Annotated in this window: 59 protein-coding genes, 2 pseudogenes, 1 riboswitch and 1 other annotated feature; of the genes and pseudogenes, 19 read left to right on the top strand and 42 right to left on the bottom strand. The window is 50.9% G+C overall.

The genetic code is table 11. From position 1 onward, the window contains the following. A partial coding sequence (locus PPOP_RS21725) for an IS3 family transposase (protein ID WP_006285364.1) occupies positions 1-245 on the top strand: 245 nt, incomplete at its 5' end. 488 nt (positions 246-733) lie between these two features. Here PPOP_RS21725 and PPOP_RS23890 read toward each other — a convergent pair. Both PPOP_RS23890 and PPOP_RS20150 read right to left on the bottom strand, forming a co-directional pair. Continuing rightward, complete coding sequence (locus PPOP_RS23890) at positions 734-883, bottom strand: hypothetical protein (protein ID WP_006285363.1); 150 nt, start codon at positions 881-883, stop codon at positions 734-736. Positions 884-966: 83 nt separating this feature from the next. Further along, positions 967-1,173 (bottom strand): helix-turn-helix domain-containing protein, encoded by a 207-nt coding sequence (locus PPOP_RS20150; protein ID WP_234399702.1) that lies wholly within the window; start codon positions 1,171-1,173, stop codon positions 967-969. A gap of 84 nt (positions 1,174-1,257) precedes the next feature. Between PPOP_RS20150 and PPOP_RS06610 the strand changes: the two genes are divergently transcribed. Then, positions 1,258-1,527, top strand: a complete 270-nt coding sequence (locus PPOP_RS06610; protein WP_006285362.1) for a hypothetical protein — start codon at positions 1,258-1,260, stop codon at positions 1,525-1,527. A 587-nt stretch (positions 1,528-2,114) separates the two neighbouring features. Continuing rightward, positions 2,115-2,831 (top strand): DUF3102 domain-containing protein, encoded by a 717-nt coding sequence (locus PPOP_RS06605; RefSeq protein ID WP_006285361.1) that lies wholly within the window; start codon positions 2,115-2,117, stop codon positions 2,829-2,831. Between the two features lie 1,195 nt (positions 2,832-4,026). Here the strand turns inward: PPOP_RS06605 and PPOP_RS06600 are convergent. The 3 genes from PPOP_RS06600 to PPOP_RS06595 form a co-directional block, all read right to left on the bottom strand. After that, positions 4,027-4,617 carry a tyrosine-type recombinase/integrase gene (locus tag PPOP_RS06600; protein ID WP_306304718.1) on the bottom strand — a complete coding sequence of 197 codons (591 nt, stop codon included), beginning with the start codon at positions 4,615-4,617 and terminating at the stop codon, positions 4,027-4,029. After that, a complete protein-coding gene (locus PPOP_RS25415; protein ID WP_306304717.1) occupies positions 4,614-4,874 on the bottom strand; it encodes a hypothetical protein in 261 nt (86 codons plus the stop codon). Before PPOP_RS25415 ends, PPOP_RS06600 begins: the two co-directional genes overlap by 4 nt. Positions 4,875-5,102: 228 nt before the next feature. Beyond that, positions 5,103-5,462, bottom strand: a complete 360-nt coding sequence (locus tag PPOP_RS06595; RefSeq protein WP_006285358.1) for a HesB/IscA family protein — start codon at positions 5,460-5,462, stop codon at positions 5,103-5,105. Between the two features lie 400 nt (positions 5,463-5,862). Here PPOP_RS06595 and mqnE point away from each other — a divergent pair, with 400 nt between their 5' ends. Together mqnE and PPOP_RS06585 are read left to right on the top strand one after the other, a co-directional pair. Further along, entirely contained in the window at positions 5,863-6,969 is a 1,107-nt protein-coding gene (gene mqnE, locus PPOP_RS06590) for an aminofutalosine synthase MqnE (protein ID WP_006285357.1), read from the top strand. A 176-nt stretch (positions 6,970-7,145) separates the two neighbouring features. Next, complete coding sequence (locus PPOP_RS06585; RefSeq protein WP_006285356.1) at positions 7,146-8,219, top strand: NAD(P)/FAD-dependent oxidoreductase; 1,074 nt, start codon at positions 7,146-7,148, stop codon at positions 8,217-8,219. Positions 8,220-8,262: 43 nt separating this feature from the next. On the opposite strand, the gene PPOP_RS06580 is transcribed toward PPOP_RS06585, so the two are convergent. Then, a complete protein-coding gene (locus PPOP_RS06580; protein ID WP_042227662.1) occupies positions 8,263-8,502 on the bottom strand; it encodes a YuzB family protein in 240 nt (79 codons plus the stop codon). Positions 8,503-8,594: 92 nt separating this feature from the next. Between PPOP_RS06580 and PPOP_RS06575 the strand changes: the two genes are divergently transcribed. Continuing rightward, positions 8,595-8,840, top strand: coding sequence for a NifU family protein (locus PPOP_RS06575; RefSeq protein ID WP_006285354.1), 246 nt, complete (start codon positions 8,595-8,597; stop codon positions 8,838-8,840). Here PPOP_RS06575 and PPOP_RS20140 read toward each other — a convergent pair. From PPOP_RS20140 to PPOP_RS06525, 13 genes and pseudogenes are all read right to left on the bottom strand, one after another. Next, positions 8,837-9,119, bottom strand: a pseudogene (locus PPOP_RS20140) (ATP-binding protein); the annotation flags it as partial. The gene PPOP_RS06575 and the pseudogene PPOP_RS20140 overlap by 4 nt on opposite strands. 22 nt (positions 9,120-9,141) lie before the next feature. Continuing rightward, positions 9,142-9,408: pseudogene (locus PPOP_RS20135) on the bottom strand (IS21 family transposase); the annotation flags it as partial. Continuing rightward, a complete protein-coding gene (locus tag PPOP_RS25780) occupies positions 9,405-9,704 on the bottom strand; it encodes a multinuclear nonheme iron-dependent oxidase (protein ID WP_234399705.1) in 300 nt (99 codons plus the stop codon). The gene PPOP_RS25780 and the pseudogene PPOP_RS20135, both read right to left, overlap by 4 nt. 208 nt (positions 9,705-9,912) lie before the next feature. Continuing rightward, a complete protein-coding gene (locus PPOP_RS22585; protein WP_006285352.1) occupies positions 9,913-10,068 on the bottom strand; it encodes a hypothetical protein in 156 nt (51 codons plus the stop codon). Position 10,069: 1 nt separating this feature from the next. Further along, a complete protein-coding gene (locus tag PPOP_RS20130) occupies positions 10,070-11,281 on the bottom strand; it encodes an MFS transporter (RefSeq protein ID WP_006285351.1) in 1,212 nt (403 codons plus the stop codon). After that, positions 11,259-11,759, bottom strand: a complete 501-nt coding sequence (locus PPOP_RS06560; RefSeq protein WP_042227658.1) for a hypothetical protein — start codon at positions 11,757-11,759, stop codon at positions 11,259-11,261. The genes PPOP_RS20130 and PPOP_RS06560 overlap by 23 nt, the downstream gene beginning before the upstream one ends. A 966-nt stretch (positions 11,760-12,725) precedes the next feature. Continuing rightward, positions 12,726-13,757: a Gfo/Idh/MocA family oxidoreductase gene (locus PPOP_RS06555; protein WP_006285349.1), complete on the bottom strand. Its 1,032-nt coding sequence runs from the start codon at positions 13,755-13,757 to the stop codon at positions 12,726-12,728. A gap of 225 nt (positions 13,758-13,982) precedes the next feature. Further along, entirely contained in the window at positions 13,983-14,273 is a 291-nt protein-coding gene (locus PPOP_RS20125) for a CdaR family protein (protein WP_006285348.1), read from the bottom strand. Positions 14,274-14,386: 113 nt separating this feature from the next. Further along, positions 14,387-15,232, bottom strand: coding sequence for a MetQ/NlpA family ABC transporter substrate-binding protein (locus PPOP_RS06545; RefSeq protein WP_006285347.1), 846 nt, complete (start codon positions 15,230-15,232; stop codon positions 14,387-14,389). Between the two features lie 44 nt (positions 15,233-15,276). Then, a complete protein-coding gene (locus PPOP_RS06540; protein WP_006285346.1) occupies positions 15,277-15,945 on the bottom strand; it encodes a methionine ABC transporter permease in 669 nt (222 codons plus the stop codon). Continuing rightward, a complete protein-coding gene (locus PPOP_RS06535) occupies positions 15,945-16,970 on the bottom strand; it encodes a methionine ABC transporter ATP-binding protein (RefSeq protein WP_006285345.1) in 1,026 nt (341 codons plus the stop codon). Before PPOP_RS06535 ends, PPOP_RS06540 begins: the two co-directional genes overlap by 1 nt. A gap of 118 nt (positions 16,971-17,088) precedes the next feature. Further along, a riboswitch (SAM riboswitch) is annotated at positions 17,089-17,239 on the bottom strand. Positions 17,240-17,297: 58 nt separating this feature from the next. Further along, positions 17,298-18,011, bottom strand: coding sequence for a Cthe_2314 family HEPN domain-containing protein (locus tag PPOP_RS06530; RefSeq protein WP_006285344.1), 714 nt, complete (start codon positions 18,009-18,011; stop codon positions 17,298-17,300). A gap of 15 nt (positions 18,012-18,026) precedes the next feature. Beyond that, on the bottom strand, positions 18,027-19,811 hold the full coding sequence (locus tag PPOP_RS06525; RefSeq protein WP_006285343.1) for a UbiD family decarboxylase: 1,785 nt from the start codon (positions 19,809-19,811) through the stop codon (positions 18,027-18,029). 259 nt (positions 19,812-20,070) lie between these two features. Here PPOP_RS06525 and PPOP_RS25055 point away from each other — a divergent pair, with 259 nt between their 5' ends. Continuing rightward, positions 20,071-20,205, top strand: coding sequence for a hypothetical protein (locus PPOP_RS25055; RefSeq protein ID WP_267879058.1), 135 nt, complete (start codon positions 20,071-20,073; stop codon positions 20,203-20,205). Positions 20,206-20,319: 114 nt separating this feature from the next. Here PPOP_RS25055 and PPOP_RS06520 read toward each other — a convergent pair whose 3' ends face one another. Next, positions 20,320-21,264 (bottom strand): COX15/CtaA family protein, encoded by a 945-nt coding sequence (locus PPOP_RS06520; protein WP_042227652.1) that lies wholly within the window; start codon positions 21,262-21,264, stop codon positions 20,320-20,322. A 234-nt stretch (positions 21,265-21,498) separates the two neighbouring features. Continuing rightward, complete coding sequence (locus PPOP_RS06515; protein WP_006285341.1) at positions 21,499-21,837, bottom strand: thioredoxin family protein; 339 nt, start codon at positions 21,835-21,837, stop codon at positions 21,499-21,501. Between the two features lie 149 nt (positions 21,838-21,986). Between PPOP_RS06515 and PPOP_RS06510 the strand changes: the two genes are divergently transcribed. Further along, a complete protein-coding gene (locus tag PPOP_RS06510; protein ID WP_006285340.1) occupies positions 21,987-23,258 on the top strand; it encodes a DUF2515 family protein in 1,272 nt (423 codons plus the stop codon). A 116-nt stretch (positions 23,259-23,374) separates the two neighbouring features. Here PPOP_RS06510 and PPOP_RS06505 read toward each other — a convergent pair whose 3' ends face one another. From PPOP_RS06505 to PPOP_RS06475, 8 genes are all read right to left on the bottom strand, one after another. Further along, positions 23,375-25,348, bottom strand: coding sequence for a methyl-accepting chemotaxis protein (locus PPOP_RS06505; RefSeq protein WP_006285339.1), 1,974 nt, complete (start codon positions 25,346-25,348; stop codon positions 23,375-23,377). 349 nt (positions 25,349-25,697) lie between these two features. Continuing rightward, positions 25,698-27,332 carry a putative polysaccharide biosynthesis protein gene (locus PPOP_RS06500; RefSeq protein WP_006285338.1) on the bottom strand — a complete coding sequence of 545 codons (1,635 nt, stop codon included), beginning with the start codon at positions 27,330-27,332 and terminating at the stop codon, positions 25,698-25,700. 58 nt (positions 27,333-27,390) lie between these two features. Next, positions 27,391-27,876, bottom strand: a complete 486-nt coding sequence (locus PPOP_RS06495) for a DUF456 domain-containing protein (RefSeq protein ID WP_006285337.1) — start codon at positions 27,874-27,876, stop codon at positions 27,391-27,393. 24 nt (positions 27,877-27,900) lie between these two features. Beyond that, entirely contained in the window at positions 27,901-28,638 is a 738-nt protein-coding gene (locus PPOP_RS06490) for a Cof-type HAD-IIB family hydrolase (RefSeq protein ID WP_006285336.1), read from the bottom strand. Between the two features lie 64 nt (positions 28,639-28,702). Beyond that, positions 28,703-28,840 (bottom strand): hypothetical protein, encoded by a 138-nt coding sequence (locus tag PPOP_RS22580; RefSeq protein ID WP_159101812.1) that lies wholly within the window; start codon positions 28,838-28,840, stop codon positions 28,703-28,705. Positions 28,841-28,941: 101 nt separating this feature from the next. Beyond that, positions 28,942-31,122, bottom strand: a complete 2,181-nt coding sequence (locus tag PPOP_RS06485; protein WP_006285335.1) for a peptidoglycan D,D-transpeptidase FtsI family protein — start codon at positions 31,120-31,122, stop codon at positions 28,942-28,944. A 205-nt stretch (positions 31,123-31,327) separates the two neighbouring features. Continuing rightward, the gene (locus PPOP_RS06480) at positions 31,328-33,424 is read right to left on the bottom strand and encodes a peptidoglycan D,D-transpeptidase FtsI family protein (protein WP_006285334.1); all 2,097 of its coding nucleotides are present in this window, start codon (positions 33,422-33,424) and stop codon (positions 31,328-31,330) included. Between the two features lie 125 nt (positions 33,425-33,549). Further along, positions 33,550-33,990, bottom strand: coding sequence for a hypothetical protein (locus PPOP_RS06475; RefSeq protein ID WP_006285333.1), 441 nt, complete (start codon positions 33,988-33,990; stop codon positions 33,550-33,552). Between the two features lie 151 nt (positions 33,991-34,141). Between PPOP_RS06475 and PPOP_RS06470 the strand changes: the two genes are divergently transcribed. The 3 genes from PPOP_RS06470 to PPOP_RS06465 all read left to right on the top strand — a co-directional run bounded on the left by PPOP_RS06470 (position 34,142) and on the right by PPOP_RS06465 (position 36,109). Next, positions 34,142-35,320 carry an MFS transporter gene (locus tag PPOP_RS06470; RefSeq protein ID WP_006285332.1) on the top strand — a complete coding sequence of 393 codons (1,179 nt, stop codon included), beginning with the start codon at positions 34,142-34,144 and terminating at the stop codon, positions 35,318-35,320. A 165-nt stretch (positions 35,321-35,485) separates the two neighbouring features. After that, complete coding sequence (locus tag PPOP_RS23880) at positions 35,486-35,602, top strand: sporulation protein YjcZ (RefSeq protein WP_148277851.1); 117 nt, start codon at positions 35,486-35,488, stop codon at positions 35,600-35,602. A 156-nt stretch (positions 35,603-35,758) separates the two neighbouring features. Further along, positions 35,759-36,109, top strand: coding sequence for a toprim domain-containing protein (locus PPOP_RS06465; protein ID WP_042227649.1), 351 nt, complete (start codon positions 35,759-35,761; stop codon positions 36,107-36,109). 72 nt (positions 36,110-36,181) lie between these two features. Here the strand turns inward: PPOP_RS06465 and PPOP_RS06460 are convergent, their stop codons facing one another. The 5 genes from PPOP_RS06460 to PPOP_RS06440 all read right to left on the bottom strand — a co-directional run bounded on the left by PPOP_RS06460 (position 36,182) and on the right by PPOP_RS06440 (position 39,232). Beyond that, entirely contained in the window at positions 36,182-36,796 is a 615-nt protein-coding gene (locus tag PPOP_RS06460; protein ID WP_006285330.1) for an SCO family protein, read from the bottom strand. Positions 36,797-36,846: 50 nt separating this feature from the next. Beyond that, entirely contained in the window at positions 36,847-37,779 is a 933-nt protein-coding gene (gene cyoE, locus PPOP_RS06455) for a heme o synthase (protein WP_006285329.1), read from the bottom strand. Between the two features lie 138 nt (positions 37,780-37,917). Next, on the bottom strand, positions 37,918-38,226 hold the full coding sequence (locus PPOP_RS06450; protein ID WP_006285328.1) for a hypothetical protein: 309 nt from the start codon (positions 38,224-38,226) through the stop codon (positions 37,918-37,920). A 126-nt stretch (positions 38,227-38,352) separates the two neighbouring features. Beyond that, positions 38,353-38,865 carry a YhfM domain-containing protein gene (locus PPOP_RS06445; protein WP_006285327.1) on the bottom strand — a complete coding sequence of 171 codons (513 nt, stop codon included), beginning with the start codon at positions 38,863-38,865 and terminating at the stop codon, positions 38,353-38,355. Positions 38,866-39,010: 145 nt separating this feature from the next. Next, positions 39,011-39,232 (bottom strand): alpha/beta-type small acid-soluble spore protein, encoded by a 222-nt coding sequence (locus tag PPOP_RS06440; RefSeq protein ID WP_006285326.1) that lies wholly within the window; start codon positions 39,230-39,232, stop codon positions 39,011-39,013. Positions 39,233-39,354: 122 nt separating this feature from the next. On the opposite strand from PPOP_RS06440, the gene PPOP_RS22575 reads away from it, so the two are divergent. After that, entirely contained in the window at positions 39,355-39,528 is a 174-nt protein-coding gene (locus tag PPOP_RS22575; RefSeq protein ID WP_006285325.1) for a DUF5325 family protein, read from the top strand. A gap of 79 nt (positions 39,529-39,607) precedes the next feature. Here PPOP_RS22575 and trpS read toward each other — a convergent pair whose 3' ends face one another. Beyond that, a complete protein-coding gene (trpS, locus tag PPOP_RS06435) occupies positions 39,608-40,588 on the bottom strand; it encodes a tryptophan--tRNA ligase (RefSeq protein WP_006285324.1) in 981 nt (326 codons plus the stop codon). Positions 40,589-40,668: 80 nt separating this feature from the next. Next, positions 40,669-40,942, bottom strand: a binding site (T-box leader). A gap of 233 nt (positions 40,943-41,175) precedes the next feature. Between trpS and PPOP_RS06430 the strand changes: the two genes are divergently transcribed. Beyond that, on the top strand, positions 41,176-42,141 hold the full coding sequence (locus PPOP_RS06430; protein WP_006285323.1) for an aldose 1-epimerase: 966 nt from the start codon (positions 41,176-41,178) through the stop codon (positions 42,139-42,141). Between the two features lie 116 nt (positions 42,142-42,257). Continuing rightward, positions 42,258-42,485, top strand: a complete 228-nt coding sequence (locus PPOP_RS06425; RefSeq protein WP_006285322.1) for an alpha/beta-type small acid-soluble spore protein — start codon at positions 42,258-42,260, stop codon at positions 42,483-42,485. Positions 42,486-42,617: 132 nt separating this feature from the next. Here PPOP_RS06425 and PPOP_RS06420 read toward each other — a convergent pair whose 3' ends face one another. Next, a complete protein-coding gene (locus PPOP_RS06420; protein ID WP_006285321.1) occupies positions 42,618-43,010 on the bottom strand; it encodes a hypothetical protein in 393 nt (130 codons plus the stop codon). A 184-nt stretch (positions 43,011-43,194) separates the two neighbouring features. Further along, on the bottom strand, positions 43,195-44,985 hold the full coding sequence (locus PPOP_RS06415) for a M3 family oligoendopeptidase (protein WP_042227664.1): 1,791 nt from the start codon (positions 44,983-44,985) through the stop codon (positions 43,195-43,197). A gap of 129 nt (positions 44,986-45,114) precedes the next feature. On the opposite strand from PPOP_RS06415, the gene PPOP_RS06410 reads away from it, so the two are divergent. From PPOP_RS06410 to PPOP_RS06395, 4 genes are all read left to right on the top strand, one after another. Further along, complete coding sequence (locus tag PPOP_RS06410; protein WP_006285319.1) at positions 45,115-45,300, top strand: YycC family protein; 186 nt, start codon at positions 45,115-45,117, stop codon at positions 45,298-45,300. Further along, positions 45,297-45,527 (top strand): hypothetical protein, encoded by a 231-nt coding sequence (locus tag PPOP_RS06405; RefSeq protein ID WP_006285318.1) that lies wholly within the window; start codon positions 45,297-45,299, stop codon positions 45,525-45,527. Before PPOP_RS06410 ends, PPOP_RS06405 begins: the two co-directional genes overlap by 4 nt. A gap of 576 nt (positions 45,528-46,103) precedes the next feature. Next, positions 46,104-47,333, top strand: coding sequence for a sporulation integral membrane protein YlbJ (ylbJ, locus tag PPOP_RS06400; RefSeq protein ID WP_006285317.1), 1,230 nt, complete (start codon positions 46,104-46,106; stop codon positions 47,331-47,333). 105 nt (positions 47,334-47,438) lie between these two features. Then, on the top strand, positions 47,439-48,275 hold the full coding sequence (locus PPOP_RS06395; RefSeq protein ID WP_006285316.1) for an NAD kinase: 837 nt from the start codon (positions 47,439-47,441) through the stop codon (positions 48,273-48,275). 74 nt (positions 48,276-48,349) lie between these two features. Here the strand turns inward: PPOP_RS06395 and PPOP_RS06390 are convergent, their stop codons facing one another. Continuing rightward, positions 48,350-48,916 (bottom strand): YutD family protein, encoded by a 567-nt coding sequence (locus PPOP_RS06390; protein ID WP_006285315.1) that lies wholly within the window; start codon positions 48,914-48,916, stop codon positions 48,350-48,352. 84 nt (positions 48,917-49,000) lie between these two features. Further along, positions 49,001-49,927, bottom strand: a complete 927-nt coding sequence (gene lipA / locus PPOP_RS06385) for a lipoyl synthase (protein WP_267879059.1) — start codon at positions 49,925-49,927, stop codon at positions 49,001-49,003. Positions 49,928-50,055: 128 nt separating this feature from the next. Here lipA and PPOP_RS06380 point away from each other — a divergent pair, with 128 nt between their 5' ends. Beyond that, positions 50,056-51,219, top strand: a complete 1,164-nt coding sequence (locus tag PPOP_RS06380) for a M23 family metallopeptidase (RefSeq protein WP_006285313.1) — start codon at positions 50,056-50,058, stop codon at positions 51,217-51,219. 208 nt (positions 51,220-51,427) lie between these two features. Here PPOP_RS06380 and yunB read toward each other — a convergent pair whose 3' ends face one another. The 3 genes from yunB to PPOP_RS06365 all read right to left on the bottom strand — a co-directional run bounded on the left by yunB (position 51,428) and on the right by PPOP_RS06365 (position 53,333). Beyond that, entirely contained in the window at positions 51,428-52,396 is a 969-nt protein-coding gene (yunB, locus tag PPOP_RS06375; protein WP_052516587.1) for a sporulation protein YunB, read from the bottom strand. Between the two features lie 216 nt (positions 52,397-52,612). Further along, positions 52,613-52,840, bottom strand: coding sequence for a helix-turn-helix domain-containing protein (locus tag PPOP_RS06370; RefSeq protein ID WP_006285311.1), 228 nt, complete (start codon positions 52,838-52,840; stop codon positions 52,613-52,615). Between the two features lie 10 nt (positions 52,841-52,850). Next, positions 52,851-53,333 carry a DUF2975 domain-containing protein gene (locus tag PPOP_RS06365; RefSeq protein ID WP_006285310.1) on the bottom strand — a complete coding sequence of 161 codons (483 nt, stop codon included), beginning with the start codon at positions 53,331-53,333 and terminating at the stop codon, positions 52,851-52,853. Between the last annotated feature and the right edge of the window lie 254 nt (positions 53,334-53,587).

Here is a 53,587-nt window from a genome sequence, read left to right as displayed (position 1 = left end):
GGGGTTCCTCTACTTTCAAACGATATTTTCTATTATTTTACCATACTCCGTCTCTTTGTTCGATTAGGGTCAGACTTTTTCACCAGACTTTTAAGGCAGAAAGCTTTTATCTGACGAAACACGATACCTATGAAGACGTCCTCAAAGACGTAAGAAATGATGTTCGTTACTACAACAATTACCGCTATATAGGGCGTTTAAATGGCTTGTCACCCAATGATATCGACGAGTTGTATAACGGATAAGAAAAGAAAATAAACCCCTCAGCTCTGTTAAAAATTGAACTGAGGGAAATATACTAATTTTTTTGTTTTTTACACTGTCTACTTGACAGGGGGCACTTCACTTCAAATGCGCCAGGGCTTCATGTTCCCCATGTTACCCACAAAAATGCTGCTAATCGTACTATTCGATGTCTAACCGTGCATATCCGAAATTCCCGAGAAGACGCGCTACTACGGCGTTTTTGCAAAAAGTGCTCACCGTTGCAAACTCGTCAGAAAAATATTTGCCGTACATTCCGAGCTAGAAGCAGATGCACCGTATCGATCAGTGGCTACAGTCCGCCGTCTATCAATCTGCGGTCGCCGTTCCGTCCGGGACTCGTCAGGCGTTTTGTGGACTCTTCTTCTCATGCACCCAGTGCATACCGTCGAAAGTAATAAATCCGCCATCAACCAGGATGGATTGCAATGTGCGCTTGCCTCCGCGCGGGATGTACGGTATTTCACCGTCAAAAGCTTACGAAGCCAAGCTCTGGGTGACGGAATGCATAACCGCTTACCTTGTAGTATCCGAGCATGGAAAGCGTTCTAAAACGGCAGACTTCCAGTTTTACAATCTTCAGATTGCTGTTAATAGCTAACGTTTTTGACGTTCTCATTGGACACTCCTCCCTGCGTAGCCCGCCGGCTTATTCAACTCATTTCCTATTGCTTACCTTCCACTTCACTTGTTACAATGGAGTTACAACTCATCGATCTTCTCCAAAAGTTCCCGATGAGTCATTCCAAACAGATTTTCAAATGCGCACAAGACCTCATATGACGGGCGTCTTGTGCCTTTTTCGATGTACTGGTACTGCCGTAACTTGATACCTAGTTTTGTTGCAAATCCTAGCCGACTACTTCGACGTATCCATTGACTATCTCGTTGGACGTTCCGATGATCCACGCCGCCACTAATTGACGGCTATTGCTTGTCCCCTACTCGACCTGTACAATGAGAGTAAATACATGCCAGAAAGGAATGACGTCGATGGAACAAATTTTGCAACAAATCTTGAACAAGCTCGATAAACTCGAAGCTGGACAACAGAAGCTTGAAGCCGAAATTACCAGTATTAAAAAAGACACTGAACTCATCCCCTTGATCCAACAAGCAGTATCAGAGGTTAATAATGAAGTCGCCGCAACAAGCGAAACCATTCAACGTATGGATGAATCACTAAAAGCACATGAGGTTACCCTCGATCTATTATCTAGGCGTTCAATCGATCAAGAAGCCGCACTGAGGAAAATTATATAGATAATATCCTTCCGCTCCGCCTCCTGCTTGAGGGTTCCTTCATAAGCTCATCGGGTAGGCGGATTGTTGTTTGTTCGCGTTCTATTGTTTCACATTTTCCTTATCAGTTCGTCATGTACTGCCAATGCTGTAATCGAGGCTGTGGGCGGAATTGGGACAAGCTTATGAAAGCGAGGTTCCGTTGGATTATGCGGAATTGGCGAATTGGTTGTAGCAGTAGGATTTCGTAAATAAAGGATAAAGGGGACGATAGCCAAAGGAGTGAAGACATTGTGCACTTATGGAACAACAAAACTTGTGACCTTAAATTCTCCGCGACCTGCTTCAGGGAGGACGCGCGTACCTGTAGACGCTTGCATCGCAGACGAGGTACAGAGGATCAACGACATGGGAATCGTAACGTATGGCTCGTGCTGCGGACATGGGAACGAACGTCCTCACGTGTTAATCGAGGAAGCAAGCGTACCGTTAGCGGTAGCCGCCGGGTATGATGTTGTGCCATATGATTATGGGCACGGAGATTTTCGCGGTGTATATCAAGTGAATCTAAAAAAATTGGGCAAGCCCCGGGTAAAAGGAGAGAGACGATGAAGACGATAACAAACCGAGATCAACCGCAAGAATTATCAACGGATATCCACGTCATCACAGCGGAGATTAACGCATACAAGCGAATCGCTGGCGAGGCAATCTTCGAGATTGGGCGAAGGTTGAAACACGTGAAAGAGAACGACTTGGTTCATGGTGAATGGGAACGCTGGTGTCGCGAGGAAATTGGAATGACACCACAACACGTAAACCGATTTATACGAATTTACATCCGTTTTGAAAACCGAACATCGCTGCTCGATTTAGGTGTTGCAGCACTTGCACACTTGGTTGATTTTACTGATGAACAAATCGCCCGACCACACGCGATCCCGTCAACTGGCGAAATCAAATTGGTAGATGATATGACCGTACGGGAATTGCGCGAAGTCAAAAAGGCGTTAAAAGAAGCCGAAGCCCGCGCACAGAAAGCCGAGCAAGATTACGAACTTGTCCGCGAGACGTTAGAGTCTATCGAATCTCAGCCGCAGCCAGAACCGATTGTTATCGAAAAGCCAGTTTATCAAGTTCGCGAGGTTATTCCTGCGAATGTACAGTCGCGGATTGACGAAGTGGAGCGAAGACTTGAAGAGGCGGAAAGTGAGCGAGATGAGACAAAGTACGGAGCTTGGCACATTGAACAAAAATACACTGCCTTTCCGGAACAAAATCGAAGAAATACCCTGCTTTTTGGGAACACGATGTCACCGAATTAAAACACCACATATCGTTTATTATCTCTCGTTTTCTCCATTTTCTACTATATATAGCGTTTTCGAATGCAGTTCTCCAAAGTCTTACCTTCTTAATGTTATGTTATATTCCGAAGCTGACGTATGTATTGTATTATACCATACCCATACATTCCTCGCGTATGTATTTCTGCGCGAGGAATGTATGCATTAGTACATGGCCGAGCGGCGGTAGCCGCGCAGGCTCGGCGGAGCCGATCTGCTTTTCATTCTTTGCATTTCCGATGTGCTACCAGCACCGCGTTAATGCAACGTTAATACGCAAGCAATTAACCGGCTGACTCGCGCTTATTCTCCGATGATACTTCGCGCCTACATCCGGCCTTTGCAGCGACTATGCCGCATGCAGCTACTATTATTATACAAGTGGTACGCCATTTGTGGTATTTACGGCAATTAGCGGCTTTACATACCCAGAGGCATAAAAGGTCATGCTCCGGATTAGAGCGCCTAGAACGGCGTAGAATTGACGATAAGCGTACGGATTATGCGAGGAATTTGCGAGACGGTCGCTCGCGTTGTTCTGGCAGAATTTGAACCTATTCGGGGTGGCCTAGGGGATGCTTTATTGCGTTAATGTAACTATAGTCTAAAAGATAACTTTTATTGAACATATATAACCGGACACCCAACGCCCGCAACCCGCGTCGTTATGCGTTTTCAACGATTAGGACTCGCGCATATGTCCGATAGTGTCCGGCTGACTCGCGAATATACATCGTTTATGCACAATTTATGCATAAATATCGGAGGCGATGCGGCCACCCCCGTGAGTTTTCGGAGGGCCGTTCGGTTCACGCGGTCTAGCCGATAATAAGCGAGAAATGCGTTACCTATCGTCACCCATTTCGTATCCTTTTGTATCCCAAGACGTTAAGCAACGTACACCTATTCGCACCCCATAAACCCCGTTATATCAACGTTTAGCCGCGAGATTTCGAGGTTCGACAAGCTTACCAATCGAATTGTGAACGTAAAAGTTTTCGAGAGCTTTGCGAAAGAAGCTCCTTGCAGAAGAACGCGAGAAATTCACAGTGAAACACAACGGAAGAAGACGGAGAAAGCGAGGACAAGAACGAGTTGACAACGTTGTCATATTGGATGGATTGCGTTGTGATGTAGATGTTAATAGCCCCGCCAATTCCGGCAGGGCATCGAATTATGGTCGTTTCTTAATGAGCGTATTCACTGGCGAATAGTTATCATGGCTTTTGCGCATGTCACTCGTATCCATTTGGATGTATCTCCGCATGGTTCGAATGTCCTTCCATCCGCCCATCTTTTGAAGTGTGAACGGGTCGCAGCCGTTAAGTATCATATTCCGCGCCCACGTATGTCGGTACACATGCGCTGTCATCTTTTTACCGGTGATTCCAGCCTTTTCCCCGTAAAATTTCAACCGCTTATTATAGTTGTTATCCGTTAGCGGTTCGCCGTTTACCGAAATAAATATGCGGTCAGTAGAGAAGTGCTTCTTACTCTCGCCTATTAGCTGCAATAACAGTTTAACCGCGTGATTGGATATAGGTACAAGGCGCGGATTTCGGTTTTTGTTTCGCTCCCCCGGTAATGTAATGAATCGTGTCTGGAAGTCGATGTCTGCTGCTCGTAAACTCAATAATTCGGAGACGCGCAATCCGCAGTCGTGCATCAGTACGATTGCGACATAGTCCCGAAAGCCAACATACTCGCGCTGATTTATCTGCGCAAGAATTACCTTTATTTCTTCATCGCTTAGACAATTTGTCAAATCGACGTCCTGCCGCTCATCCAATTAATATGGTCGCGGAAAATAGACGGGGATAATTCGTGTACATACTCGATGTCTGGATGGTGCTCCTTCAACCACTTTAGGAAGTAACCGTAATCCTTCGCGTAATCTTTCAACGTCCTGTCGCGAAGTCCTTCGGCTCGTTTGGCGCTGACGACCAAATCCAACGCCTGATCGAGTGTAAGTTCGGCATAGGTCACCTCATCGATAACAATTCGCTTTTTCCGCTTTTTCAACGACAAAATAAAAACCTCCCTAATGGTATAATTTTCAATATTAACCATTAAAGAGGCCGGAATTAACAATCCTAACTCGCGTAAATTAGGGTTGTTATTGTTCATCATCGGGATTGATAACACGCAATTTTCGCATGTTATTAACAGTACCGAACATGCTTTCGCATGACTCCCACAAATGCTAACGAAAAGATATCAACGTCTCAAAAACCGCTCAACGACACGGCTTCAGTCATCACACTTCTCCGCCTTGCCCTCCGCAAGTGCTGTGCGGAAGCTCGCGCCGCAGCCACAGGTGGCGATGGCGTTCGGGTTGTCGATCGTGAAGCCGCCGGACATTCCCGATTCCTTATAGTCAATAACGAGTCCGTTCAAGAAAGGGATGCTCTCTTTGTCGATGACGACCTTCACCAGGCCGAACGTCATATGCACATCATCGGCGCTCTCCTGATCGTCCAGCCCCATGCCGTAAGAGAAGCCACTGCAGCCGCCAGCATGCACGCCGATGCGCAGGAACACAGCCGGATTCTCCTCCTGGGCTATCATTTCCTCTATTTTCTCCATCGCCTGATCGCTGATTGTAATCATGCTAATCCCTCCTTGTAGGATTAAGTATACCCACCCCGCCGCATCGTTACAAGAGAAGGGAGCCCCCGTCCCCGCTATCCGGTGTCATGTATTGCCCCATCAGGAAGCCAAGAGTATAATGAAGGTAACTACGTAAACTGTGATATGATTCACCGGATCCTCCGACGGAATCTACATTTCGCCGAGGAGTTTTTATTTTGTTCGGAAATGGATGACGCCGGCCCTCCAGCTGGCGCACGACGGCTCTGCCAGGCCAGGCGGCCATGTACCGCACGCCTGACGGCAACCGGCCGCTCGGATCTGATGCGATGCTCCTGCATTCGCGAAAGTGCCGAATGAGATGCCCGCAGCCGGATGCCAGTGACGGACAGGAGCAGATGAATGAGAAGGAGGCCTGTGTATGACAACGATCATCGCCCATCATGCGGATACCCGCATGGCCGAAATAGTGGACAAGGTCGAGCGTGGGGAACGCTTGACGCTGGAAGACGGTGTATATTTGTATGAGACGGACGACTTGTTGACCTTGGGCCAATTAGCGAATCTCGCTAATTTGCGTAAGAATTGCAAGAAAGTATACTTCATCGAGAATATGTCTCTCTACTTTACCAACATCTGTGAAGCGCACTGCGCCTTCTGCAATTTCCGCAAAGATCAGGGACAAGAAGGATCATACACGCTGTCGGGGCAGGAAATGATCGATTATGTCGACCAGCACATCCATCCGGGCGTAAGGGAATTCCACATCGTCGGCGGCCATAACCCGCATGTGCCGTTCCAATACTATGTCGATTCCTTGCGTGTACTGAAGGAGAAATATCCGCAAGTCACGCTCAAAGCATATACGGCTGCCGAAATCGACTTCTTCACCCGCATCAGCGGCTTGAGCGTGGCAGAAGTGCTGCGCCAACTGATGGACGCCGGTCTGAAGTCGCTGACGGGGGGCGGCGCAGAGATTCTGTCGGATGAATACCGCAAGAAGATGCGCGTGGAGAAGGCCGGCGTCGACCGATATCTGGAGGTGCACCGCACGGCGCACCAGTTGGGTATGAAGACGCATACCACGATGCTCTATGGCGCAATCGAATCGCATGAGGATCGGGTGGGCCACATGATGAAGATTCGCGAATTGCAGGACGAGACGAACGGATTCCAGGTGTTCATTCCGCTCTCGATGCAGCCGAAGAGTCCGAAAGCAAGCATCAAGCGGCGTAACTCCGCGTACGAGGACTTGAAGACGATCGCGGTCAGCCGTCTCATGCTGGACAATATCCAGCATATTAAGGCGTACTTCATCAACATCGGCACGCAGCTGACCCAGGTCGCGCTGACCTTCGGCGCCTCCGACGTGCACGGCACGATCGTCAAGGAACGGATCAGCCATGCCGCAGGCGCACTGACGCCGGAAGGATTGACGCGCGACGAGCTGATCTGGCTCGTAAAGGGCGCAGGCCGCATTCCGGTAGAGCGCGACACCTTCTACAATGAAGTGAAGGTATACGAATAGCCTAGGGATGGCAGGCCAAGCTTCGATTTGTGGAGATAGGAACAGAGACTAAGAATAGAATAAGTCAGGCATCCGTGCACGAGCAACCCGTTCTCTAGAGAGGACCATACGACGTAGTCGCTGTCAATGGCGGCACTTTATCTATTATTCCGGCATCATAGGAGGAAGTCGAACGGATGAAACGATACGTCATATTAGGTGGCGGTTACGGAGGACTGGCCATTATTCAACGGTTGTTAGAGGGCGAGTTGCCCTCCGACGTACAGCTTGTATTGATTGATCGCATGCCCTACCAGGGATTGAAGACCGAGTACTACGCGCTGGCGGCCGGGACGGTTCCGGATATTGATATTCGCGTGTCCTTTCCGACCGATCCGCGCGTTCATCTTCATTACGGCAATGTCCAAGTCATCGATTTGGACAACCGGCTCATTCATTTCGAGCATGATGTGGCGGTGGCATACGATTATTTGGCGATTGGCCTCGGCTGCACGGATAAGTTCCATGGGATCCCTGGCGCAGATCGGTTCGGCTGCAGCATTCAATCGCTCTCCAGCACGAGACAGACGTATCGACGCTTGAACGACGTCAAGCCTTACGGGCAGGTCAACATCGTCGGGGGCGGACTAAGCGGGGTTGAGACGGCGGCGGAATTAAGAGAGAGCCGTCCCGATCTGAACATCCGGATACTGGATCGGGGCGGCCGGGTGCTGTCGGCCTTCCCGGAGAGGCTGTCCCGCTATGTGTCCGAATGGTTCCAAGAGCATGACGTGGAACTCCGCTCACATGTTCACGTCAGCCGGCTGGACAAGGGCGTCATTTATAACCGGACGGAAGACCAAGAAGAGGAAATAGGGTCTCACGCTACGGTGTGGACCGCCGGCATCCAGCCGGTGGATGTCGTCCGGGCGCTTCAGGTGCCCAAAGATCCGCAAGGGCGCGTGCTGCTGAATGCGTACCACCAGATTCCGGATTATCCGAACGTATTTGTCGTCGGCGACTGCGCCAGCTTGCCATTCTCCCCGAGCGCGCAAGCGGCCGGAGCCCAGGGAGAGCAGATTGCCGATGTGATCAAGGCGATCTGGAAGAACGAGACGCCGAATCTGGGCAAGATCAAGCTCAAAGGCGTGCTTGGCTCCCTCGGCAAGAAGGCAGGCTTCGGCTTGCTTGGCAAGCGCACGATGGTCGGCTACGTTCCGCGCGTCATTAAGAGCGGCGTGCTATGGATGTCTAAGCAGCATTTCGGATAACCCTGGTATAAAAATGGGAGCAGCAGCGTCAATCGGCATCCGGCTACTCCCATGCTTTGATTTCCATAACTTTCTCCATAATCACTTCATATAATTGCTCCGCGGTCTCCGCGGCCACAATCTCCCCGTTCACGAACGCATAAGGGAACAGGAAGCACTCTCCACAATTGCCGAGGCAGCCGTATTCGATCACATCGACATCCGGAAGAGCGGCAAGCCGCTTCATCAATTGCTCCGTCCCCTGATGCATGTTATTCACGCATAATTCAATGATCGGACGCATAGAAATTTCCCCCGCTTTCATGGAGTGCCTTTGATTTCGAATAGCTTTATAATATAATAAAAGGAGCAATGGATGAAAGGAGTTGGCGAAAGATGAGTGAACAAACACAGAACAGCATGTATGATGAAGTGCTGGAAGTGCTGGATAAATTGCGTCCGTTCCTGCAGCGTGACGGCGGGGATGTCGAATTGGTCGATGTCGAGGACGGTATTGTCAAATTGCGCCTGATGGGTGCATGCGGCAGTTGCCCAAGCTCCACAATTACCCTCAAAGCGGGCATTGAACGCGCATTGGTAGAAGAAGTGGAAGGCATTACGGAAGTCGTTCAAGTGTTCTAATTGCCTTCCCGGAAAGAACAAGGGATGCCACCGGCCTGAAGCGGCTGGCGGTATCCTTTTTTGTACCGATTGTGATTCTTCAATCGAGAGGATTCGCCTACAATGGTAACAACTATTGCGTGATGTAGAATGCGATCTAAGATGGCATTGGCTAACTTCGGTTCACGAAAATACTTCATCCCATGCCCTGAAATTTACATTTGTCGTGAATAGGGTGCTTCGCTTCTCGTACCGTAGATCAATAAGCTGAAAAAACAGCTGGGCATCTTCTGTTTCAATCGAACCGAACCGTTCCCTGTGGTGACGGAAGGCGTTTGCCCTGCTTAAAGTAAGCTTCGAACTCCGGCTTTCTAGCCAAATAGGCACAAAAAGCAGACGCTGAACATTGGGGTCCATGATTATCCGTTAAGTACTGCCAAAGTACACGTTTGTAATAAAAGACTTGTTTGCTTTCTGTGGATAAAAGTACAGCGATGATCTCATAATACTCATCAATTTTTGAACCCTTGTCCCTTGATCTTTTTCGAGTAAATCCGTCTAGATATTTCTGAATTGTACGACGATCTACACCATTGATTTAACTATCTCCAGATCGTTTCTTACATCATTTAGGGATTCTAAATTAAGGTCTCTTTCGAGAATAACCTTTTCTACCGGTGCCTTCTTAAGTACATAATTTAATAACGCTAATACTTCTTTATTAAGTGGTTCGGAGTGAGAGTCAATCAAAAATCCAGGCTCATTTTTGAAACCAGAAATATGAACAACATTGATTTTATCTTTGGGCAGGTTGTCGAAAAAGTTACAAGCATTATATTTAAAATTAACACTGTTAATGTATAAGTTTGTAATATCTAACAACATTCCCGCTTCTGTGTTGTCTAGTAGCATATTCCAAAAACCAATTTTTGCGATGTTCTTTTTAATTATTTCGAATGATTCTAGTCCATAATGAACTGGCATGAAATTTTCCAGATCGATTCCATCAATTTTGCTTATTGCAAGATGATCGGTGAAGCAGTTAACATTATAGTTTTCGATAATATTTAAATATTGTTCCTTAATACTTAGCTCATGCAATTCTTTCTGCCAATTGTGTTAGTTCTTCTTTATTTTTACCAAAAAAGTACCGTTCAGGTATTATCTCCACAAAATTAATTAAACCTTTTAAATCAGAGATCGAATTTGAAAATTGAGGACGAAAACTTAATCCGAGTTCAATAGACATACTAATTCTCCTTATCAACAGATTGTAGTCTTAATTTTTGTAAAATTTTGAAGAACATTAATAATCTTATTAGTGATAGAACAATTAAAGAGCCTAGAAAATAATCAGTTCCTAAATCCAGCAAACTCCATGAAAACGCCAAAAAAATCAAAGTACTAATTTCAACCGATGAATTAATGATTGCTGATACCTTTCCTTTCATTTCATTTCGTGCTTCATGAAAGACCATTACCCTCATAAGATTAAAAATAATAGGATTACCTAATGTGATGAACATAAAACCTAAGATGTATGTAATCCAGTGGGTGGATGAAATCATCAATACGAATCCACCGCTAGATGTTAGTGTGCTTATCATAATTAACATTTTATTTGATAACGAAAATACTCTGGTTGTAGCAAGTATATAGTTAGAAAATACCATTCCAACTCCTCCTACTAACCAGAACATAGAGATAACATACGAAGAAGCTTCAAAGTTCTCTTGTAAGATGAAGACAGATTGGCTAATTAATACAGGAATCATTGCTCCGTTTACACATGCTACATAAAATAATGTCCGTAGATTGTGACTTGTAAAAACATTGCTTACTGAAGATTTCAACGCTCTAAACAATCCTTCAGTTGGGTTTTTCTTTACTTGAACGTCTAAACTCAATCGTAAAATGAAAAACGAAGCGATGAAAAAACTAATAGCATCAACGAATAGTGTAAAAGCACCTAACCACACAAACAAAATAGGTCCCATTGTGAAACCTATAGTTTTAGCCGTCATATTCCAAATGTTTTTAGAACTAATATCTCGTTCAAGATGATTAGAAATCGTATTAAACCATAAATCTAGTCCTGCATTTGCAAAGGATCCTAAACACTGGGATACAATCATCAAAGGGAAAATAACCCCAAACGTATTATTTTCAATAAAATAAAAAAGTAAAAGTAAAATGAAAGCATTAATAGTGGTTGCAGTAAATGAAACCTTTTTCCAAGAATATCTATCAACATAGTATCCACTAAATAGTGCGGATATAATGCTAGCAAGACTTGAAGTTACAAATAAAGCACTCGTGTAAATAGATGAGTGTGTGAGGCTATATGCGAACACGGGTAAACCTGTCCAAGTGATTGCAGTACCAAAAATATCAATTACAGAAATACGAATTAAGCTTCTTAACTTTCTAGTGGTAGAATTATTTGATTGATCTACCATCATATTGGTATACCCTTTCTAGACTCAATAAGTTCATAGCAATAAGATCGTCAATTGTTTCGTTTAATTGTGCCACTTCCTCCAATGGCCACACTTTTGGTGAAAGTATGTTTTCTTTAGCTGTTTGTATATTTGAACATTCGTAAAATTCATCGATCCAAAGATATGAAATTTCAGGAAGAGAATAGATTTCTATTTCATTTGAAGATTTATTTTTTGTGAATAAATGATAAGAGTCATTCTTTTTCACAAAATGAATATCGAGAAGTTTATTCGACTGAATAACCTCATCAATCGTGTATTCATGTTTTGTAGTAATGAACTTGTAATCATTATAGGAAATTGTACTAATTATCCAATCTGTAACCGCAATATTTCTTATGTAGGGGAATTCAAGAAATTTTTTTTCAAGAAAATCAATAAAATGAATAAAATCTGTATCATCAATTAAATTAAGACGTGGCTTATCTTTGAAAAACAATTCGCATATACTTGCCCAGTCATTGTTTACTATACGTGAGATACTTTGAAAAATTTCAGTAGTACGATTCTTGACTAATTGCAATTCTATTTAGAAAACGAATAGTTGTTATATAGTTCATGTGAATTTTCACCTCTTTATTATAGAGATAAAGACGGGAAGACCTGCCTTTATCTTTAAAACCTTAATTATTGCAATATTTGTAACATGTGCAGCCTATACGTGTGTTTATTTTAACTGTCGCTTTCTTTTTCATATGATCACCTCCTTGTGTAAAGTGATTATACTAGACGCTTTAGAGAAATGCAATATATAACCTTTTTTGGGATAAAAATCCTTCACTCTACAGTGTCGGTAAAGGCAGAATGTTCGTTTCATAACCCCTTCCGCCTATGAGAGAATTTCAGAAATTGAAACAGCCCGCAAGGAGAACGATTGACAGCGGTTTCATACTCTGAAGTACAGATTGACTATTTTTCTACGAGGCAGACATTAGCCATCTACTATAGCGAGGAAGCGGGATAAATAACTTGATAAGATCATCTATGGAAAATAAAAAATGTTTATTACGTTAGCATCATCGAGCTGCGCTCATCTCTATGAAAACGTGAAAAGTGCTCCGAATCTTTGCTAGAATGATGTTTGCGCACACAACATCACCCAAAGAGAGGAGCACCTTTCATGTGTAATTTACCATAATTTACTAGTAAAATCAAGAGCGAATTTTCTCTGCAACACGCCACGAGCTTCGGGGGCGTCAAAGTCTTTTCTGGCTTCCGTACAATGTATTGTCGTTGATCTTCAGCTCGCAGGCGACTTCCGCACCAGCTTCCCGCTCTCTTTCATATGCTGGACCGTCTGTTTCTTGAATGCATCGTTATACACAGGTTTTTTCATGGGACACAGTCTCCTCTTCGCTTCTGTTGGATTGAGTATAAACTGTGTCTACTTTTGAGTCTAACATCATTAACGAAGAATCGGGGTGGATGATTCAGGTGTTTTTACTTTACTTAGAATTGCATCTATAACTTTATGAACCTTTTCAGCATCTTCAATTTTAGCCAATTTTGATTCATTTGGATTAGAAAATAATATTTTTAATAGTTCTTCAAAACCAACTTTCCATGGAGAAATATCACTTGTTGCAGATAAAGTTCCGTTAGGATATCTCAAATTTTGACTTATATTTTTTTGATCCACTAAATCAAAAAATACGATCTTACTTTCAGTTTCAATTTTTATACTTAATTCATCAAAAGTTTGGCATAAATCAATGTTTACTCCCATAGGTATTCCTCCTGAAGAACTACCACTAACTTTAATGTTATCCATAGGAACAGGAGATTCGCTTAAAAAATCTACGGTTTCCGGATTAAACTCATAGCCTAAAAAGTTTAGCGTGTCAATTAGATGGGGGAAAATGGAATAAAGAATTCCACCACCTAGTTTTTGATCTTTTTTCCAAAGCGCCGAATTGCCTTGATTTAAATTAAAATTTGCATTACACGTCATAGATATAGATTTTACTTCGTTGTGATTCAAAAAATTTAAAACTTCTTGCATAACTGGCACAAACCTTAGCGCGTAATTAACTCTAAATACGGTGTTACTTTCTGTTAAATGTTCTTTTATGTCTTGAATTTCTTTCGCAGAAAGACCTACAGGTTTTTCACATAAAATTCCTTTATACTTTCCCAAAGAATTAAGAATATGATTTTTTTGTTTGTAGACAGGTGTCCCTAAAAACAGCCAATCAACGGATTGTTCCACTTGCTCATTGTTTAGAGAAAAATCATCCCTGATACGCACAAATTTAGTATTTACGCCTGGAAACTGTTTGAGCACTGGTTCATGCAGTCTTACTGCAATACCTTTTCCCGTAAGGTCAACTTGGATAATTTCCCCAGTGGAATTTGCTGCATTTGTCGTATTAAATTGTAACAAGCACAAACAAAGTATCAACGACACAGCTAGTTTTGTTTTGAGTTTTCTTAACATAAGCATTCCTCCACATGTTTATAATACTAATTTAATTATACTAACAAAATATACCAAAAATATACTAAAAACAGTCATAGTTTCACCGCATCCCCAGCACGAAAAAAGTAGGAACTGGATCGCTCCAAAACCTACGAACGACTGGAGCACCCTCCAGGAATTCGGCATTCAAATTCTTCGTGTGTGAATAAAGGCGGACAGAACATTCCGGCTAATAGTCAGAGTCTAAGGGATCTGCAACCGCAACAGCACGACGACATAGGTCTTGTTCAAATCCCAGCCGATCAAATTGACCCTCTGGTATACACTCTGCAGCGATTCGATCTTGGCGTTCAGCAGATCATCGATTAAGTCGTCTTTGAATTTCATCTCCACTTCGGCTACGGTTTCTACCGGAACAACCAGATGCTCGTACGTTCGCCCTCCCCATTCCGGGTAGAGCGCGCGATGCCGGTAACAAGCAAATTCCGTAATGAAAAGAGACGGCGCCTTCCAACAAGAAAACATCCGCCCCATATCACACGCCTGATTCGGCCAAATTACCGCCGCCTTGCATGACACTCCCCCTTGCATAACAGACATGATGCCATACAAGGAGCTTTTGAGTGTCGAAGAGAAAACACTTCTTCCTAGAATGCCGGAACGATGGAGCCTGCGTATTTCTCGCTAATGAACTGCTTCACGTCATCCGATTGCAGCGCAGCCAGCAGCTTCCGGATCGCGTCGCTATCTTTGTTGTCGTTCCGCGCAGTCAAGATGTTCGCATACGGGGAATCCTTGTCCTCGATAAAGAGGGCATCCTCCGTCGGATTGAGTCCGGCTTCAAGTGCATAGTTCGTATTGATGAGTGCCAGATTGACTTCATCCAGTGTACGAGGAAGCATTGCCGCCTCGAGCTCTTTGAATTTTAGATTTTTCGGATTTTCAGCAATATCCTTCACGCTGACATTCAGGCCAGCGCCTTCCTTGAACTTGATCAGGCCTTGCTTCTCCAACAGAAGGAGCGAGCGTCCGCCGTTGGTCGGATCGTTCGGAATCGCCACCGTATCGCCATCCTTCAATTCATCAATCGAGTTGATCGATTTGGAATACCCGCCGAACGGCTCGACATGGACGTTTCCGACACTCACGAGATCATAGCCCTTTTCCGTAACTTCGTTGTCCATGTACGGCTTATGTTGGAAGAAGTTCGCATCCAGTTGCTTCTCGTGCACCTGCACGTTGGGCTGCACATAATCCGTAAACTCTTTGACCTTGAGTTCAATGCCCTGCTCCTTCAGCTTCGGTGCGATATGCTTCAGAATCTCGGCATGCGGCACCGGCGAAGCGCCGACCACCAGCTTCACCGTCTCCTTGCCGCCTTCTCCGCCCGCCGCGCTCGACTCCGTATCCGCCCCGGCATCTTGCTTACTGCCGCATGCCGCGAGCACCCCGATCAGCGCAATCAACGTCAATACATACGTCCATTTTTTCATGTCTTTCTTCTCCTTCCATTGTTTCCCCGTTTTGATATTTGTGCCTACTTCCGGGTGAACCGGCGAACGAACGCGTCGCCAATCCATTGCAAAATTTGCACAAGCAGCACCATAATAAAAATCGACATGATCATGACTTCAAATTCGTAGCGGTGATACCCGTATCGAATGGCCAAGTCCCCGAGACCGCCACCGCCGACCATGCCTGACATTGCCGTATAGGTGACAAGCGTCACGGCCGTAATTGTCATGCCGGCGATCAAGCCCGGCATCGCCTCCGGCAGCAGCACCTTGCGCACGATCTGCCAGGTGGAAGCGCCCATCGCCTGCGCGGCTTCGATGACGCCGCGGTCCACCTCGCGCAGCGAGGTCTCTACCAGCCGAGCGAAGAAAGGCGCAGCCGCAATCACGAGCGGCGGAATCGTGCCTTCGACCCCGATCGAGGTGCCGACAATAATCCGGGTAACCGGAATGAGCGCAATCATCAGAATCACGAATGGCGCAGAACGCAAAATGTTGACGATAAAAGATACGCCGAAATATACGGTTCTCCCGGCCGTTCCTTTTGATTTCCCTGTCAAATAAAGCAGTACGCCGAGTGGAAGCCCGATCACGACCGTGAATAGGACGGAGAACAGCATCATCGCCAGCGTATCGCCTGTTGCCGTTCCAAGCTCGTCCCAGTTGATTTTGGAGAAATCCAGATCCTTCATTATGCGATTACCTCCACTTCAAGCCCTCTATCCTTCAGCGCAAAGAGCGATCGCTCGACATCCGGCTGATCGCTGTCCAGACGAACGACCAGTTGCCCGTATGGAATATCCTTCATGCGTGATATCGTCCCCTGCAGGATCGTGAAGCGGACCCCCGCCTCCGTGAGGACGGTTTGCAGCACAGGCTCATACGTCACATCGCCCAAGTAATTGATCTTGACGACGCGCGAATGCTCCCCTGCCTGCCCCTGGAAGGCCATCCACGGCTGCAGGTCGGCATCATGGCGTTCCTCCATAATGAACTCCCTCGTCACCGGATGCTGCGGCTTCAGGAAGACATCGACGACCTTGCCTTCCTCCGCGATTTGGCCGGCATGGATAACCGCAACCCGATCGCATATCGCCTGAATGACATGCATCTCGTGAGTGATGAGAACGATTGTGATGCCGAAGCGGCGGTTAATATCGAGCAGCAGTTCCAGAATCGATTGCGTCGTCTGCGGATCGAGCGCGGAGGTCGCTTCATCGCAGAGCAGCACCTTCGGATCGTTGGCAAGCGCGCGCGCAATGCCGACCCTCTGCTTCTGTCCCCCGGACAACTGCGCCGGATATTTGTTGCGGTGCTCCCCCAGGCCGACGAGACGGATTAATTCATCCGCCTTCGCCTTCACTTGGGCGGCAGGCGTGTTCTGCAGCCGCAGCGGGAAAGCGACATTGTCGAACACGGTCGCCGAAGCCAGCAGATTGAAATGCTGAAAAATCATGCCGATCTTACTGCGCTGCTCCTGCAGCTCCCGCTTCGATAGCTTCATCATGTCCACCTGATCCAGGAACACCTTCCCGGAGGTCGGACGCTCCAGCAGGTTGATGCTGCGAAGCAACGTGCTCTTGCCGGCCCCGGAGTGGCCGATAATGCCGAAAATCTCCCCCTGCTCTATCGTCAAACTGACATCGTTCAATGCGAGAGGTCCGGATAGCTTGCCTTTGACTTCATATTGTTTGCTAATATGCTCCAGACGAATCAATGATCGTTTTCCCCTTCCTAAACCGTATCTCTGTATTCAACACCAAAAGCCCCCTCTTGGCAGATGCCAAAAGGGGGCTGTATCATGTGCTTCTTGTTACCAGGTGGATTAGCGCCCTTTCTTATCTGCCAGAACTTATCCGTTCTGAAGGAATTAGCACCATTGACACCCTGCAATCTTGCAGCAGCGGTATGCTGCGAGCAAATACGGGTTGCAGGATCGGTTGCCGGGCTTCACAGGGCCTGTCCCTCCGCCACTCTTGATAAGAAATCATTATGAAATTATTCAAAGTATATGATATTGCTCGGATATTGTCAATCGACTTTTTTATTTTCCGCTTCCTTTTTCCAGGTCAAGCAAGGCGCGGAACGAAGCGGTAAGCGCGCCGCATACCATCTGCATGCCTTCTTCTACGTCGTCCATATTCGACTGGATATCCTCCAGCCGCAGCTTGCTGTTCAAGCTGCGGTGCCGCTGCAACAGATCGTCCTGCATCTCCGCATTCATATAGTGAATCTCGGTATTGCGGCGCTTGCGCAAGCGCCGCATCGCTTCTCCATGCAACTGCTTGAGACCCGACAGTTTGTCGGCCAGGCGCGGATGCCTGCCTGTGCGATGCAGCCGGCGAAGCACCGTGAAGTAGGAGAAAAAACGCTTCATTTGTTCTGTCTCCAGCCGCAGCACCTCATTCAGCAGCGTTCCCAACTTGTCCAGGATGGAGAATACGCGGATGAACGCATTTTTGTAAAAGTAGACGTGACGGTAATAATCATCCAATTCCTTATCATTCATATCATCCCGGTAATGCTTCGTCACCCGCTCCGCATACTTGCCCGAGGCATAAATGCTCTGCTCCAGCTCATCCAGCGACATTCGCAGCCCGATTGTCCATATTTCGATTTTGCGCCAGTAATGCCCCGGATCCCCACCGTTGTCTATCTGCTTCCTTACATGTGACAGATAGCGATCTATCGCCACCATCGCTTCCTTCAACGTACCTTCATCCCTGCGGGGCTCTTCCCCGAACAGGCTTCGCAGCATCGTAACCACCCCTGATTAGACTCCGTTCGGGAAATAGTCTTTCCAACGAGCGTCCACCCGTTGCACGATATCTTCCCGCGGAAACAATTCGTCCGGGTAGCCTGGCTTCATGCGCGCATCAATAACAATCGGCAGTTGATAGGCAATGTGGTGATTTCGGACTTCCATCTGTGCGTATATATCAGAAGCAGGGTTGAAGCGGGTGAACACCGTCCACAGGAAGGACAACTGCGTGCGGGCCACTTGCGCATCGTCCACCAGGAATACGAGCGGCCAAGGCGTCTCCTGGTCAGCCAACCGCTCCAGCAGACGTTCCGTCAACTGCGGCTCGGCCTCATAGGACGCTCCGGACATCGTCAGGCAGCCACGGCAGAATACGGCCACATCCGAAATTTCGTCAATCGGCCCTCCCTCGTACGTATGCGGGAGCTCGCGTACCGGCTCGCCAACCCCCAGCATAATGCCCTTGCTGCCATGATTCAGCTTATGCCCGGTATAATCGAGCGTATCATGGGACGTATTGTTCAGCACATACAGATCCGATTCCGGTTGGAAGCGCTCCAATACGTTCTCCATCAACTGCGCGAAATTGTCCAGATCGACATCCTGATCGGTGAGCAGCAGGAATTTGGTGAGGCTGAGCTGGCCCTCCCCGAGAATCCGGAAGCCGCTCAGCATCGCCTCGCGCGAATAGCTCTCCCGAACGACGGCAGCGGCCAGTGAATGGACGCCGGTTTCCGGATAAGGATGCACCTTGCGCACGCTCGGCATTACCATCGGGAAAGCAGGTGACAGCAATTTGACCAAATACTCGCCCAAATAGTAGTCCTCCTGGCGCGGCTTGCCGACCACTGTCGCCGGGTAAATCGCGTCTTTGCGGTGATACATGTGCTTCACATTGACAAGCGGGAACTTATGAGCCCACGAATAATAGCCGTAATGGTCGCCGAACGGCCCTTCCATCCGCCGCTCATGCGGAGGCACGTAGCCCTGGATGGCGAACTCGGCTTCCGCCGGAATGCGATGCCCTTCGAAGCCGCTGTCCACGACAGGCAGGCGCTCGCCCATAACGAAGGAGGCCATGAGCAGCTCCGGCAGCTTCTCCGGGAGCGGCGCGATGGCGGCCGCAATCAATGCGGGCGGGCCGCCGACGTAGATGGATACCGGCAGAGCCTCGTTCCGGAGCTCGGCTTCGTGGTAATGGAAGCCGCCGCCCTTTTGAATCTGCCAATGAATTCCGGTCGTCTCGTCATCGTAAATTTGAACCCGGTACATCCCCAGGTTATGATCGCTTCCCGTGCGTGTGGGATGCTCGGTATAGACGAGCGGGAGAGTAATGAACGGCCCGCCGTCCAATTGCCAACTCGTTAACGCCGGCAGGCCCTTCATCGGCTTATCGGTCCGCAACACGTCCATAATCGGCGCCTGATCGGAGGATACCTCCTTCATGCCTACCTTGAGCAGGCCCAGCAGTTCTTTGACCAGGCTTCGTTCTTCCCACAGCTTCTTCGGCGATGGGGGCATGAGGTGATTCACCGCTTCGATGCATTGGTTGGCGAACTGCTCCGGTCTCGGCCCGAAGGCCATGTCCACCCGCCGGGTCGTCCCGAACAGGTTCGTAGCTACGGAGAACGGACTTCCCTTCACATTGGTGAACAGCAGGGCGGGGCCGCCTTCCTCGATCACTCGCCGGTGAATTTCGGCGATCTCGAGATACGGATCGACTTCGGCTTCGATGACCGCCAACTCGTTCTCCCGCTTGAGCGTATGAATGAAACTGCGAATATTGGAAAATGACAACGCTAGCCCTCCTTGCATCGTTAGCTGGGTGAAAAATTGCTGAAAAATCGGCTCGTTATAAGGATAATTTGGTAATAGACGCCACAGTAACGTACTATTATATAGTATATCTGTTTTTCATGAGAACCTAAAGCGCTGAAACCAGACAACTTACGACAATGTAAGATAATCGTAAGCAGGTTGCAAGGTACCGCCCCATCCGTATCGGTAAAATAAAAGTATATTAAGCAAGACCACACTTTACGGGAGGTAGATGTTCATGAGAAGCATGAATCGGGAAACAGAGCGCAGGCGTTGGAATGTCCGTTGGCTGGCTGCGGCGAAGGCGGCCGCGGCCGTACTGCTGTTCGGCGCTCACGCTGAAGATGCCCGTCAATTGAGAGAAGGAGCGTGAATTGACTTATGTTCACGTAAACCCCAAGCGATACAAAAAGAAGCAGCCCGCTTGCAGCACGTTTCGGCAATGGCGCCGCGCACCGTCAAGTGACCGCTTCTTATCGCTTTATGTTCATTCCCGCAGCTGCCATACGCGAATGCTCATATGGCATAGCACGCTGAACAGTCCGCAAATCAACACCGCATGCAGCATTCCCACAAATAAATACCAATTCTCATCCGTTATCGCAAAAACAATGAGCGCCCCGCTTACAATCTGCCCCGCGCACAGCGCAATGGACCATATCCCGCACAATTGAATCTCACGGTTCTCTTTATGATGATGGTAGGCGAAATGCGCCATCACCGCAATGACAACCAACAGCAGCGCTGCAGCCACCCGGTGCATGAACGCGATTGCGGTTCCTCCCGCCATGTCGGGAATCCACACGCCATTGCAGAGTGGCCATCCCATGCAGCCGCCGGATGACTCCGTATGCCGTACGAAGGCACCGACGTAGATAACGAGATATGTATATAACCATGTGAACCAGACGGCGTAGCGGAACGTATCGCTAATTTTGCCCGTATGTTGAACGATACCCCGTTCATACCTTCGCAGCGCCAGGCACAGCAGGAAGGATGAGGCGAACGCCAGCAAGGAGATTCCGAAATGCAGCGCCATGACAGGCGGAGATTGGGTAAATACGACGGCAAGCGCCCCCATCATCGCCTGAATGACCGTAAAAATAAGCGTCAGCAATGAATACATGACTGCATCACGCTTGTCTCGCGCGAAGCGAAACACAAAAATAAACGATGCCAGAACGAGAATGCCCACAATCCCGGTCACCATGCGGTGCGAGTATTCAATCATCGATTCTAGGGTATAGGCAGGCACGAATTTACTGTTGCACAGCGGCCAATCAGTGCCGCAGCCCTGGCCGGAACTCGTCTTCGTGACAAGGGCGCCGTTCAGCACGACGATGAACATGCCGACGCAGGTGGCGTAGGCCATTAACTTCAATTTACGGTAGATGTTCGAATTCACCAGTTTCACCTGACCCGTTATTTTCATTTGCAAACCATCACGCTTCAACTTTTTTTAACACGGTATGATTAAAATAATTCTTACCTACAGAGCATGTCAATCGTCCCCATTATATAAGATTTCCCAATCAAATGTACGGCAAAATTGTGACAAATATTCCCTCCTTCAAACCGAATCAGTGCAGTTCCGGTGCTAGAGTAAGGCACACCCCACATAAAAAATCCGCCCCATCCAGGGGCGGATCATGCGTTCTCTTCTGGCTTAGACCGCTTCAGATACCGCGATGGCCCGATCTGCAAACTGTTCAATCTCCAGCCGGGTCTTGCGCAGCTTGTTGACGAGGCGAATCGTCTCCTTGCCGTTCTTGAAGGCGACGAAGCTAGGAATGCCGAGAATATGATACTGCTGGGCCACATCGACCAACGCTTCCGCATCCACCTCGAAAAATACGGCCGTGCCCTCATATTGCGCCTCTACTTCCGGCATGAACGGATCAATAAAGTGGCAATCCGGGCACCAGGACGTCTTGAATATGGCGATTGTCGGCAACGGCTGGGCAATCAACTCCATAAAACGCTCCAATGTCTGTACTTTTTCCATTACGCTTCACTCCCAACTCAGTTGTTTTGAGGATAAACCCATTTGAAATGAAAAGTCAAACCGCAAATCGGTGCACAGGAGTGTCAATTTGGACATACTAGTAATAAATGAACGAAAAAAAGGGATTTCCGGGAAAGGAGAGCGTTACGATGGAATTCTCGTCCCCTCCCCGCTGGCAATACGCCTTGCGCTTGCTTCGGTATGCCGTTAACAGCGCCTGTGCTGCCATGCGCAATCTATGGACTAGCATGCACAGGCAGGCGAGAAGCATACGCTACCTGCACGCGATGGAGTGGAACCGGGCCGCAGCCAGACGGACGGAAGAACGTCTGTACCGGATTATCGCGGAGCGAAGCCGCCCTTATGCCGAAGAGGCCCGAGCCCATGAGCGTCAAAGCCTGACCTCCGGAGAGTTGAAGCTTCTCGCTTATACTCGCCGTGCGGCAGCGACAGCGAACCGGAATAACGTCACCCGGGCAGCAGCCTATCTCTCGGTCTATAATCAGCATCCGGAGCTGCACTGGGCGCTGCTCGCCCATATCGTCTCCCGCAATGGAGGCTGGAGTCTGACGGATCTCCAGGGGGAATGGCTGCCGCATATCATGAGCCCGGCGGAGCGCCTCTGGTCGTTCCGCATGCTGGAGCGAAGCAATGCCCTTATTTTTCACGATGCCTTCCCGCAACTGCTGTTATATGATGCCAGCCGACGCGAAGGGCGCAGCCTGTTCCATCTGCTTCCGCACCTGGGCATCTCGGGCTTTATGGTTCCATTCTGGGAGAGCTTCTGGGTGCAACCGGACAGCCCCCTGCTGACGACCGCACTCATCATCAATGAACAGAATGTCATCGAGAGGAGTGTCGTCCAGCATGAACAGTTCTGCGAGCAGGTCATCGTGAAATGGGATTTCCGTCTGCATGGTTGGCTGCAGATGAATCAGGTCGTTATCCCGCTCGGAGTCCCAGCGGTGCAGAAGCCGACCGTTCCGCTCGTCGGCCTGACGCTGGAGGATTTCTCCAATCTGGACGAGCGAATTGCGTTCGGACGCAAATTATACGCCCTATTATTCTATGCCCCTGGCATCCATGGAAGGGCGTTAAGCTTCATGCGCGGCGTGCCGCACACCGGTTCGCGCGCTGACTATTGGCCGCAGGCCTTTACCACCCATCCATCGACGCAGGATCATATGAAGCTGCCGGTGACTCACTGGGCCTACAGTCCGCGGCTGGCCGATGCCTGGCCGGACGAGCCGCTGCCGCCTGTCGGAGCCAGCGATTGGTTCGTCGACGAACGGATGCTGAAGCATCTGCATCCGACGCGCCCTCCTCTCCATGCGGACATGACCTTGCCTCATGATCGGCTATGGAAGGAAACGGCTTCGCTCGCTGGCTTCATTCATCCCAGCCGGACACAGCATTCCTGAATCCCGCTGCTACCGCTCCGGTTTCCCTTTATGGATGAATTTCGAACATTGCGGCAACAAAAAGAGCGCCGGCCACTGTTGGCTCGAACGCTCTCTTGTTGACGCTTAGTCTCGCTTCAGGCCTTGAAGCGCGCGGACAGCTGCTGCAAATTTTCAGAAATGCTCGCTAACTGATTCGCATACGACGCCATCTCCTGCATCGCGGCATTTTGCTGCTCGCTCGCTGACGCTACGGTCTCCATTTCCACTAATGTTACATTAGTCATTTCGCTTGCAGCATCGAACGACTCGATCATCTCGCCGTTAGAAGACGCTAGCTGGGCGCTCAATTCTGACACATGGATTAATTGAAGGTTCATTTCATCGACAGCTTGGAACATATCCGAGAAGCGATCCGTCACCGCCTGCGTTAACGCTTGTCCCTCGGCCACCGTCTCGACTCCATCCTGCATCGCGGCCCATACCGAGTCGGCGCGCTCTCTCATTTGCTGCACGACGCCCGTAATTTTGCCAGCCGCTTCCTTCGTCTCCTCCGCCAGACTGCGAACCTCGCCCGCGACGACAGCGAAGCCGCGCCCGTGTTCGCCAGCCCGGGCCGCTTCAATCGACGCATTAAGCGCTAGCAGCTCCGTCTGGGCAGCCACCTCTTGAATAAAGGTAACGATGCGGTGAATATCATGCGACTGCTGATTCAACCGCTCGGTCTCCGCCTTGGCTTGTTCCGTATTCTGCGTAATGACCTCCATCTGCATCCGCACATTTTCCAACGCCTTTTCTCCATTCGTAGCCCATTCGCTCATTTCCTGCGCTGCATGGGATGAATTTTCGACCAGTTCGACGACGCGCTTAAGATGCGCGGCAGACTGATGCGCTTGGGACGTTGTCATATTCAAACGCTCATTCAACTGTGACGACTGCGCCGATACTTGCTGGTAAGATGCCGAGACTTCTTGCAAGGAACTGAGATTCTCCTCCGAACTCGCGGACAACTCCTCGGCGGAAGCCGCAACCGATTCCGATACTTCGCGTATTTCCGTCATAATCTCGGCTAATGCCTGCGACATGGCATTGAAATTTTTCTCCATACGGCCGATTTCATCTGTCCGGCTGTTCGCCGGAATGCGGGCCGAGAAATCCCCAGTCGCGATCTGCTCCGTCATTTGCTGTACCCGAACGACAGGGCGGATGATATTGCGGACAAAGCTCCACAGAAATAATCCGATAAGCCCGATAAGCACGCCAAGGAATACCACGGCGATAGTAACGATCTGATTCGCTTGCTGATTAATTTCGCTAAGGCTAAGAACCGAGACGATATTATAACCGAATTTGTTCCGCTTGTCGAAGCTGATGAACTCGTTCCGGCCGTATGCATTGGATAGCTCGCCATATTCGTTTGTCAGCAGCGCCTTATATTCCTCTTGATCCAATTGCGTCCCTGGGTCATATTCCCGGTGGAATATGACTCGGTTGTCTTTGTCGATGAGATTGACATACCCGCTGGTTCCAACTTTGAATTGGCTTACCGATTGCTTGATCTCCTCGATCGAGACATCAATACCGACGACACCGGCTCTGTTAGGCAGCGAATGCGAGAAGGCGACAACCAGTTCTCCTGTAATCATGTCCTGAAAAGGATTCGAGACAATGACTTCATCAGGACGCTGCAAGGCCAACTGATACCATTCACGTTCGGCTACATCATCGACGCTGAGCTTGCTCCCGTTGTTGTCAACATATTTGTCGCCCAGCACCACATAGGCATTTAAAATCGTGTTAACGTCTCCAACCAGATCCGTGACCCGTTGCTTGATTCGCTGAGTGTCGTTCGGATACTTGCTAATCGCGGTGGTCAAGCTGTCTATCGTATAGACATTCGCCTCATACGACTGATCCAGCAGCCGTGAAATCGATTTCGTCGCGTCATTGACATTGTCGTACATCATATCCTTCGTATTGTTCGACGCCGTAATGGTCAAGACGATAATAAGAATAATCGTTGGAACGATGATGAAGCAGGTGAGCAGCAGAATCAACTGCTTTTTCATGGATTGCCGAATCGATTGCGTCCAATGTTTGCCGTATTTCACTGTGAAATCTCCTCTATGTCCGTTTTATATTCAACTCTGTACATATTATCGGACACTTTCACTATCCTTTTTTATACTTTTATGAAAAAAAGGAATAAGGTAATTAATTGAATTGGCTATAGCCCTGTCAAGTAGACATCAAAAAAAGGAGGGGAACTAATGCTGCAGCGAGCGTTTCTCAGTAGTTCACGGCGTTCCTGACCATTGAGGGGATGAGTGAGGAGATGGTAGCCGTAAGACCGTTGACTTCAATCAAAAAAATAGCCCGGCCCCTCTCTTTCCAAAGGGACTAGGCCATGATCAAGGCTTCACAGGTTACGCTCTCGAAAGAACCAATGCAGGCTACAGACTATCTCCGCCCGCGCTCGCGTGCTGCTCCGCCCTGCAGGCGCATTAATGGGCGCAACGCCTTCTGAACGAAGCGCGGGTAGCTTCCCAGTTCATCCTGGCGCACGACACGGAACGCGACGAGGCCCGCGACGAACAACGCTACAACAACGAGCGCCACGAATCCGGCAGTGAGCATATAGCCAAGCTTGGCCGGCAGGATAGCGACCAGTTGCTCTCCCAGTTTCTCTACGCCGATGCCGATGCCGCCGGCCAGCGCGCTCGTCAACAGGAAGCCCGTCCAGCGGTTGCCGAGTACCTTGAACGGAACGACCTTTTTCATGACCCGCAAGTTGAGCCATGTAATGATGAGGAAGCTGATCATCGTACCTGCGATAATGCCGTAAATGCCGAAGTAATTTGCGAGCAGAAAGCTCGACAGCAGCTTGATCAGAATACCGAGCGTTACGCTAATCATGGCGATATACGGCTTGCTCAGCCCGATAAGAATCGAGCTGGACGTCATCATCGTGATCTGGAATATCGTTCCGATCGTCAGCATCGCAATAATTTCCGATCCGTCCAGGGAGCTGAATAGGAAGCCATTGACCGAGAATGCGCCGACGGAGAGGGCAAGCACAATCGGCATGCCGCTCAGGACGGAAATCCGCATCGCAAGCGAGACCTGTCGCTTTAGATGATTCATTTCCTGCTTCGCATAGGCCGCAGAGATAATCGGGATAAGCGAGGTGCTGAGGGCAATCGCCAAAATCGGAGGAATCCCGGCTATCGACTGTGCCCGCTGTCCAAGAATCGCGTACAGATGAGCCGCCTGGGCTTGCCCCACATCCGGGGACAAGAGTGGAATCGTAATCGACGTATCAATAAAGTTCACGGCCGGCACAGCCAGCGATGAAAGGACAATCGGTACCGACATGGCAAATATCGATTTGAAAATATCGCGTAAAGGCACCTTCTTGGCCCCGGATCGACGGGCACGGACGCCGGCCTCCCGATCCGCCTGCCGCAGCTTGCGCAAATAATGGATCATCACGGTGAACGCCCCGATGCTTCCCAGCACTCCGCCGAACGAAGCGGCGGCGGCCGTCCACTCCTGCGCCGCTCCCGATTGCATGAAGATGAAGGCCAATCCAATCGCCGTGACAACGCGCAAAATCTGCTCCACGATCTGGGACATGCCGCTCACCTGCATCATATTGCGTCCCTGTGTATATCCACGCATCATGGCGATGACCGGGAACAGGAGCAAGGCAGGCGCGAGCGCCCGGATCGCGAGCGCGGCTTCCGGAAGCTGAATCATATTGGCATACACTGGGGCGAACAATAACAGCAATATCGTCATGATCAGGCCCGAGCCGAGACCGAACAGCAGCGCCGCATAATAGACGCGCTCCGCTTCCCGCACCCGGTTCAGCGCATAGCGCTCCGACACCATTTTGCTCAACGTGCTGGGGATACCTGCCGTCGCGACCGCCAGCATGAGCAAATAGACGTTCTGCGAGGCGGCGAAGGAGGCATTGCCCACCGATCCGAGCATATGCTCGAGCGGCACGCGCTGAACCAGGCCGAGGACGCGCGCCACCAGCGTGGCGGCGGCAATGATGATCGTTCCTTTTATAAATGATTCCTTTGCCAAATATTTCCCCTCTTTCTATATGCCGTCTTCACCGATGCTGAAATGCACCCGCTCTCCATTAGAACATGAACACCCAGGTGAAGAACAGGACGATCATCATGATCTGAAGAACCATTTTTACGGCAATGCTGGAGAATAGTCCGACAACCGCGCCCCAAGACGATTTCAGCGCCTTTTCCGCATCGGCTCCCGTAAAAATCTCGCCAAGAAAAGCACCGAGGAACGGCCCAAGGACAATACCGAACGCAGGAATGACAAAAGGGCCGATAATCACGCCGATCGTGCTGCCGACGACCGAGGCTCTCGAACCGCCATAGCGCTTGACCCCCCAGGCGTTAACAACATAATCAGCGACAACCAGCATGGCCACAATCAGTGTCTGTATCGACCAGAACCCGCCCCCGAAGGACCCGAACCCAAAAAACAGCCCATACACGAAAAATGCAGCATAAATGGCGAGCGCGCCCGGCAAAATGGGATAAATCGCGCCGGCCATCCCCACTGCGAATAATACGAGTACACATAACCAGCCTAAGAACGTCATAGACAAAGGTCTCCTCGTTCAGACTTACTTCAGTACATACTCCCAAATGGCTTGGGCAATGCCGTCCTCATTATTGGAGCCCACGACGGCATCTGCCGCCCGCTTCACATCATCCTGGGCATTCCCCATCGCAATCCCAATGCCCGACGCCTGAATAGCGGCCAGATCATTCAGACTGTCGCCGATGGAGACGGCCTCGGACATGGTGCAGCCGATCAGATCGCATACGATCCGCAGGCCGGATGCTTTATGAATTCCGGATGGATTGATTTCAATATTGTCCGGAGAGGAATTCGAGAGTTCGAAATCCCCCATAACGCGCAGCTCCTGCCAGAGCGAGCCGAGCACCTCCTTGTCCTCATTGGTATAACCGAACTTCAACCAGTCCTCGCTGTCGATGTCGGCATTCCAATTATCCCGGTTATAGAGCCGCTTCGTCGAATAGGCCCAGAACCAGGTATCATGCGACTCCGACAAGGCCACCATACGCTTCACCGCCTCGCGATCCAGCAGATGGCGAATATAAATCTGATGCGGCTTCTTCCATACTTCGCTGCCGTTCACAGTGACCATTGGGGAGTCTAGCCCTAATTCCTCCACGTACGGCACCGCGTTTTGGAACGCGCGTCCCGTTGACAGGATGACCGTGATGCCCGCTTCGCGCGCGTCTCGTATCGCATCAGCCGTCTTCTTGCTGATGCGGTGATCGTCAGTCAGCAACGTGCCGTCCATATCAAGAGCTAACAATCGATATTTACTCATGTTCGTATCCACTCCTCTCAAAAACACGCCAAAATACATAACGCCATTGTACCATAACACAGCATTAGCAACAAAGACTTCCTGCCCAGATCAGCGCGCAGCCGTCTAAGGCGGACAATCCAATGACGACGCTCAGGAACAGAACGGTCATAATGAACCGCTTTAACGCCGAATTCCATTTCGACTGCTTTGGCTTCATCACTGCCGACACTCCTTTATTTGCCATATGCAAGCTGATGTTTCTTCCTGACTCGCCCAATGATTTAATGGGGCCAACTCTTTTGTATAGGGGCAAATTTCAGATTACAAAAAAGCAAGGGCGTTGAGATATCGTATGCGGACCATCCCGGTCAGGTGACTCGCATGACGGTTATCCCGTACGCCCGGTCTTGCTGGTTTCCTACCGGATCTGTTCGCCACTTCCTTCGCCTTCTTCTTCGGCTTGCCTGTCAAGCCATAGATCTCGTCATAGGCATCGAAGATAGCCCTGGCGATCGGAGCGGCTCCATAGGCGCCGAATCCTCCCTCTGGAACGACAACCGCTACGGCGAGCTTCGGCTTATCCTGCGGCGCATAAGCAATGAACACCGCATTGTCGAGCATCTCTCCATTCACCCCTTGCTGCTGCGAGGTCCCCGTCTTCCGGTAATAAGGATACGGAAAGCCGTCAAAGCCATGCGAAGTCACTTTGGACATGCCATCTTCGACGATGCGCCAGTATTTATCTTCAATCTTTGTCCGATTCAGCACTTCACGGCCGAAAGTCCGGATCACCTGTCCGTTCCCATCGGTAATCTTGCTGACGAGCTGGGGCTTAATCCGCTCGCCGCGGTTCGCCAGCGTCGCGGCGTACTGGGCCAACTGCAGCGTTGTATATTTGCCCATCTGTCCGAAGGACGCTCCGGCAAGCGCCGATTGAACGCTGTTCTGTTCGGCGTCAATGAGATAATCCTTCCTCCCCGGCTGCTCAAGCGGCAGGCCGCTGCCCGTTAGCACGCCGAGACCGAATGCCTCCATGTACTCATCCCAGATCGCGAGGCCGTTTCGGCTATTGACCGTCGGCAGGTTGTAGAGCCGCTTGCCGACCATGTCAATCATGAATGAGTTCGACGACACCTGCAGGGCCATCGATGGCCTGATGGGGCCGAAGGATGCATTTCCCGAGTTCCATATCCGCCGGACTGACCCGGCACGCCCGATTTCGGCATACCCGTAGTCGGAATAAGTCTCGCCAGGGGAGAACAGCTTCTCCTGCAGGCCGATCAAGACGGTCAACGGCTTCATCGTCGAGCCAAGATAGACGACCGAGCCGGGATGCTTCATCCGCTCGTTATTATCCTCATAGGGAGCCGGAACGTCCCGAATCGCTCCATTCAGCAAATAATATTGATATTTTTTATAATTCTCGGGACTGATCGAGCCGTTCTTCCATACATCCGGTTGATAGTCTGGCATACTGGCGATGGATACGACATGGCCCGTCTCGGTTTCCATCGCGACCGCGAAGCCGGTGCGGGCGTTCGGCGCACGTTCCGACAGGTTGGTCGAACTGCGTATTTTCTCCAATGTCCGCATAATCGCCTCTTCGGTCGCTTTTTGAATATCCCGATGGATCGTGAGGTGAATGTCATTGCCGCGCTGCGGCTTCGTCACTTCCATCGGCCCGATGACGCGGTTCGCTACATTGACGGGGAACTTCTTGACTCCGTTCAGCCCCCGAAGCTCTTCCTGATACATCCGTTCGATGCCGTCGAAGCCGACATCCTCATAATCTAGATACAGCTTCTCCTGCGGCAGCTTATTCCGGTTGTCGAACAGGTCTTGATAGAAGCCCGGATCCGCGCGCACGCCCTTGAACTTCTTCAGATAACCAACCGTCTGCACCGCCATCGGGTGATAATTGCGCACGCTATCCTCCACAATATCGATGCCAGGGAACTCCGGCTTATGCTCGAGAAAAAAAGCTACCTCCTGCCGCGTCAAGCCGGTCTTGATAATGCGGGGCGTATACGAATAATTGACCCGTGAGGATAAGTCCATCAGCACATGGTAAATGCGGTTGGCCGTCAATGTCTTTTCCTCCGGTTGGCCATACTGCTGGAACGTCTCGGCCAGACGCTTCGCCAATGCATAAGCCTCTGCCCGATTCTCCTGCTGCACCTTCGTCAGCTTCCCGCTGGACGGATCGCCATAATTTTTCTCAATATTGAAGTATAACGATTGCGTCGATGTGGAATACGCGATCAGTTGGCCCGACGCGTCCAAAATCGTTCCGCGAAGCGGCGCGATCGGAGCCGCCTTATAGATGAGCTCATACTCCTGCTTCTTGAGGCTCGAACCTTCCACGAACTGCAGGGTCGCCAGCCGGACGATTAGCACGCTGAAAATGGCAAACGTCATAAAAAAGAAAAGATTCAAGCGGAATGAAAATTTGCGGCGATTCGCCATTTCCCGCTTCTCCGAATCATCATGGGGATGATTCACTTGTCAGATCATCCTTCCTAATTCTATAAATTTGTTATATCCATTATTTTGCCACGTAATTTTTACTTGATACCTAAGCACCCGAACCGAAGGAAAATCAAAAGACGCTGACCGTTCGCAGCGGTTCCCCAAGGTTACCCAACCCAAGAAGGCAAACCGCTTATGCGAACGCCTCAGCGTCCTTACATCCTGCGTGATTATACGATTATTCCGTACCTTGCGAGGCAGTCGTATCCACCTGCTCATCCGACTTCTTCTTCGGTGTGCCCGTCAAGCCGTACACTTCATCATACGCGTCGAACATCGCCCGTGCAATAGGAGCGGCACCATACGACCCGTAGCCGCCCTCCGGCACCACAACGGCGACGGCAAGCTTCGGCTTCTCCGCTGGCGCATAAGCGATGAACACCGCGTTGTCTACCCGTCCTCCGGCTACATCCATCTGCGACGTACCCGTCTTGCGGTAGAACGAATACGGGAAACCATCGAAGCCGTGGACGTTAACTTTCAGCATGCCGTCCTCGACGACATTCCAGTACTCTTCTTCGATCTGCGTCTTGTTCAACTCTTCACGACCGAAGGTCTTCACGACTTGACCGCTGCCGTCGGTAATCTTGCTCACTAACTGCGGCTTAATGCGCGTGCCCCGGTTCGCCAGCGTGGCGGCAAATTGGGCGAGCTGCAAGGTCGTATATTTCCCTTGCTGGCCGAAGGAGGCATAGACGAGCGCGGATTGTGCGTTATTGCGCTCAGCCTCGAGCAAATAATCTTTGGATCCCGATTGCTCGCGCGGCAGACCGCTTTCCGTTAGCACGCCGAGTCCGAAGGCGTCCATATACTCGTCCCATATATTCAGCCCGTTGCGCCCGTTGATCATCGGCATCGAATAGAGACGCTTCCCGATCATATCGACCATGAAGGCGTTGGAGGACACTTCCAATGCACGCGAAGCTCCGATGCGTCCATAGCTGACATTGCTCGAGTTCCATACCCTGGTCTCGTAGCCAGCGCGCCCGAACTGGGCGTAACCGCCATCGTAATAGGTCTCCCCTAGAGTGAATAGCTTCTCCTGAAGACCGATCAGCACGGACAGCGGCTTCATCGTCGAGCCAAGATAGACGACCGAACCCGGATGCTTCATCCGCTCTTTGTCATCTTCATAAGGAGCCGGTACGTCGCGGATTGCTCCGTTCATTAAATAGTATTGGTATTGGTCATAATCCTCGGGAGTGATCGATCCGTTCCGCCACACGTTCGGATCGTAATCCGGCATGCTCGCCATCGCAATGATATTCCCGGTGTCGACCTCCATCGCTACCGCATAGCCGGTGCGTGCATACGGCGCCCGCTCCGAGCGGTTCGAAGAACTCCTGATCCGCTCCAGCGTCTGCATGATCGCGTCCTCAGTCGCCTCTTGGACATCGCGATGAATCGTCAGATGGATATCGTCGCCGCGCTGCGGCTTCGTCTGCTCCATTGGTCCGATGATGCGGTTCGCCACGTTGACAGGGAACTTCTTGACCCCGTTCAATCCCCGCAGCTCTTCTTGGTACATCAGCTCGATGCCGTCGAAGCCGACATCCTCGTAATCGAGATACTGTTCCTCGGACGTTGTCGTAGCGCGATTATTAAAAATATCGTTATAATACCCCGGATTGTCGCGCACGCCCTTGAACTTCTTCAAATACCCGACCGTCTGCACCGCCATCGGCTCGTAGTGGCGCACGCTGTCCTCAATGATATCGATGCCAGAGAACTCCGGCTTATGCTCCAGGAAGTAGGCCACTTCCTTCTGGGTCAGGCCGGTCTTGATAATGCGCGGCGTATACGTAAAATTGACACGCGCCGACAGATCCATCAGATCGTTGTAGATGACATCGGCGGTCAGCGGCGTATCATCAGGTTCGCCGTACTCCTTGAACACGTCGGCCAACCGCTGGGCCAAGAGCTTCGCCTCTTCCCGATTTTTCTTCTGTGTGTCGGTCAGCTCCGCCTTCTTCGGATCCCCGTAATTTTTCTCGATATTAAAATATAAGGACTGGGTCGAGGTCGAATACGCGACCTGATCTCCGGACGCATCATAAATCGAGCCCCGAAGCGGAGGGATAGGCGTCTCCTTATAACCGAGCTGCGCTTCCTTCTCCTTCAGGCTTGGGCCTTCCACGAACTGCAGTATCGCTAACCGGACGATAAGAACGGAAAACACGGCAAACGTAACAAAAAAGAATATATTCAGCCGATGCGAAAAATTGCGCCGGTTGATGACTTCACGCTTTTCTGGATCATGATGGGGATGATTCACTGCTCTATCAACCTTTCTCCCACTTTAACTTGCTTCCCAACCATTTTAGCATAGATAGGAATTCCCCTTCAAAGGCCTACATACCAACATCGTGACCATATTCACGTCTGGCAGCATCTGCCTGCTCATTGCTTCTGCTTCGCCTTGTCAATGAATTCACGCAACGTATCGTTGATATTCCATTCACCGAGTGGTACGCCGCTGAACGACACGTTTACTTTGCCGCTGTCCAACTTCCCTGTCAGCACCAGACTCGGCGTCTTGATGGTGTACGTTCCGTCCTTCTCAGCCGTATACGTCGCTTTTTTCGCTTCATCGAGCATCGCCTGGATCGCCTGCTCCTTCAGCTTCTGTACCGACTCATCCTTCACGTTCGTGACCACCTGATTGATATTATCCCATGTGATGCCGCTGTACACGGCGACCGCGGCAATAATCACCAACACAAGCGCCCATTTGACCATCGTCTTCACGAAGCTGACAATAACGAATAAGACAATGAGCGCGATAAGGAACATGAGCCAGTTCTGCTTGATAAATGCAAACCACATGTCCAACTGATTCACCTGACAACCACCTTTCCATCACGTATTATAGCATCATTCCCAGTCCTTGTGGCAATCAGCCCGCCTTGAGCGAGCGTTTCACATCTTGGGGTACTAAGTTCGTCCCTTCCTACGTACAAGTATAGCATAGCGATTTGGAGGTGACTGAACTTTGCGCTCAGTGCTGTGGCTCTATTTGTTCTTGTTCGTTGCTTTCTTTGATTTGCACGCGCAATACCCGATTTTAACCCCGTTTGCCATCTCAATCGGTGCGGCGCCCTCCTTCATCGGATTGATGATGGGGATGTACTCCTTCACCCATCTGCCGGGCAACCTGCTGGCCGGTTACGGAATCGACCGATTCGGTAGCCGGATTTTTATTGTGCTCAGTCTGATAGGCGCCGGGGTAATCATGATTGTGCAGGCCCATGTCGTCAATCCTTGGGAGCTGCTCGTACTGCGCTCTATTAGCGGATTCGTGCTCGCCTTCTTGTCACCGGCCTGCTTGTCCCTCCTCGCACGCATGGCCCGGGATCATGTGCATCAAGGGAAGCTGATGGCCGGCAACGGCCTCATTCATACGCTTGCCTCGGTCGTCTCTCCGGCCGCCGGCGCGTATCTCGTCGCCAAGATCGGGTTCGGCATGGCCTTCCAGGCGCTCGGCATGATGCTGCTCATCGTCGGCGTATTATCCTGCTTCTTCATCCGGGATATCGCCCAGGATGCCGTTTCTTTGACGCCGGATACAGAAGGCATTCCTTCACAGTCGCTTAAGCAGCCGGAAGCCATACCTGTCCCATGGCGCTTTTATTTTATGCCGCTAGCCATCTCGCTGTCCCAGGGCATTCTATTCTTCGAGCTTCCGCTGCTGGCGGACGCGCTCGAATCGATAATGCGGGCCGGCATCCTGTTCTCCGCCGTCAGCCTGGGCGCATTGTTCACGTTGAGCCTGCTGTTCCTGAACCGTTATCAACCATATACGAGGACGTGGATGGGCGCGTTTGCCTTGGCGCTGCTCTTCTTCGGATTGGCCATCCATTGGCCGGTGCCGCTGCTGGCGACGCTGTTCCTGATCGGAATGACCAAGGGAATCATATTGCCCGCGATGACCTCCCACTTAATTTTAGTAAGCGGAGGAACGCGTTTTGGCAAAATATTTTCCATCCTGGCGATCGCCTCTTCCATCGGCTTCTTTCTTGGCCCGATGATCGCAGGGCAGATTAGAGATATGACTTCTCCTTATTTTATTGCATTTGTCGTCCTTATGATTGCGGTCACGCTGCTGCCGGCAAAGCAAGCTTTTCTACCGCCTTCTCTTCTCCCCGCCACGCGCACGACACCGAGGGTGTAATACCGCCTATCGCCGCACTAGCCCATTCGGGCGGACCTGGGTATGTGCACATGCCCCGCGGCAGGCGCCGACATAGTATAGCATTGTAACAAATGACCCATCGGGAAAGCGAGGTGAAACGAGATAAGCCACTGTTACCATCCTTGCGGATTTGGTCCTACGGCTGTGGCCCCGGTAGCGAAACCGGATCCTGTCTATGGTCCCGGATTCTGGACATCGACCGGCACCATCCTCGTCCTCTACATCTTGCTCGTCATTATTTTGCGGGCGCCATTCTACTAACCGTCATTTCTGTTACGCTCTCTCCTCATGCGGCTTGCCAATCCTGGCAAGCCTCTTTGTGCTCGCACGAGAAGCCCTTGCAAGCGGCTATCCGGATTGTGGTACACTATCGATACAGAAGAATAGCGATAATAGATACAGCAGGGGGTGGCACCTTTGGATACGGTCATCATCGTGGAAGGGAAGAACGACCGCAGCCGGCTGCGGAGGCTTCTCAGCGAGGAAGTGAGTATCTTGTGCACGTTCGGCACCTTGAATACGCTCCGGACCGAGCAGCTGCACAAGAAAGCGCACGACAAGGACGTCTACTTGTTCCTGGATAATGACGCATCGGGCAAGCGGATACGCGGCATATTGCGGGATGCGTTCCCGGAAGCCGAACATATTTACACGCGCCGCGGCTACGCCGGCGTCGAAGGAACGCCTGATGATTACTTGATTCAGCAACTCGAAAAGGCGGGGCTGGACGAATATATAATATATCCGGATCCGGCCCCGCCTTTGTAAATAAGGCGGTTCACAGCAGCGCCTCGGCAAGACAGACCGCTGTGAGCTCCCTAGTGTAAGCTCCCTATATCGTTAAGCTTTTACGAGACGCGCTACATCTTTGGCGATATTTTCAGGGGAAGCCGTCTCCAAATCATTCGCGTTGTAATACTTGCGAATATTGCCGTCCTGATCAACCAGGGTGATGACGTTCAGATGTGTGAAATTCCCGTCCTCGTCCTTGAAGACGCTGGATCCGAACTCCGGCATCATCTTCGCGACCTCCTCTTCCTTGCCTCTCAGGAAGTACCAGCCGCTATAGTCGGCGTTATATTTCTCCGACCATTTCTTCATCTTCTCCAACGTATCGCGTTCCGGATCGAATGAAATCGATACGATGCTCGCCTCGGTACCGAACATCACCTTGTCCTGAAGCAGCTTCTGCACTTCAGATAAGCGGTATGTCGTCGGTGGACAGACATCCGGGCAGTTGGTGAAATAGAAATAGAACAAACGGACCTTGCCGTTCGTATCCGCTAGCGTCACCGTGCTGCCGTCCACATTTTGCATGCTGAAGTCCGGCGCCTTCTTATCGGTCAGCGGAATGTCCGGTTCCCGCGGCCAATACAGAATAGTCACCACAATCGCTAAGAAAGCGACCAGCGCCCCAAGGAAAATCTGAAAAGAATACTTCTTCGCCCACGACATGCTCCGTTCCTCCCCCTAGCTTCCCATGCGGTAACTTGGAGAATGCGTCCTTACGCTTTCCCCATCGTGTCCAGAATCATAACCAGCATATTCAGCATCAGGACGTTAATGGACCAAATGAAGTTCTTCTTTGCCCAGCCATCGGTGTCCTTTGCGCGGAAGCCCGCAATGCAAATGAACAGCCAGATCGCATGGATGACGGTGCCGAATATGCCGTAAATCATACCGCTATAGCCGTACGAATAGAACAACCAGGATACCGGCAACAGCAAGACAACGTAAGGAATCATCTGCCACTTCGTGCGGGCAATGCCCTTAACGACGGGCAGAAGCGGATAGCCGGCTGCGCGGTATTCTTCCACCCGTCGGATGCCGAGCGCCCAGAAATGCGGCGGCTGCCACAGGAACAGCAGCGCGAACAGCAAGGCCGCCCCCATATCAAGCTGGCCCATGACGGCAACATAGCCGATGACCGGAGGCATCGCTCCGGAAATACCGCCTACAGACGTGCTCCAAGTAGAAGTGCGCTTGAGCCACAACGTATATATGACGACATAGAAGAACATGCCCGCGCTGCCCACGATTCCAGTTAATACATTCACGAGGCCAAACAGCACAGCCAGCCCGGCTGCGCCCAGAATGATAGCATAGCCAAGCACGGTGTTCGGCTTCAATCGTCCTTCCGGCAGCGCACGCTTCTTCGTCCGCTTCATCTTCATATCGAAATCCCGATCGAAATAATTGTTGAATACGCATGAGGATGCGAGGACAAGCGTCGTTCCGACAAGCATCCACAGCAACGTAAGCCAGGGAATGTCCCATTTGGCCGCTACCCAAAAGCCGGCAAACGCCGCCATCAGGTTCGATCGGATGATGCCCGGCTTCGTTAATTGTATAAACTCTTTCCATAATCCGACCCGTATCGGCTCCGGCGTCAATGCAACGGAATCGGAAGACCCCCGATAAGTCATTTGTTTTTCCACGCACCGGTTCCTCCTTGTTGTGTTCAGAGAAAAGCAAAATCTTTTTCTGCCTACTGTAATTTTTATCATAGCAAATCTGTCAGAACAATAACAACGTTTCGAGGAATCGTTCATCAATTTGACATTGTCTTAAGCCGGTTATGCCTCCGGTACGATCGGAGAGCGACGGAACTCCCATATATGAAGTTTGTCTATGCCTCCGGCAATGCACGCGGTAACCTCATCCCAGCCGTCCGCTCCCTCTCTTCTGAGCTTCTTCAGCGAGGCATAGTCATCCGCCGTCGTTCCGAGCCACTGCTCGACAAATACATTCGGCTGGCCGGTTCCTTCATACAGCATAACGTCAGGCCGCTGCTTCAGCAAGTGCCGAATCGCGGTCAAGTACGTATCTCTCGCCTCCGGTAGAATACGGTATTCAACAAAGATGATTCGCTCCATCTGCTTCATGCCTGTTTCTCATCCTTTCCTAGTTTGAAAACGGCCCAATGCAGCGATCATCCGTTGGTCGAAGTTATGATGAATAAGGAAGGCGATATTCTCGATTATTTCGTCGGTTGGCTGAAGGGGTGAATCCTAGGATTCGTCCCCTGTATTCGATCCTTTGGGCTCGCGCCACAAATGCAGATCATGAAAAAGCTCCTGCAGTTGGTTGATTGATCGGTCGCTGAGACTATATAGGGTATGGGACTGGCCCGCATTCATAAATGCGCCATATTGTTCATCTTTCGACAACCATACATAATAGTTGGTATTATTGTAATGAATGCGGAAATGGGGCTGTGCCACCTTTACCATTCCCTCGATCGGTTGGGCTGACGAGATGGCTTCCGCAATGATCCGAAGATGAATGGGCTCCGTCAAGACGACGAGCAGGTGGTCCTCCTCCCCCGAGTTCATCGGCATGGAGTGGACGGTGTAGATTTCGATCTCATCCGGCTCGGGCTTGCTTATGCTTGCTAGCGTGGTCCACGCCCGGCCGGACGTTGCATGTATGTGCCACAACAATACGGAGCAGCCTATAATAAGTGCACCCAAGACCCATATGCTCAGCCGTTTCACTGCACTCATCGTTAGTCTTAAGCGCATGCATTATCCCCTTTGAGTAAATACTCATGATTATGAATCTAATTATTAGACGACAAAATGGCGGAAAAGTTGTGTTTCCGTACCATTTTATCAATATATAAAAGGCTACTCCGCGCGCAGGAGTAGCCCAAGATCAGTGCATCAATTAACGGTTGCCGCCGGATAGGGATTGCTCGGCGATTTGAACCAGGCGCTTCGTCATGAAGCCCCCGATGGAACCAGTGTCACGGGTCGTGTAATTTCCATAGTACCCGTCTTGAGGAACGGGAATTCCCAATTCCTGTGCGATTTCATATTTCATTTGCTGCAGGGCTGCGGTGGCTTGAGGAACGACCAAGTTATTCGTGCGAGATTGATTATTAGCCATGAGTTAATCTCCTTTCACATCGGTGGTTCTGGTTGTCGCAAGCTTGCAATCCTATTTTGTCCGATCTACGAAATGTTATACTTCATTCTGAAGCGATTTTTCTTTGAAAAGGAGCGGTAAACGTGAGTAAAGGATTAGCATTATGGTTCGCTGTTTCTTCCATTGTGCTGTTGACAGGAACAGCCATCATGCTCAGTCATAACCTATGGCTCAGTATCCTCTTCGCCGTCTTGGCGGTGTTCAATATCGGCTTCGGCTTTATCGTCAAGGCCCGGCGGCGTCGCAAGTCGACCTGATGCGCCGGAGGGCTGAGCCCGGCAGGCACACGTTGCTCTGCATAGGGATCCTTCCCTGTTACCATTGTCGAGACAGAGCTTATACAACGAATCCCATCCGGCGCTTCACTTCGTCCAACTGCTTCTGGGCGACTTCCTTGGCTTGTTCGGCGCCGGAGCGCAGCGCCTCTAGATGCTCGCCGTTCCGGCGCACCTCTTCATACCGCTGCTGAAGCGGATCCAGCAGGGCGACGACGCGCTCGCCCAATTCCTTCTTGAAGGCTCCGTACAGTTGTCCTTCGTACTCCGCCTCGATCTCTGCGATAGACTGGCCGGAAGCGTACGAATAGATGCTGAGCAGATTGCTGATCTCGGGCTTGTTCACCGGATCATACTTGACGAGCGCTTCGGAATCTGTCTTAGCCCGGCTCATTTTTTTTCGGATGACATTCGGCGGATCCAGCAGGGAAATGTAGCTACCCGGATTCGGATTGCTTTTGCTCATTTTTTTGGAGGCATCATCCAGCGACATAATTCTCGCCCCGACCTCCGGAATATACGGCTCTGGCATCGTGAAAAATTCGCCAAAACGATGATTGAATCGGTTCGCTACGTCACGCGTCAGCTCCAGATGCTGCTTCTGATCATCACCGACCGGAACCAGGTCTGCATTGTATAACAAAATATCGGCGGCCATCAGCGCCGGATAGACAAATAAGCCGGTACCGATCGATTCTTTGCCTGCCGCTTTATCCTTAAACTGAGTCATCCGCTCCAGTTCTCCCATGTAGGTGAGCGTCGTCAACAACCAGCCCAACTCGGCATGCTGGGGTACCTGCGATTGGAGAAAGATAGCCGACTTGTCCGGATCAATGCCGGCCGCCAAATAGATCGCGGCTACCGCCTCGGTCTGCTCCCGCAGCGCTTCCGGATCTTGCGGCACCGTAATCGCGTGCAGGTCGACGACCATGAAGAAGCACTTATGCTCATGCTGCAATTTTACGAAATTTTGAATTGCCCCGATGTAGTTGCCCATCGTCAACTGGCCGCTGGGCTGAATGCCGGATAGTACCCGTACCATTGGTCATTCACACTCCTTGTCTCTTCCCTCATTGTGTTGACTACGCCTTGATTTACACGCAAAAAAGGCCTTCCATCCAGCAAAGGGACGAAAGACCGTGGTGCCACCCTTATTCGTTCGCGTTTGGCCTGCTCTGTCGCGGCTGGACAGCCTGTAGCTGCCTAGCCCATAAATGCAATGGGACCTTGTGCGAACCTTTCTTCCTTTAACGCAGGACTTACGGCAAAGCCTACTCCTCGATTCGGCTTTACACTCCAAGGTCCATTCAGTCATCGCAGGAAGCACCGGTTCTCACCAGCCACCGGTTCTCTGAAGCCCGCCGCGAAGCCTACTTGTCCTTATCATCGATTTGTTATAAGCAGATGAATGCCAACCAGATTGAATTAGCCAATAGGATAACGAATATCGCCCCCATTGTCAAGGGGATATCATTCATCATGACTTTGCCGGGATGATTTGTTATGCTTAGAACCATATCATGCGTTTTCCAACAGGCGGTTCTCCGTACCGGCAAAGGTCGTTTGAACGCGAAGCGGGATTTTTGAACAACGTGAATTGGAAGCTGCATAGGAAAAGGAGCAATGAACATGGTTCAAGTGAACAAAGGGCAATGGAACGGTTATGAGACCTTTATACTAGAAAATGATACCTTGGCAGCTACGCTGCTCCCTGGGCTCGGCTGCAATGTCATCCGGCTGTGGGACAAGAAGGCACAGCGGGATATTTTGCGCACGCCTGCCGAGAGCGACCTGGATTATTATATGACTAAGCCTTACCACTTCGGCATTCCGATGCTGATGCCTCCGGGTCGAATCCGTCGCGGTTCGTTCACATATGACGGCGTAAACTATCAATTCGATCAGAATACGGCGAATGACAACCATATTCACGGGCTGCATCGCCTTCAGTCGTGGACGGTTATCCGGGCCGTTGCGGCGGGCAATGCTGTCGAAGTTACCGCGCAATTCCGCACCGCCAACGATGGCAACTGGATGCGGCAATATCCTGTCCCGCTGGAGTTGGAGGTCACCTTCCGCCTTCAGGGACATACGCTAACCCAGCAACTGACGATCACCAATCAGGGGGAACAATCGGCTCCGTTCGGCTTCGGCACCCATACCTGGTTCCTAATTGACGGAGAACCGAACCGGTGGACGCTGCAGGTGCCGGTGATGGGAATATATGAGCTGGACGAGGAATTGATTACGACAGGAAAGACGCTGCCGCTGGGCGACAGCAAGGGACTGCTTGAAGGCATGAATCTCCAAGGCACCGACTTCGATACCGTGTTCAGCACGGGCAAAGGCAAGCCGGAGGCGTGGTTGAGCCGGGATGACGGTTACCGTATCCGCTATGCCGGCAGTCTGCCTCACTTCAAGCACTGGGTGCTGTATACCCGAGGCACTGCCGACGAGATCATTTGCGTCGAGCCGTATACATGGCTGACCGATGCACCGAACCTTCCGTTCGGCAGCGAGAAGACGGGACTTATCGATCTGAAGCCGCAAGCCCCTGTTACATTGACCCTGGATCTCGAGATTTTCCATTCATAACGGAATGCCAGGCCGTACCCTAGGTCTGGCATTATTTACTCCTCCGTTCCTCTCCCCCCACCTACATATTTCTATTCTCGTTCTCCATACTAACGATCACAGGGAGGTGAAACAGCATGCCGAATCATGGTGGAAGCCGCTCCAACAATCTCGTGGTGCCTCAAGCGACTGCAGCTTTGCAGCAAATGAAGTACGAGATCGCGCAAGAGCTGGGGATCCCGATTCCTCAAGACGGATATTATGGCAACTATACGAGTCGTGATACAGGTTCTATCGGGGGCTTCATCACAAAGCGTCTCGTTCAAATGGCCGAGCAGCAACTAGCAGGACGTACGACTCGATAAGCGCAGACGATCTCGAGGATCGTATACCATACTTATGTCAATTGCCTGATAACACCGCAGAAGCTCTCGCCGACAGGCAGAGAGCTTCTAGTGCTGTATATGACGGCATTCCCCCGATGCTACAGCCGGCCATCAGGAGACGCGTCTATATGTGTGCGATTCAGGCTTCTTTAACATATGTACCAAATTATAATTGGATTCGAACCATGTGCTGATGTGCAAGGTGTCCTGCTTCATGGCGAAATCAAACACAATCTCTCCATGAGTCCACTGCTTCTTGTGCTTAAGAACCTCCATTGCCGTCTGGCGGAATTCCGCGACGTGCCGCTTCATCAATCCTTGGCGCAACGGCTTGATAACCCCGTTCTGACTTTCAAGCGCATCATGCTTAACGCCGAATTTGCCTATGACATCGTTGCGAATGCATACAATGACCGTGCCTCCTGTCAGTCCCAGCAGCTCCGATTCCAACTTATCAAATACCATGCTGAATTGTCTGGCCAATGATACTTCATAAGAGTCCATGACGAATCACACCTCCTCAAAAATAGAGAACTATTTTCATCGACATAAAAACAGCTCTTTAGACACATTATATAGGAGTTATTACCTTTATTCAACAGATAATCACAAAATTCCCCTTTTTCTGCAATTATGAAGATCGCTGCGATTGAATGTCCCCAATATGTCGTTCCTTTCCCGGAGCCGCTTATTCCGTCATCTGCAAGAAAAGCTCCACATCCTTGAGCGTTACATTGATAGCCGATTGCCAGAAGTCCGGCTTGGTCAGATCGACGCCAAGATGCTTACTGGCCAGGTCTTCCACCGTCATGACCGCCGTATCGCGCAGCAGTGCATCATATTTCGCAGCAAACGACTCCCCTTCTTCCAGCGCGCGCGCATACAGGCCGGTGCTGAACAAGTAGCCGAACGTATACGGGAAGTTGTAGAACGGCACATGCGTGAAATAGAAGTGCATTTTGGAAGCCCAGAAATGCGGATGCGGTGAACCTAGCACCCCGCAGTATGCTTCTTGCTGCGCTTCTTCCATCAATGCACAGATTTGTTCGCTCGACAGCAGCCCCGCTTTGCGCTTCTCATAGAAGCGGGTCTCGAACAGGAAGCGCGCATGGATATTCATGTAGAAAGCAATCGATCGCTGAATCTTGTCTTCGAGCAGTCCCAACTTTTCCTGCTCATCCTTCGCCCCCTTTACAGCCGAATCGGCTACGATCATTTCAGCGAAGGTGGAGGCCGTCTCTGCGACATTCATCGCGTAGCGCTGGGCGAAGGCCGGCAGTCCGTCCATCACGTGCTGATGATAACCGTGCCCCAGTTCATGCGCCAGTGTCGATACGTTGGAAGGCGTGCCCGCATAGGTCATGAAAATGCGTGTCTGGTTGCTGACCGGCAAGAAGGTGCAGAAGCCGCCCGGCCGCTTCCCAGGCCGATCCTCTGCCTCAATCCAGCGATTCTCGAACGCGCGCACCGCGAAGGCCGCCATCCGCGAGCTGAACTTGCGGAACTGCTCGACGATTGCCTCCGCTCCATCATCATAGCTGATGGTCGTCTGGCTTATGCCGATCGGAGCGTCCACGTCGCACCAACTCAGCTTCTCTACCCCGAGAAGCTTCGCCTTCCGCTCCAAATATTGAACGAACTTCGGCTTATTGCTGACAATCGTATCCCACATCGCATTCAGGGTCGCTTGCGACATCCGGTTTTTGGCGAGCGGCTCCTGCAGGACATTGTCCCAGCCACGGCGTTCGTACAGCTTCAGGCGGAAGCCGGCAATATGATTTAGGGCAGCGGCGCAGAAATCGGCCTTGTCGCTCCATTCCTGCTCCCACAGCTTGAACATCTCTTCGCGGACACGGCGATCCGGATGCGAGAGCTTATTGTGAGCCTGTCCTGCCGATAATTGCTGGGTCACGCCGTTCTCCTCGTAATTGATGCGCACATGGGAGACAACGGTATTATACATCTCCGCCCAGCCATGATAGCCATCCACCGCGAGATCTCCAGCAAGCGCTTCCAGTTCCGGCCCTAGCTTCTCCTCGGCCATCTCGCGGCGTTCATTCAGATTGAAGGCCACCCCTTCCATCTCCGGCAGCGCCAGGAACCGGGACCACAGCTCATCCGGCATTCTACGAAGCAGTTCGTCATACAACGCATCGATCGCGACCACTTGCGCCGACAGCGCCGACTTGCGTCCTGTCAAGTGTACTGCTTTCTTGTCATGAAGGTTCTGAGCGGTCAGACAACTGACAAAGGCGCCCGTCTCTTGCATCCGACGGTTCATATCCTGCAGTCGGGTGGTCATGTTCGCTAGCGCCGGGATGCTGTCCTGGCTGAGCGGAGTCAATATCTCTTTCAGTTCCCGGTTCAACAGAGCCAAGTCCTGTTCGATCGCGGCGAATGATTGTTGAAGTGCTTCTGAATCGGATCCTCCCGGAAAGATCGATTCCAGATCCCATGTCCGATGTAACGGATGTTGCATCATTGCGGATACCCCTTTCTTTTCTTTGGAATAAAAAATAACTGAAGCATTTGAGTTTTGCATGTTGAGTGTGTATAACTAAACTATAGCAAAAAGTGGAGCAACCCGCATAGAAAGGATGGCGACTCGATGAAACCTTTGCCAATATCGGCGGATACCGCCGTCAAGCTGTCCCAGGCGCTGGGCGTCCCCATAGAACAGCTCATTCATATGCCGCAGCATATTCTGATGAAGAAGCTGGCCGAACTGACGGCCGCAGCGGAGAAGGAACCGGCCGAACCGGCGGCCGATTCCGATAGGGAGCGTTCACCATGATTCCGTTCGAGAATACGGTTCCTTATGACATCATTATGGGGGATATGTATATTCCAGAGTGCCCTTTTTGCCATACGGACAATGTGCTTGTATCGCTTAAGCCGAAGGAACTTCCCGACATTCGCGACGGGAAGAAACGGCTGCTCATCATGCCCTGCTGCCATAACCGGATCGTCGTCCTCGATGCCGATCGTGACTATTTGCTGGCGGATCGGAAGATTCGCTAGCTCCCCGGTTCTCCGTCTCCATCAGAACGGCAGGCTCTCCAGATGTTCCTTCCCTTCCTCTGCTTTCTGCATTTCCTCACGCAACTGATGCCACGGTTCGCGCGCGATCCGAATTATCGCCGTGTTATATAAGCCTCCATCGCGAAGCGCAAATAGCGTTGCTCCTCGCCATCATCCCGCGGGGGCCTACTCAATGTGATGCTTCAGGTTCCCGGAAAAACAAAAAACGCTGAATCCTTCAGCGCTTGCGTAAAATGGTTAACCTTCCCAATCTTCTTCCGGTGGTCCCATTAACGACTCTCGAATGACGTAGACGAAAGCGCAAACTAGGATGCCAGCAATAATGCTCATCCGTATCACCCCTAACGAACGCGTTCCATCTCTCTATACTTGTATTTTATCATAATTATTTTCAAAATAATACGAATATATGCAAACGTTTTCTTTACATTTTGATTACAGAATTATTGCGGGACGAAGGACGGGCGGCTTCACGCCTGTCATGATTGTCCCTTTCCTCTCATAAACTTGAAAGTATGGCCTGCTCATGCGTAACAGGAAAGGAGAGTGCTTTGTATGAACCGCAGGACAAGCCTTATGCTCCTTATCGCGGGGGTGTTGAGCGCTTTTGCGGCCTTGATGGCCATTTACCCGTCTGCCGCCTTCAGTTCGGCGGTTCGCGGCCTATCGATATGGTGGGACGTCCTGTTCCCTTCCCTGCTCCCGTTTTTCATCATCTCCGAAGCGCTGCTCGGCTTCGGCATCGTCCATTTTATCGGTGCGCTGCTCGATCCTGTCATGCGGCCGCTGTTCCGCGTGCCTGGCATTGGCGGCTTCGTCGTCGCCATGGGCTATGCGTCCGGTTACCCTGTCGGTGCGAAGCTGACGACGAGGTTGCGGGCCAATCGGTTAGTCACCCGCGAGGAGGGGGAACGGCTCATCGCCTTCACCTCCACCTCCGACCCGATATTCCTGATCGGTGCCGTAGCCGTCGGCTTTTTCGGCAATGCCGGCCTCGCCCTCATCTTGGCGGTCGCCCATTATGGCGCCGGACTCATCACCGGCATCATGATGCGCTACCATGCGCCCGCATCGCCGATGACCCCTTCGCAAGGCGCTATCTGCGAGTTCGAAGGCTCCCTGTTCCGGCGGGCGTTCCGAGCGATGCATCAGGCGAGACAGCAGGACAGACGCTCGCTCGGTACGCTGTTGCAGGAGGCGATCGGTTCCTCGCTTCGGCTGATGACCGTAGTCGGCGGACTCGTCGTCTTTTTCTCCGTATTGATGGAAATGCTCGCCTGCATCGGCGTCATGAATAGGATCGACCACCTGCTGCAATCGGCCTTGGCGTTGTTCCATTTGTCGCCTACGCTCGCACCGGCCTTCTCCGGCGGCATATTCGAGGTAACCCTCGGCGCCAAGGGAGCCGGGAAGGCCGACGCATCCGGGATTCGCCCACAGGTGGTAGCGGCAGCCTGGATCCTGTCCTGGGCAGGGCTTTCCGTTCACGCTCAGATCGCGAGCATTATGAACGAATGCGATATGCGGTACCTCCCTTTCCTTGCAGCTCGGATGCTCCATAGCTTGTTGGCGGCAGCGGCGGCCTATTTTCTCTTCCCGCTGCTGGCACCGTACGCAGGAGCAACAGCGGTCTGGATCCCCTCCCCGGTATGGGCCCAATCTCCCCCCCCTTGGGAGACCGCTTGGCTTTCCTTGTGCGGCGGATTATGGACGCTGCTGATGGTATGCTGCCTGCTGTTAGCCGCTTCCCTCCTGATCGATACCTGGCAGCGGCTGCAGAGATAGCAGACGGAGGGATTCTTGTCGAAAACACGATTGTAATCCGACAGCAGAACGTATAAGATGGAGTTGATATGTTCCACAATACCGTTCGACAAAGGAGTCAACGCCTTGAAATATGCAGTATTGAACCGGGGAGACGAATTGTCCGTCTCTTTGACAGAGACGTTTCATCGTTTGGCTGAGGCGCGTGGACTGGTGCAAGATGACGAAAAACCGGAAACCGTTCTGTCCATCGGCGGGGACGGCACGATGCTGCAAGCCTTTCACCGCTACATCAACCGGATAGACCACACCGCCTTCGTCGGGATTCATACGGGGCATCTTGGTTTTTATGCCGACTGGAAGCCGGATGAGATCGAACTACTTGTCCACATGATGGCAGAGAACCGCTCCAAGGATCAGCTCCCCCCCCGGATCGTCAAATATCCGCTGATCGAGCTTGAGCTTGACAGGGAGGATACGGGCAAGAAGACCTATTTCGCCTTGAATGAATTTACGCTGAAATGCACTGACAATACATTGGTCTGTCAGATCGACATTAATGATGAATTATTTGAAATGTTCCGCGGAGACGGAATCTGCGTATCGACGCCATCGGGAAGCACCGCCTACAATAAGAGCTTGGGCGGCGCCATGGTTCACCCTTCCATTCCGGCCATCCAATTGGCTGAGATTGCATCGATTAACAACCGGGTGTTCCGGACACTCGGATCATCCTTGATCCTGCCGAAGCATCACCATTTCGACATTCGACCGCGGCAAGGGCAGAACCTGCTGCTGTCTATCGATCATATCCATATCCGGCTGTCTCATTTGCGCTCGGTTCGCTGCCGAGTCGCGGAACAGCGGGTCACCTTCGTTCGCTATCGGCCGTTCCCGTTCTGGAAGCGCGTCCGTGAAGCCTTCCTCGGATATGATGAGAACGGCTACTCCCCGACGAATTAGATGATCGGTACACGCAACAACACCTCCCGCTTCGCATGATGCGATAAGGGAGGTGTTCGTATTTATAGCCGCGATCAGGAACGGTTGTCCTTCGGGGGACGTGGTACCTTCGCGGATACCTTCGCGATATCCGAGTGCTTGGTTTCACTGGAATAATGGCCTCGGTTCTTGTGACGATGGCGCGAACGCGGCTTGCGATCCTGCACGTCCGGCTTCGCCTGAGGCTCGGCATCGAATTCTAGGGTCGGGACTTTCGGCTGGAGCGAGGTGCCCTGCTTCGTCGCGGCATACTCCCTATTGCCCGTCGGAGCCCTGTGCGTCTCCTCCTCCCCCCCGTTGTCCTGGGATTGGCGATAGCGCGAATCTTTGCTGCTCAGCTTCTCCACGATGAAATAAGCACAGCCGAAATTACAGTATTCGTTAATATAATCCATAATGCCGGAGGAAGTCGTGTCCTTCGTCGACTTCGGATGATTATCCCGGAAGAAGCCTTTCAGCCGCAACTGATTGTATCCCCAGTCGCCTACGATATAATCATACCGTTCCAGCACTTCGCTGTACCGGTCGCGGAATGCCTCTGGATTCCACGCGTTCTTATGCTCCTGAATCACTTCATATGTCTGGCCGCTAATGTGGAACATCCTCGTTATTCCTCCTTCCCGTAACCCCGGATTGCGTCAAAGCCATGGCCCGCTTCGGCAGCTATCCCGTTAGCAGCCGACCGCTTACGACGTGGACATGGCCTGATGGGCCGATTTCACTTGTTCATGCGCATGATACGAACTCCGAACGAGCGGCCCCGATTCGACATGGCTGAAGCCCCGCTTCATTCCTTCCTGCTTCAGCTCAGCGAATTGATCCGGATGATAGTATTTGGCGACATCCAAATGCTTCGGCGACGGCTGCAAATATTGTCCCAGCGTCAAAATATCGCACTTGACCCCTCTCAAGTCATCCATGGCTTGTAAAATTTCATCCCATTCCTCACCAACGCCGAGCATAATGCTCGACTTGGTCGGGATGTCCGGCTGCATCTCCTTCGCCTGACGCAGCAGTTCCAGGGAACGGGAATATTTCGCTTTGGCCCGCACCCGGTTGGACATTCGCTCTACCGTCTCAATATTATGATTCAATATATCCGGCTTCGCGTCCATCACGACACGCAGCGCATCCCAGTTTCCCATAAAATCGGGAATAAGCACTTCCACACTGCAGAATGGCATACGACGGCGAATCGATCGAATCGTCTCCGCAAAGATGGAGGCCCCACCGTCCTGCAGATCGTCCCTTGCCACAGAAGTGACGACGCAATGGCGCAAGCCCATGCGCTCAGCCGCTTCCGCTACACGTTCCGGCTCCTTCAGATCCAATTCGGTCGGCATGCCGGTATTGACCGCACAGAAGCGGCAAGCACGCGTGCAGATATCACCCAAAATCATAAATGTTGCGGTGCGGTTGGCCCAACACTCGTAAATGTTCGGACACCGCGCCTCCTCGCATACGGTATGAAGCGTTTTTGAGCGCATCATATCCTTGATTTCGGAATAATTTTCTCCTGTGGTCAGTTTGATGCGTATCCAGTCTGGTTTCTGCTCTTTCGTTTTCATCGAGTCATTACCTTCTTTCTCCGTTCGCTTTACCTTGACCTCAATACAGTATTATACCATGAACCCTCCAAATTCCACACCTGCATGTCCAGGTTCGGATAAAAAGCCCGTTCGTGCACATTCTAACATTAGATCTGTATTTGGGACAGGTATAAGGAGGGAAATAATTACGCATGAAGCAAGCTGCCATATTATGGGCCGGCTTGGCGCTATGGGCCGTCATCAGCTCGCCGATGGACGCCTGGTCGGCAGGAAAGAAGGATGAACTCCATCCGATCGCATATTCAGTGCCCGAATCCGTCTCGACGCACCCTAAGCCCGTCACGGTGAGCATATGGCGGGAACGGCGGGACTTATACGAAAAGATGGGAGCCTTAACCGGCATTCCCTGGTACCGACTTGCGGCTATCGATCAATACGAGCGGACCTTGACGAAAGCCAAGCCAAAGCAGCGTCAGCATCCGGAACGGTTGACCGGCGTATATATCGAGCCGCCGAAGTGGGTCGGCATACTGAATCCGGATTGGGAAGATGAGAACCCGGTCTCCATCTCGATGTTCAAGGGGATGGGCCGCGACGGCTCCGGAGACGGACGGGCCGATATGAACAATGACACCGACTTGCTGTACAGCGTAGCCTCCTTTGTCGGCTCCTACGGCTTGAGCGAGGACGATTTCGGCACCGGACTGTGGAATTACTACGCCAACCCGCGCGCCGTGCAGCGTGTGATGCAGTTCGCCCGTCTCTATGAACATTTCGATCAGCTTCAATTGTTCGACACGGCCTTCCCCCTTCCCGTAACCACCAACTATTCATATCGCAGTACCTGGGGGATGGGGCGACATTACGGAGGATTCCGCATTCACGAAGGAACCGATATTTTCGCCGGTTACGGCGTTCCCGTCCGCAGCACCTGCTACGGCATCATCGAGGTCAAAGGCTGGAACCGCTACGGCGGCTGGCGGATCGGCATCCGCGATATCAACAACAATTACCATTACTACGCCCACTTGTCCGGATACCATAAAACCATAAAAATCGGCGACATCGTCACCCCCGGACAGGCGATTGGCTGGGTCGGCAGCTCCGGCTACGGCCCCCCCGGCACCTCAGGCAAATTCCCGCCGCATCTCCATTTCGGCATATACCGGGATCGCGGGCTGGTGGAATATGCCTACGATCCGTATCCACTGCTGCGACAGTGGGAACTGGCCGACAAGCATAAGCTGAGGAGGCGGCGCCACACCTCTTCGCTTCACCCGAAGACTCCAGCCGTAGTCCCGGCGAACAACGGGACAAAGCAGCGGCACTTCATTGGTCTGTACGCTTGCCGTTAACCGGTTATCTATGGCACAGTGAGACGCGAAACTTCATAGCTGGATAGCTTACCGATAATGCCGAAGTGTCAGCCGTTACGCCCCCTAGAAAAGCGATTCCGCTCCGGATCGCTTTTTTCGTGTTTATGTACAAGGAGTCCGCAACCGCTTTCCCTTTTCCCGGCAAAGGCAAGAACCAGGGCTGACGTGAGCCGGTTCTCCATTCTTTTTATTGCTCTGTCGCTGACGGCGATAGCTCGGTTCCGCCAGACGGCTCGCCCGGTGGTGGGACCATCTCTGTATGTACTGGTACGCTAAGGTTGTCTTGGTCCGAGGAATTGACGGCGCCGGATGACGGCAGGACCGGCAAAGACAGGGCAGGTGCTTTATCCCGGTTGCTTCCGACGGGCTGCCCTTTGCCATCGTAGTAGTACATAGGCACATCGCCAACGACGAGGAGATACGAGATCGGGATTTCCGTTTCCACGACTTCAGGCTCCAGATCGAACGGGATCACAATCGCTACTTCCTCAATGACTCTAATATAAACCTCCACCAGCACCATATTGATGCCGACATCCATCGGCCGGGTGCTCAACTCGACCTTCGCTGCACCCTGCGGCTCCATCCAGAAAGGGACCCTTGGACCGAAGGAGGCAATAAGCGGACTACCTAACGCTTGCCCGAGCGGAACATGTTCTTTCAATTCCTTGGTCTGCTGCAGCATCCGCTGTACGATCTCGACCGTCTCAGACGTTATCCGCATATGTTCGTTATAATTCAAGACGAAGCTCGTTACTTTGCCCCGTGAATCCGTCTTCCATTCGATTAGCTTATCCAGCTCCCGGTCCCTCATCACCTGATCGGTAATCGCTCTGTTAATCGCTTGCGTCGCGATTTGCTTGGCCCGGATTTTGGCGAGATGCATGAGCGGCCCGCGCACATGCTTATCTACATACACGAACAGCTGTACCGTCAGCAGCGTCATAATAATGAGCGCAAAGAACACATATTTGCGTTTGCGGCGCGGCTTGGACGGCTTTCCCCCTTGCCAGGCAGGGCCTAAAGGGACCTTGCTACGCAGGCTTCCGCCCCAAACTCTGCGGGAATACCATCCCGAAGGCTTGCGCGGTTGAATCGAGATGCGCGGCAGACGCCACCGTGTCGATCGGAAGCCGCGGGAACGCCATCTGGCCATACCTCTTTGCTCCCCCTTTCCGGCCTCGAATAACATGGTTGGCCTGTACGATTCCAGTCTATGCGACCATCATCCAAAAAAGAAGGATACCCTTATGCGACTTCGAAGGAAGAAGCGGCGCTGACTTTGCTTACAAGTGAAATCGCTGTCCCGAATTAGTTTAGGCTTACCAACTGTGCTCTCGCATGGGGGACGATTGTCCGAATACATGCCACATTAACCGATAATGGTGGTGCCTTCGTCACTTTTGTATTCTAAAATATCTCCAGGCTGACATTCCAAAGCCTTACAAATCGCCTCTAAAGTTGATAGTCGAATCGCTTTTGCCTTTCCATTTTTCAATATAGAAAGGTTAGCCATTGTTATTCCAACCCGCTCCGAAAGTTCTGTTACGCTCATTTTTCTTTTAGCCAACATTACATCAATATTGATTATAATCGCCACGTTATTCACCTCAGACCGTCAAATCATTTTCTGATTTTATATCAATAGCCTCTTTTAAAAGCTTTTGGAGAACAGCAGCAAAAACAGCAATCACCATGGAGGCAAAAACGATGACCATTCCGATCACTATGAAACCTGGGGCATCGTCTTTGTCCCCTATGAGATAGAAGAGTGGCATGCCTACCACATACAAGCTACTGATTGTGATTGCACAGTATTTTATATTCTTTAAAACTCGTACAGATAATTCCGAGAAAGCTTTGTTCTTGTCAATATAGCTTAAAAGTTTAAATGCTTGATACAGAGCAAAGTAAAATGGGATCACCGTTGCATACAAATCGATGAAAACGAGATATTTTATATAAGTATTACCCGGATACAATTCTGCTGCAAAATTCGCTATCCCTGGCACCAAAAAGATGCACAAAGCAAGAACTGGGATTCCAATAAGAAAAACAGTTACCTTTAAAAAGAGTGTTGTTCCTCGTTCCATAAAAGCCCCTCACTTATTCTAAATTTAATTTGACTTTAACACAAAATTTATCGTTTTACAATAAAAAATTATCCTATTAAATACATTATTATTGTTATTGGGTAGATGAGAGCAAGTTCAAATCACAGGAGGTTGCCTCATGACAAAACAACGCCGACAATAGTGCAGCATGTGCGGCAGGTGTATGCCTGCCGGCACGGTGAGCGCCATGAACTACATACGCCGATTGTGACGGCTCCAATGCCTCGGCCCGC

It is taken from the genome of Paenibacillus popilliae ATCC 14706, assembly GCF_000315235.1.
Classification (GTDB): domain Bacteria; phylum Bacillota; class Bacilli; order Paenibacillales; family Paenibacillaceae; genus Paenibacillus_B; species Paenibacillus_B popilliae.
This window is presented reverse-complemented; position numbering and strand designations above follow the sequence as displayed.

What these genes read in the sequence shown, in the direction of transcription:
- PPOP_RS23890 (WP_006285363.1), bottom strand. Translation starts at nt 883, where the DNA reads ATGAGAACGTCAAAAACGTTAGCTATTAACAGCAATCTGAAGATTGTA.
- PPOP_RS06610 (WP_006285362.1), top strand. Translation starts at nt 1,258, where the DNA reads ATGGAACAAATTTTGCAACAAATCTTGAACAAGCTCGATAAACTCGAA.
- PPOP_RS06605 (WP_006285361.1), top strand. Translation starts at nt 2,115, where the DNA reads ATGAAGACGATAACAAACCGAGATCAACCGCAAGAATTATCAACGGAT.
- PPOP_RS06595 (WP_006285358.1), bottom strand. Translation starts at nt 5,462, where the DNA reads ATGATTACAATCAGCGATCAGGCGATGGAGAAAATAGAGGAAATGATA.
- mqnE (WP_006285357.1), top strand. Translation starts at nt 5,863, where the DNA reads ATGACAACGATCATCGCCCATCATGCGGATACCCGCATGGCCGAAATA.
- PPOP_RS06585 (WP_006285356.1), top strand. Translation starts at nt 7,146, where the DNA reads ATGAAACGATACGTCATATTAGGTGGCGGTTACGGAGGACTGGCCATT.
- PPOP_RS06580 (WP_042227662.1), bottom strand. Translation starts at nt 8,502, where the DNA reads ATGCGTCCGATCATTGAATTATGCGTGAATAACATGCATCAGGGGACG.
- PPOP_RS06575 (WP_006285354.1), top strand. Translation starts at nt 8,595, where the DNA reads ATGAGTGAACAAACACAGAACAGCATGTATGATGAAGTGCTGGAAGTG.
- PPOP_RS25780 (WP_234399705.1), bottom strand. Translation starts at nt 9,704, where the DNA reads ATGTTGTTAGATATTACAAACTTATACATTAACAGTGTTAATTTTAAA.
- PPOP_RS22585 (WP_006285352.1), bottom strand. Translation starts at nt 10,068, where the DNA reads ATGTCTATTGAACTCGGATTAAGTTTTCGTCCTCAATTTTCAAATTCG.
- PPOP_RS20130 (WP_006285351.1), bottom strand. Translation starts at nt 11,281, where the DNA reads ATGATGGTAGATCAATCAAATAATTCTACCACTAGAAAGTTAAGAAGC.
- PPOP_RS06555 (WP_006285349.1), bottom strand. Translation starts at nt 13,757, where the DNA reads ATGTTAAGAAAACTCAAAACAAAACTAGCTGTGTCGTTGATACTTTGT.
- PPOP_RS20125 (WP_006285348.1), bottom strand. Translation starts at nt 14,273, where the DNA reads ATGGGGCGGATGTTTTCTTGTTGGAAGGCGCCGTCTCTTTTCATTACG.
- PPOP_RS06545 (WP_006285347.1), bottom strand. Translation starts at nt 15,232, where the DNA reads ATGAAAAAATGGACGTATGTATTGACGTTGATTGCGCTGATCGGGGTG.
- PPOP_RS06540 (WP_006285346.1), bottom strand. Translation starts at nt 15,945, where the DNA reads ATGAAGGATCTGGATTTCTCCAAAATCAACTGGGACGAGCTTGGAACG.
- PPOP_RS06530 (WP_006285344.1), bottom strand. Translation starts at nt 18,011, where the DNA reads ATGCTGCGAAGCCTGTTCGGGGAAGAGCCCCGCAGGGATGAAGGTACG.
- PPOP_RS25055 (WP_267879058.1), top strand. Translation starts at nt 20,071, where the DNA reads ATGAGAAGCATGAATCGGGAAACAGAGCGCAGGCGTTGGAATGTCCGT.
- PPOP_RS06520 (WP_042227652.1), bottom strand. Translation starts at nt 21,264, where the DNA reads ATGAAAATAACGGGTCAGGTGAAACTGGTGAATTCGAACATCTACCGT.
- PPOP_RS06515 (WP_006285341.1), bottom strand. Translation starts at nt 21,837, where the DNA reads ATGGAAAAAGTACAGACATTGGAGCGTTTTATGGAGTTGATTGCCCAG.
- PPOP_RS06510 (WP_006285340.1), top strand. Translation starts at nt 21,987, where the DNA reads ATGGAATTCTCGTCCCCTCCCCGCTGGCAATACGCCTTGCGCTTGCTT.
- PPOP_RS06495 (WP_006285337.1), bottom strand. Translation starts at nt 27,876, where the DNA reads ATGACGTTCTTAGGCTGGTTATGTGTACTCGTATTATTCGCAGTGGGG.
- PPOP_RS06490 (WP_006285336.1), bottom strand. Translation starts at nt 28,638, where the DNA reads ATGAGTAAATATCGATTGTTAGCTCTTGATATGGACGGCACGTTGCTG.
- PPOP_RS06460 (WP_006285330.1), bottom strand. Translation starts at nt 36,796, where the DNA reads ATGTCGTGGGCGAAGAAGTATTCTTTTCAGATTTTCCTTGGGGCGCTG.
- PPOP_RS06450 (WP_006285328.1), bottom strand. Translation starts at nt 38,226, where the DNA reads ATGAAGCAGATGGAGCGAATCATCTTTGTTGAATACCGTATTCTACCG.
- PPOP_RS06445 (WP_006285327.1), bottom strand. Translation starts at nt 38,865, where the DNA reads ATGCGCTTAAGACTAACGATGAGTGCAGTGAAACGGCTGAGCATATGG.
- PPOP_RS06440 (WP_006285326.1), bottom strand. Translation starts at nt 39,232, where the DNA reads ATGGCTAATAATCAATCTCGCACGAATAACTTGGTCGTTCCTCAAGCC.
- trpS (WP_006285324.1), bottom strand. Translation starts at nt 40,588, where the DNA reads ATGGTACGGGTACTATCCGGCATTCAGCCCAGCGGCCAGTTGACGATG.
- PPOP_RS06430 (WP_006285323.1), top strand. Translation starts at nt 41,176, where the DNA reads ATGGTTCAAGTGAACAAAGGGCAATGGAACGGTTATGAGACCTTTATA.
- PPOP_RS06425 (WP_006285322.1), top strand. Translation starts at nt 42,258, where the DNA reads ATGCCGAATCATGGTGGAAGCCGCTCCAACAATCTCGTGGTGCCTCAA.
- PPOP_RS06420 (WP_006285321.1), bottom strand. Translation starts at nt 43,010, where the DNA reads ATGGACTCTTATGAAGTATCATTGGCCAGACAATTCAGCATGGTATTT.
- PPOP_RS06415 (WP_042227664.1), bottom strand. Translation starts at nt 44,985, where the DNA reads ATGCAACATCCGTTACATCGGACATGGGATCTGGAATCGATCTTTCCG.
- PPOP_RS06410 (WP_006285319.1), top strand. Translation starts at nt 45,115, where the DNA reads ATGAAACCTTTGCCAATATCGGCGGATACCGCCGTCAAGCTGTCCCAG.
- PPOP_RS06405 (WP_006285318.1), top strand. Translation starts at nt 45,297, where the DNA reads ATGATTCCGTTCGAGAATACGGTTCCTTATGACATCATTATGGGGGAT.
- ylbJ (WP_006285317.1), top strand. Translation starts at nt 46,104, where the DNA reads ATGAACCGCAGGACAAGCCTTATGCTCCTTATCGCGGGGGTGTTGAGC.
- PPOP_RS06390 (WP_006285315.1), bottom strand. Translation starts at nt 48,916, where the DNA reads ATGTTCCACATTAGCGGCCAGACATATGAAGTGATTCAGGAGCATAAG.
- PPOP_RS06380 (WP_006285313.1), top strand. Translation starts at nt 50,056, where the DNA reads ATGAAGCAAGCTGCCATATTATGGGCCGGCTTGGCGCTATGGGCCGTC.
- yunB (WP_052516587.1), bottom strand. Translation starts at nt 52,396, where the DNA reads ATGGCCAGATGGCGTTCCCGCGGCTTCCGATCGACACGGTGGCGTCTG.
- PPOP_RS06365 (WP_006285310.1), bottom strand. Translation starts at nt 53,333, where the DNA reads ATGGAACGAGGAACAACACTCTTTTTAAAGGTAACTGTTTTTCTTATT.